The sequence below is a fragment of the Vibrio sp. 10N.247.311.13 genome, assembly GCF_041467595.1.
GTDB classification, from domain to species: Bacteria; Pseudomonadota; Gammaproteobacteria; order Enterobacterales; family Vibrionaceae; genus Vibrio; species Vibrio crassostreae_C.
Map to the genome: position 1 here is coordinate 4,252 of NZ_JBFSUX010000033.1, position 42,900 is coordinate 47,151.

Here is a 42,900-nt window from a genome sequence, read left to right on the forward strand (position 1 = left end):
TCGAATCTCGAATCTCGAATCTCGAATCTCGAATCTCGAATCTCGAATCTCGAATCTCGAATCGCTTACATGCGCTCTAGAGTGTCGATACCTAGAAGCGATAGACCTTGCTTGATCGTCTTCGCTGTTAGTGCAGCAAGCTTCAGACGGCTCTGCTTAACAGCTTCGTCTTCAGCAACTAGGATAGGGCACGCTTCGTAGAAGCTAGAGAATTGACCAGCTAGTTCGAACAGGTAGCTACACATGATGTGTGGTTGACCTTCACGAGCAACAGACTGAACTGCTTCTTCAAACTGTAGAAGTTTCGCGATAAGTGCTTTCTCTTTCTCTTCAGTGATTTTGATTTCACCTTCAAGAGAGTCCATAGAAATGCCAGCTTTAGCAAATACAGAAGCAACACGAGTGTATGCGTACTGCATGTATGGTGCTGTGTTGCCTTCGAATGCAAGCATGTTGTCCCAATCGAACACGTAGTCAGTAGTGCGGTGCTTAGAAAGGTCTGCGTACTTAACCGCTGCCATAGCAACAGTGTTCGCGATCGCTTTCTTCTCGTCTTCTGCTAGTTCTGGGTTCTTAGATTCGATTAGCTGCGCTGCACGAACTTCGGCTTCATCAAGAAGATCAGCAAGACGAACAGTACCGCCTGCACGAGTCTTGAATGGTTTACCGTCTTTACCTAGCATCATGCCGAATGCGTGGTGCTCAAGAGAAACAGATTCTGGGATGTAACCTGCTTTACGAACGATAGTCCAAGCTTGCATTAGGTGCTGGTGTTGACGTGAGTCGATGAAGTAAAGAACGCGGTCTGCGCCTAGTTCTTCAAAACGGTATTTTGCACAAGCAATGTCGGTTGTTGTGTAAAGGAAGCCGCCGTCGCGTTTCTGGATGATAACGCCCATTGGGTCACCATCTTTGTTTTTGTATTCGTCTAGGAATACAACTTGTGCGCCGTCATCTTCTTTAGCAAGACCTTGCTCTTTTAGGTCAGCAACAATAGTTGGAAGCATGTGGTTGTACATGCTTTCGCCCATTACGTCATCACGTGTTAGAGACACGTTTAGACGATCGTAGTTGCGTTGGTTTTGAATCATTGTTACGTCAACAAGCTTCTTCCACATCTCTGCGCAGAACTCGTCGCCGCTTTGCAGTTTAACAACGTAGCCACGTGCTTTAACTGCGAACTCTTCGTCTTCATCGTAGAGCTTTTTAGATTCACGGTAGAAGCCTTCAAGGTCAGCAAGTTCCATTGAAACTTCACCAGACTCAGCCTGAACGCGCTCAAGGTTTGCGATAAGCATACCAAATTGAGTACCCCAGTCACCGATGTGGTTAGCACGGATAACGTTGTGGCCTAGAAATTCTAGAGTACGAACTACTGCATCACCGATGATAGTTGAACGTAGGTGACCAACGTGCATTTCTTTAGCAACGTTTGGCGCAGAGTAATCCGCAACAATAGTTTGCGTTTCAGCAACGGCAACACCAAGGCGAGAGTCAGCCAATGCTGCGTCTGCTTGTTTGGCTAGGAAAGCTTCATCTAGGAAGATGTTTAGGAAACCTGGGCCTGCGATTTCTACTTTAGAAGCGATACCGTCTAGGTTTAGAACGTCCAATACTTTTTGAGCAAATTCTCGTGGGTTAGTGCCTAGTCGTTTAGCAACGCCCATAACGCCGTTTGCTTGGTAGTCACCAAACTGTGGTTTTGCAGATTGACGAACAGCAGCAGGAGAGCCTGCAGGTGCGCCAGCGGCTTCTAGAGCCTGAGATACTTTGTCATTAATAAGTGCTTGGATATTCACACGCGTTTCCTTCAATTCAAGGATGATAAGAGTGGCCGTTAATTCTTGGTCATTAAATTGGTTAATTATGCTTCTAGTTAACGATTTAATGCCAAAATCAGCAGCAGACTCTGTTTAAGTTCACAGAAATGGCGGTAATCATACCAATTTTGTGCGGTTTCTTATAGGTCGAATTGATAGAAAATTAACATTTCCTGAGTGGTTTTTGACAATCGACTTTTAGCAAGACGCGTTTGCATGTTTAAGGAGCGAAAAGAACATAGTTATTGAGTGTTTTTTGTAAAAGCAACGCTTGTTGCAAAAGGCAAAACTGATAACATGCAGCCATTATTTGGAGAACACAGACAATGATGATGAGCCTGAAGCAAGCTGAACTAGAACCACAACAAATGATCGCCCGCCTTGATACTTTTATGGCAAAAATCGAGAGCCTAGGAAATACATTAGGTTTGGATTTAAGCTTTGCTCAAGCGGATCATATTGCGCTGCGAATCAATGACACTGAGCTAGCGAAATCTGCCCATCAAGCGTGGTCTGAGTACGGCTCTATGATTTCTGAGGCGATGATTAATGGTCGTCCAATTGTGGTGTTGGCTTTCGATGAACCCTTGCAAAGCCTTGGCTGGAAAATTGAATGTTTGGAGCTGCCATATCCAGCAGAAGGTAAGATTTACCCAAGCCAAGATTGGGAACATGTAGAGTTTGTGATTCCTTCTCATGCCCAAACAGCTGATGAGTATCTAGCGGATCTTAAAGAAACTTACCCGCAGTTCGCTGCTAACTTTGAAACGCTGGGTGAGCAAGGCGTTAAGATCAAACTCTCTAGCCCGAAAGGCGAGGGTGAACGCTTGAATAACCCAACAGTGGCTTTTAAACATCAAGGGATTTGCATCAAGCTGCATCCACACTCTTTGAAGAAGATTGTGGAATCAGAACAGGCTTAATTTGAATAGAGAGTTGCTAGGAAAGAGATTCCTGATCTCGCCTTGGCTCGTCGGAATGACGGGGTGTTCGATGAAATTTTCCAGAGTCTATCTTTGGATAGTGACAGACTGAGCGTTCGAGAGCGTATGTTAGAGCCTATAGCTCGAAGGTTCATCACCGAGTTCGTCATTCCCGATAGCGACGAAGGAGCGTAGTCGGGAATCTCTCAAAGCGAGTCTGATCATCAGATACAAAAAACGCGCGATGGGCTTTCCCTATTGCGCGTTTTTTATTGGGTTCTAACTGGAAGTCTTACCGGAAATCGAATATCCGATTTACAGAATTACAGTCTTGTTGCCGTAAACAAACACATGATCATTGATCACCTTGTTTAACGCCTTACTTAATACATTCTTCTCTACGTCACGACCGGCTTGTGCCATGTCTTTCGCGCTGAAGTTGTGATCCACAGGGATAACATCTTGCTTGATGATTGGACCTTCATCCAAATCATTCGTCACAAAGTGTGCCGTTGCGCCAATGATCTTCACGCCGCGCTCATACGCTTGTTGGTATGGCTTCGCGCCAATAAATGCTGGCAAGAAGCTGTGGTGGATATTGATGATCTTGTGGTGGTATTTTTCAACAAAACCTGGTGTCAGCACTCGCATGTACTTAGCCAAAACAAGGTAATCCGCCTCGTACTGGTCAATCACTTCTAGCATCTTCTTCTCATGTTCTTCACGGTTTAGCCCTTCGTGAGAAACATGGTGGTAAGGGATGTCAAAACGCTCGGTTAGGCTTTGTAGAATGTCGTAGTTACCGACAACGGCCGCAATTTCAACGTCTAAGCTGCCATCGAAGTTCTTCATTAGAATGTCGCCAAGGCAGTGTGCTTCCTTGGTCACGAGTATCACAACACGCTTGCGAGACGAATCAACAAGCTTACGTTTCGTATTTGGTGGCAGGGCTTGGTCTAAATCGGCAAGCAAGGTTTCATCATTGAAATAGCCTTCCAGCTCGGTGCGCATAAAGAAGTGGCCACTTGTGTTATCTACGAACTCATTGTTGTGAATAATATTGAGTTGGTGCTTATAACAAATATTGGTGATCTTAGAGATGAGGCCCGGGGCATCAGTACAATGTGTTAGTAAAGTTTTTCTTTCCATTTGCATCTTACTTCCATGAAATGTTGCACTTATTATATGAAATAGGGATTCTTCAAATTTAATGCAGGCCGTCGAACGGTGAACTGAGCCGCAATATCACCGTTATAATTAATCTATTATCAAGTTGGTTTCAACAAATTCTGCTGCTGATTTATTTCTTTGATAAATTGTTTGATATAGAAATATCAGTTTTTAGATAGAAAAACAGGCAGAAGCTTCATTTTTAAAAGTTTTGACCGTAGTACGCATTTGAACTTCAACCGAGGCATTTACGCCTTGGCCAAAAATAGAGGTGATACTTATGGATAAAGAGTTACTAGCCAAAAAACTGTACTGCAAGCGAGTGAATTCATTGGCGAGAGGTGCCGAATTAGATGGTCATGTTCTAGATGAAATGTGGGAAAGTAAGACCTCACCAACCGATGCAGCGAAAGCCATACAGCCTGGTGATAACCATTTTGAAGGTGCTCCTTGGCTATCACGTTATCTCAGTCGAAAATAAAAACGATTCTCTAATTCCTACTTCTTCAATTCTTACCTTCAAGGTAACTTAAGCCACGTCAAGCCAAGCCAAACACCTCCGGTGCGAAGTCATTCTTGATTCGCGCCGGCTCACTAAACCTGCCATAATTCTCCTTCTCTTTTTCTAAACTTCGTACTCTATGATATCTAAAACGTTTTCTGCTGATGGCGCTCTGGGCAAAGCTATCCCTGGGTTTCAACCAAGACAAGCTCAGTTAGACATGGCTGAAGCGGTTTCACAAGCTATTGAAAATCAAAGCCAGTTGGTTGTTGAGGCTGGAACAGGTACTGGTAAGACGTTTGCTTACCTAGTGCCTGCGCTGCTTAGTGGCAAGAAAACCATCATTAGTACGGGGTCTAAAAACCTTCAAGAGCAGCTGTTTCACCGAGATTTACCCTTGATGGTCGATGCGCTTGGCTTTTATGGTCAAGTTGCGTTGCTCAAAGGACGTTCAAACTATTTGTGTTTGGACAGACTCAGCCGCCAAATGATCGAGAGTCATGGTGCTCATACCGATCCAACGCTGCTGGCTCAGTTAGTCAAAGTTCGTAGTTGGTCGTCATCCACTCAAACGGGTGATTTAGGCGATTGTGATGATATCGCTGAAGACAGCCCGGTTATTCCAACCATTACCTCGACCAATGATAATTGCTTGGGTAAAGAGTGCCCAAGCTATACCGATTGCTTTGTGCTTAAAGCGCGTAAAAAAGCGATGGATTCCGATGTGGTGGTCGTAAATCACCACCTTTTCCTAGCTGATTTGGCGATCAAAGAAACCGGATTTGGCGAATTGATACCTGAAGCTGACGTGTTTATTTTCGATGAAGCACATCAACTTCCTGACATCGCCAGCCAGTACTTCGGACAATCGGTTTCCAGTCGACAGATCCAAGAGTTAGCCAAAGACATTGAAATTGCTTACCGAACTGAAGCCAAAGACATGCGTCAGCTACAGAAAGTAGGGGATAGGCTCGTTCAATCGTCAGCCGATCTGCGTATTGTGCTTGGTGATACCGGCTTTCGTGGTAACTGGCGCGAAGCTTTGAAATCCGAGTCGATTGCACGCGAGTTAGTTCGTTTGCAAGATGCTCTGCAACTTGCTGTTGATGTATTGAAGTTAGCACTTGGGCGAAGCCAGCTGTTAGATACCGCTTTCGAACGCGCAAATATGATTAAGTCGCGTATCGAACGTGTGTGCGATGTGTCGATCACTGGCTATTCGTATTGGTATGACACTACACCGCGCCACTTTGCTCTGCACATCACGCCTCTTTCGGTTGCCGATAAATTCCACGAACAAATCGAGCTTAAACCGGGTGCTTGGGTGTTTACTTCAGCAACGCTAGCGGTGTCGGATGATTTCGACCATTTCACCTCTCGACTCGGGTTAAAACCGTCAGCACAGTTTTCACTGCCAAGCCCGTTTGACTATCCAAATCAGGCGCGTTTGTGTGTGCCTCGCTATCTTCCCGAACCAAATAGCCCAGGCTTAGCGGATAAGCTAGTAAGAATGTTGGCTCCTGTGATTGAGCAAAACCAAGGTCGCTGTTTCTTTTTGTGCACCTCACACAGCATGATGAAAGAGTTGGGGGAGCGATTCCGTGAAACGCTCTCGGTTCCAGTTCTGCTACAAGGTGAGACAAGTAAGCAAAAAACCTTAGCCGAATTCATGGAATTAGGTAACGCATTGCTGGTGGCCACTGGCGCCTTCTGGGAAGGTATAGATGTTAGGGGCGACGCATTAAGCTGTGTTATCATCGATAAATTGCCCTTTACCGCCCCAGACGACCCGTTACTTAAGGCTCGAATCGAGGACTGTAAGCTAAAAGGGGGTGATCCTTTTGCACAAGTACAGTTACCAGACGCAGTGATTACCTTGAAACAAGGTGTTGGCCGATTAATACGTGATAAACGTGATAATGGCGCTTTAATTATTTGCGATAACCGCTTGGTGACCCGCGATTACGGTGGTGTGTTTTTGGCGAGTTTACCGCCTATCCCACGTACCCGTGACTTAGGGATCATTAAAGAATTCTTAGCTAAAGACCATTCAACCGCTGCTGAGTAATTGGCATTGTTGAGCTTAGCCATTATTTTTAGATTAGATAACGAATATTTGAGACACGAATGAGCGCGAAAATTCTTGCAGTAGATACCGCAACTGAAAACTGTTCAGTTGCACTAGTAATGGGTGACCAGGTGTTCGCACGTAGCGAAGAGGCTCCTCGAGACCATACGAAAAAAATTCTACCTATGGTTGATGAAGTACTGAAAGAAGCGAATGTCGCTTTAACCGATATCGACGCAATCGCGTTTGGCCAAGGTCCAGGCAGTTTCACGGGTGTGCGTATTGGTATCGGTATTGCTCAAGGCTTGGCTTTTGGTGCGGATTTACCGATGATCGGTGTGTCTACACTGGCAGCGATGGCGCAAGGCAGCTACCGTAAATTTGGTGAAACTCACGTAGCTACAGCGATTGATGCTCGCATGAGTGAAGTATATTGGGCTCGTTACAGCCGTGAAGACGATGGTCGTTGGACTGCGGTTGATGCGGAATGTGTCACGCCTCCAAGCGAATTAGCTGCGCAGCTTGAAGTGGATTCTGAGACATGGGCAAAAGTCGGCACCGGTTGGGAAGCGTATGCAGAGCACATGGACACACTAGCGATTAACACCAAAGCGTGTGAAGTCCTGTTTCCAGAAGCTCAAGACATGGCGCTCCTTGCTCAATTTGCTTATGCAGAAGGTAAAGCGGTTGCAGCAGAAGAGTCTGAGCCTGTTTATCTTCGCGATAAAGTGACGTGGAAAAAACTGCCAGGTCGCGAGTAAATACGTATTATTTTGGCTTTGCATTCACTTTGCAGAGCCAAAATAAAAACAGATACACAATCATTAACATCAGGTAATAAACTCTTTAAGCATGGTTTCACTTAACGGCTTACCTCCTTCTTCGATAGGCAATACATCCAAAACCAATCGAACCAACAAAAAGAACGAGGTAAAAAAAGGCGATGCAAAAACCTCAGTTGGTCAGCCAACTAAGGTCGCGAATGCTGTCTCGCATTCGATTCGCCAAGTCAAAGAATCTGAGATCCACAAAGCTCAGGTTCAATATGATCTTCCAGAAGGGCGCGGACGACGTGCGATGGAGGAGTATATGGACGTGATGAATCAAGCTAAAAAAGAGGAACTTGCGAAGCTTATTGGGGTCGATATTTATATCTAGCTTTGTGCTTTCATTTATCCTTTTCTAAGGACCAGCATTATGTTTTCTCTCATTTCTAAATCTCGCTTATTTTTCCTTGTCGCCTTCTCTTCGATGGTGATGGGTTGCTCATCTCTACCAGAAGAACTTAATGCAAACTCTGAACAGGTGGTAACTGACTACCAAGAGTGGGTAAACACAGTGCCAGACGCTGGTGATGTTCGTTTAGGTGGTGTGATTGCTAAAGTCACTAACTTACAAGATAAGACTCGTGTTGAAGTGGTTAACTTGCCTATCTCAAGCAACGGTAAGCCAGATATTGATGCCGAGCCAAAAGGGCGTTTTGTTGGTTACATTGATGGTTACGTAGAACCTTTGAGCTTTGCTGAAGGCCGTTTAGTCACCTTGGTTGGAACATCAAGTGGTACTGAAGATGGCACCGTTGGTGATTACCCTTATACCTTCCCAGTAATGAATGTCTACAACCAACGTTTATGGCAGATCACCGAGCGAGTGGTCATCAACGACTTTGCGCCAACCTATTACTCTTGCCGCAGTTTGCATTGTCGCAGCTTTCAAACCATGCCTAAGTCAGGCCGTGTGATTCAAGATGTGGAATAGTCGAACCTGAAATCGACACACTAAACGATAGGGACACCATACAATCAATGATTGAAAAGTCATATTCCCTTGCGAGCGGGACGCTTGCAACACAACAGATTGGCAACTCAAAAACGACCGCAACGACGGTCGTTTTTATTCATGGTTGGCTAGATAATTCTGCAAGTTTCACTCAGGTTATGCCGCAAATAGCCAAGCTTTCTCCAGATACTCACCTCGTTGCTATCGATCTCTTCGGACACGGTTTCTCGTCGCATAAACCGGGGAGTTATTACCCATTTCACGACTATATTGATGATTTGCATCAGTTGGTGACCAAATTATCGCCAAACAGACTGGTACTGGTAGGACATTCACTTGGTGCATTGATCGCAAGTTGCTATAGTGCCGCCTTTCCTGAAAAGGTGTCAGGATTAATTCAAATTGAAGGTCATGGACCTCTTTCAGAAGCTCCCTACGAAACAGTCTCTCGTTTGAGAGATGGGGTACTCAGTCGTCTTCGACAGCGAAGAAAGCCTTCACGTCCTCTGGCAAGTCTTGAGGATGCTATTAAGCTGAGAGCTCACGCCAATCAAATCAAAGCAGAACTCATTGCTCCTATTGTTGAACGAGGAATCGTTGAGCTAAGTAATGTTGATCGGACTGTTGTTGCTAAAGCTGCTTTTGATCAAGCGACTGTAGATCAAGTTGCTCTTAGTCAAGCGACTGTAGATCAAGGTATTGCCGAGTTCGATAACTCTTGGCAATGGAGATGCGACCCTAACCTAAAATGTGACTCGTTATATCGAATGTCACAAGCGCATGCTGAAGCGATCATGGCGGCTATTGAATGCCCTCAATTAATAGTTTTAGGAAATGATGGATTCCGACATTTGCAGCATAATCGCTACAAATCAGCCCATAGTTCTCTGAATATAGAGACTGTTCCTGGCGGACATCATTGCCATTTAGAGAGCCCAGAGCTAGTTTCAGAGCTAATTCTTGGTGTAGTTAACAAAATTTAAACAAGTGTTTGAGCCTTTTAGTGCTCATGCACTAAAGCTGTGCTGTAATACCGCAATGATAAAAAGCGGCGAAGCAGTCGTCAGCTGATAAACGAGGAGTAACATAGTGGACAAACCTTGGCTTTCACGTTATCCAAGTGACGTACCAGAGACGATCAACCCAGATCAGTACCCATCTCTTATTGAAATGTTCGAACAGTCGGTACAGAAGTACGCAGACCAACCAGCATTCGAGAACATGGGGTCTATCATGACATTCCGTAAGCTTGAAGAGCGCAGTCGTGCTTTTGCTGCTTACCTGCAGAATGATCTAAAACTGAAGAAAGGCGATCGTGTCGCGCTGATGATGCCAAACCTGCTGCAATACCCAATTGCACTCTTTGGTGTACTGCGTGCAGGTATGATTGCAGTGAACGTCAACCCACTGTACACGCCTCGTGAACTTGAACATCAATTGAATGACTCTGGCGCAAAGGCGATTGTTATCGTTTCTAACTTTGCGAGCACGCTAGAGAAAGTCGTTGATAAAACTCCGGTTAAACACGTTGTGCTAACCAGCTTGGGGCAAATGCTGCCACGAGCGAAAGGTACGATTGTCGACTTCGTAGTGAAATACGTAAAAGGCATGGTGCCTAAGTACGATCTGCCGGGTGCTATCTCATTTCGAAAAGCACTGCACAAAGGCCGTCGCCTACAGTACGTGAAGCCATTTATGGCGGGCGATGACATCGCATTCCTACAGTACACCGGTGGTACAACGGGCGTAGCGAAGGGCGCAATCCTAACGCACCGCAATATGATTGCGAACGTACTGCAAGCGAAAGGGGCATATAGCCCTGTTCTGCAAGAAGGCCGTGAATTGGTGGTAACGGCATTGCCGCTTTACCATGTATTTGCTCTTACCGTGAACTGCTTATTGTTTGTTGAGATGGGTGGCCGTAACCTTCTGATTACTAACCCTCGTGACATTCCTGGCTTTATTAAAGAGCTGCAAAAGGTTCCGTTTACCGCGATTACTGGCGTAAACACCTTGTTCAATGCGCTCGTGAATAACGAAGATTTCCACGAGTTGGATTTCAGTAATATGCGTTTATCTGTTGGCGGTGGTATGGCGGTTCAACGCGCTGTTGCTGAGCAATGGAAGAAAGCGACAGGTGTCCACCTACTTGAAGGCTATGGTTTAACCGAGTGTGCTCCTTTGGTCACGGGTAACCCATATGATCTGAAAGACTACACAGGTGCAATCGGCCTACCAGTACCTTCAACAGAAGTTCGTATTGTTGATGATGAAGGTAAAGTGGTTGGCAATGACCAAGTGGGTGAATTGCAGGTTCGTGGTCCTCAAGTGATGCAAGGCTACTGGCAACGTCCAGAAGCGACCAAAGAAGTGATCGACCAAGATGGTTGGTTATCGACGGGTGATATCGTTAAATTTGATGACGAAGGCTTGTTGTACATCGTAGACCGTAAGAAAGACATGATTCTAGTGTCGGGCTTCAACGTTTACCCGAACGAGATCGAAGACGTAGTGGCTCTGCATGGCAAAGTGTTAGAAGTTGCGGCTATCGGCCAACCTCATGAGGTGTCTGGTGAGCTGGTTAAGATTTACGTTGTGAAACGTGACCCTAGCCTAACCAAAGAAGACATTATCGCGCACTGCCGTGAACACCTAACTGGCTACAAGATCCCTAAATTGATTGAGTTCCGTGAAGAACTACCAAAAACCAATGTAGGTAAGATCTTGCGCCGAGTGCTTCGTGAAGAAAACGACGCAGAGCTTGCCAAACGCGCAAGCGAGTAATGCACGGGTTTGCGAGAAATTAGCCCCCGAAACCATTCAGGCGCTTAATCTAAGCGAGCGCTGAAAAATGGTGTTAGAATGCCGACAGTTAATGTCGGCATTTTTGTATCCGGCGATCAAAGTAAAATCAGTGAGAGTTTTTGTGGATTATCAAATCATTACCCAATTGAAAGACCTTGAGCGAGTTTGCCAACAAGCACGTGAAGCCGATGTCGTTATGCTTGATACGGAGTTCGTTCGTACTAGAACCTATTACCCTCAATTAGGCTTGATTCAGTTATTTGATGGTGAAATGCTGTCACTGATTGACCCTATTGCTCTTGATGACATGACACCGTTCGTTACCTTGTTGAAAGACGCATCAGTATTGAAAGTGCTGCACGCGTGCGGTGAAGATTTGGAAGTGTTCCAGAACGCATTTGGCTGTACACCAACACCAATGGTTGATACACAGATCATGGCGGCTTTCTTAGGTCATGGTTTATCAACGGGCTTTGCTGCTCTGGTTTCAGAGTTTGTCGGTGTCGATCTCGATAAGAGTGAATCTCGCACAGACTGGCTAGCGCGTCCGCTTTCTCAAAAACAATTGGACTACGCAGCAGCAGACGTGCATTACCTAATGCCAATGTACAACAAGCTTCTAGAAAAAGTGATGGAAGCTGGCTGGTGGGAAGCGGCTCAGCAAGAGTCTGATTTACAAGTTGCCAAGCGCATTCGTAAAGTAAACCCAGATACAGCCTACCTTGATATTAAAGGGGCGTGGCAGCTTAAACCTAAGCAATTAGCGATCTTACGACCTCTAGCAACTTGGCGTCTAAAAGAAGCAATCAAGCGCGATTTAGCGCTGAACTTTGTCTTCAAAGAACAAGACCTATGGGCTGTGGCGCGTTTTGCGATGAAAGATCCCAAGCACATGGAGCAAGAGGGTTTTGATTACCGCTCTGTGCGTCGCCATGGTGCGAAGATCAGCTCAATCGTAAAGTTAGCGGAACATACACCAGAAGAAGAGTACCCAGCACCAGTAGAACGTCTAATGGACTTCCCTGGCTACAAGCAACTGTTCAAAGTGCTGAAAGATGAAGTGAAAACAGCATCACAACACAGTGGTTTGGCGACGGAATTCTTGGCATCGAAGAAGCAACTTAACCAAATGTTAAGCTGGGTGTGGAAGCACGATCGTAACCCAGAAAAGCTGCCTGATGTTATGCAAGGCTGGCGTTTAGATGTGGTTGGCGAAAAGCTGAGTAAAGCGATCAAATAACCGCTTGCTGCTTTAAAGCCTAACTTAGTTACAGTTATAAACTGCACATACAAAAAAGAGAGCCTAGGCTCTCTTTTTTATTCAATCAATACAAGCAAGTGTATTACCTGCCAATCTTGTTCAGAAAGATTATCGATCTTCTTCTGGAAGCTTAACATTCAACTCTAACACTGAGATGTCGTCATCTTTGTGTTCAAAAGTCAGATCAACCATTGATGGATCGACCTCAACGTACTTGGCAATACACTTCAAGATGTCTTCTTTTAGTTGCGGCAGGTAAGACGGCGCTGGGTCGTCATGGCTGCGTCGTTCGGCAACAATGATCTGCAAACGTTCTTTGGCTAGGTTTGCGGTTGTCTTTTTCTGTGGTCTAAAAAACTCTAATAATGACATTGTGCATTAGCCCCCGAACAGTCGTTTGAAGATGCCTTTCTTCTGTTCCGTTAAGAAGCGGAAGTCAACTTGGCTACCCAGTAGTCGCTCTACAGTATCATTGTAAGCCATACCTGCGTCGGTTGCTTCGTCAAAGATAACTGGAACACCCTTGTTCGATGCGTTCAGTACCGCTTGGCTCTCTGGAATTACACCCAGTAGAGAGATGTGCAGGATTTCTTCAACGTCTTCAACACTGAGCATCTCACCTTGAGTTACACGTGCTGGGTTGTAGCGAGTCAATAGAAGGTGTGTTTTCACTGGCTCTAAGCCGTCTTCAGAACGACGAGATTTAGAGTCAAGAATACCTAGAATACGGTCTGAATCGCGTACTGAAGAGACTTCTGGGTTGGTGGTTACAATCGCTTCATCAGCGAAGTACAACGCCATAAGAGCGCCTTGTTCGATACCCGCAGGAGAATCACAGATGATGAAATCAAAGCCCATTTCATCCAGTTCATCAAATACACGACGAACACCATCTTTTGTTAGTGCGTCTTTATCACGAGTTTGAGAAGCAGGAAGAATGAACAGGTTCTCTGTGCGCTTGTCTTTGATCATCGCTTGGTTCAGCGTCGCTTCACCATTGATAACATTAACGAAGTCGTACACAACACGACGCTCACAACCCATGATTAAATCTAGGTTACGCAGACCGATATCAAAGTCGATAACTGCGGTTTTCTTTCCTTTTAAAGCCAGACCCGAGGCAATAGCTGCACTGGAGGTCGTTTTGCCTACCCCGCCTTTACCTGACGTTACAACGATAATGCGTGCCATTCTGTTTTCCTTTTATTTCTCTTATATTGCGAGGACATCAACGTGTAATACATCGTTTGCCATACTGAACATGGTTTTCTTCTGCCAGTACTCGCTTTCAATTTGATCGCTGAGCCAGTAATTTCCAGCAATGGAAACCAGCTCGGCTTGTAAGTCATTACAAATTATTTTTGCTTCAGTTTGACCACTTGCACCTGCAATCGCACGGCCGCGTAAAGTGCCATGAATATGGATGCTGCCATCGGCAATCACTTCCGCGCCTGCACTCACATGGCTGAGTATCAATAGATCGCCATCTTTCGCATAAACCTGCTGACCAGAACGAATAGGGGTTCTAATCACTTTGATTGGTGCCATTTTCGCTGGAGCTTGAGATGGCGACTTGCTTGCCGTCATCACTGCAAAACCGGCTTCTTTAGCGAGGTTTTGCATTCGCTTATCAGAACAGCCTGCCACACCAACCGGGATCATGCCCGCTTGAGATATACCATTTTTAAGTTGCACAAAATCGATATCGCCCGCGACTTTACTGATGTTGATAACAACAGGTGCGGCAGCGAAAAACGTAGGTGCTTGGTCTACTTTCTCTTGAAGAAAAGAGACTGCATTTTCGACTTGATCATCGGATAAGTGCAAAACAGATAGCGTAAAGCTGCTACCTTTTAGATCTGGGTTACTAGACATCGAAAAACTACAGGACCTCAATAGCGGATTAGTACAATTTCTTTATCAATAAAATAAAGGGCATTGCCTGAAACTAGGTTTATCATGTTATATTCCCAAACCAAGCACAGCAAGTAATCTTGTTGTCAAATGGACGTTTTGTTCCCAATATTTCCCTAACATAAACTATTGATCTCGCAAGTGAGAGTTTTGTAGTCATAATCAATTAAAAGGTTTGTCATGCTGTGTTCTATATATAAAAGCTCAAAGAAAGAAGGAACATACCTTTATATCCCTAAGAAGGATGATTTTTCACAAGTTCCTGACGCATTGATGCAAATGTTTGGTAAACCTAGTTTTGTAATGGTAATTAAAATGGATGGCCGTAAACTGGCTCAAGTAAACATCGAAAAAGTGAAAGAATCACTGAATACCGATGGTTTCTTTTTACAGGTTCCGCCACCACCAGTTAACGAACTTGAGCTTCATAAAGAGCGTAAAGCTCAACAGAAATCTCAAGACGAAGAGTGATAGCCACCTCAATTCAAGGAGGAGTGATCGTTGAGTAAATTTTCGAAAACCATATTGGCTGTGTCGGCATTACTATTGGGTAATAGCCTGACCATAAGTTCAGTACAAGCTGAAGAACTGAGCTTCGAGCAATATGTAGAAAAACTAAAACAACAAGGCCGTGAAGAAGGCATCTCTGAAGCGATCATTGATGAAGCCTTTGATGGTGTAACGTTTAAGCCAAGAGCGGTAAAAGCCGACAAAAACCAACCTGAGAAAAAACTGACTCTGGATGAATACATTCCACGAGCGGTTCCAGATTGGAAAGTGAAGCAAGCAAGGTCACTCTATAAGGAACACTACACCGCGTTAAAGCGTATTGGTGATGAATATGGTGTTCAACCAAGGTTCATTGTCGCGCTATGGGGCGTTGAGAGTAATTTTGGTAAGTTCACCGGTAATTACAGCGTTATCGACGCCCTAACGACCATGGCTTATGAAGGACGCCGAGAAGCTTTCTTCCGTAGCGAAGCGATGGCGGCATTGAAGATTCTTGATCAAGGCCATATTGCACCAAAAGAGATGAAAGGCTCTTGGGCTGGTGCGATGGGTCAACCGCAGTTTATGCCAAGCTCATTCTTAGCGTATGCCGCTGATGGCAGTGGTGATGGCAAGAAAGATATTTGGGGCACTGAAGAAGACGTATTTGCTTCAGCGGCCAATTATCTCAGCCAATCAGGATGGGATGACAAATATACTTGGGGTCGTCAGGTTCATGTTCCGTCAACCGTGTCGATCGATTTACAAGGTCGAGACGCAGACAAAGCGAAATACTTAAAAGAGTGGTCTGAACTCGGTATTAAACGCTATGACGATCGCCCACTGCCAACGCTTGATGAAGACATTAAAGCTTGGTTGATAATGCCAGATGACGAAGCCGGTCGTTCGTACCTCATTTACAACAACTACAATGTGTTAATGAAGTGGAACCGTTCTTACTACTTTGCTTTGGCTGTAAGCCATCTAGCCGACAGAATTAAGTTTGATTAATCGACCTAATTTGATTTGTAGACTTAGTTTGATTAACAGACCTAAGTCGCTTTGAATAGCATTTGGCCTACCATAGGCAGAACGAACTAAAGGACTCTTCGGAGTCCTTTTTGATTTTATATTTCAGAGATTTAATAAGGTGATCTTGTGCTAACAGATAGAGCTGCACAGATGGTGATATTCCATGCGCTGATCAAGCACGAAGGCTTTACCAGTGCTGCAAAAAGCTTGAACGTTTCGGTGTCTCATATCAGTAAGCAAGTCGCTTTGCTTGAAGACTCAATCGGCATCAAGTTGGTACAACGAACCACACGAAGCCTCACGCTGACTGAAGCGGGAGACGTGTTCTATCAACATTGTGAGCAGCTGTTTAACACGGTGAAAGCAGCTCAGATGGATATGGATAGCCAGCGCGATGATATCTCTGGAATACTACGCGTCGGTTTGTCGCAGTCATTTGGCACACTCCATATCATTCCGGCGATTGATCAACTCAGACAGCTTTATCCTCAGTTGAGAATCGAGGTCCACTTGTTCGACTATAAGGTGGACATGATTGAAGAGCGCTTGGACCTATGGATCACCAACAACGAAGATCTGCCAGAAGGTTATATTGCTCAGCGATTGGCTGACAGCCAGTTTGTGGTGGCTGCATCACCGGACTATTTGATTAAGGCCGGGACGCCACATGTGCCTTCTGATCTGATTGACCATAACTGTCTTATCTATCGCAGCCGTGAACGAGATTACACCTCGTGGGCATTTGATAATGGCCAAGAGAACCTTAGCGTTAAAGTAGCGGGTGATTACTCGGTGGATCTAGCTGAGGCCGTGCGAGACGCAGCCGTATCAGGGTGGGGTGTGGCTTACTTAGCAACTTACTTAGTAAAAGAAGAGTTTAGAACGGGCAAATTAATCCAAGTTTTGCCGGAATGGAGAGCCAGTCAGCTGATGCCATTCTATGCCGTTTACCCGAGCCGAAAGAATATGCCGAAGAAGCTTTCGGCAGTGATTGAGTTCATTAAAGATCATATCGGGTCGCCGACGTATTGGGACAAAAACCTCAAAACTTGCGTTGAACTGCATCGCTAACTGTTTCCTAATCTATAAATATAATTTCCATATGGAAAAAGTACGCTTTTTAATCAAAGTTAATTATTAAAATTCAATAACTTAATTATACTCATAGTTAAATCGTGATTACCCCAACATCACATTAACAACCTCAGCTTGCCGCAAACGATTTCCTCTATAGAATGCGTCGCCTTTCCTATCTACAACTTTTAGGTTGACGCACATGGCTTCGCTACTTGGAATTATCACTATTTTAGTTGCCGCTTGGTTACTATCTACGGACAGAAAAAATATTCCACTAAGAACAGTCTCTTTGGCTTTCTTATTACAAATCTCATTCGCGCTGTTGGTTCTGTATGTACCAATGGGTAAAGAAGCGTTGAATGCAGCCACAGGTGCGGTATCTAGCTTGATCAACTACGGTCAAGAGGGGATTAACTTCCTATTTGGTGGCCTAACTAATAACGGATTTGTTTTCGCGATTAATGTTCTTGGCATCATTATCTTTTTCTCTGCACTGATTTCAGGCTTGTACCACATCGGCTTTATGCCAAAGGTGATCAACCTTATTGGTGGTGCGCTACAGAAGTTCTTGGGCACAGGTCGTGCGGAATCATTGTCTGCGACTGCCAATATCTTTGTCGGCATGATTGAAGCGCCATTGGTGGTTAAGCCTTACTTAAAACACATGACAGATTCACAACTGTTTGCTGTGATGGTGTGTGGTTTGGCGTCTGTAGCTGGTGGTACGCTAGTGGGTTATGCATCGCTTGGCGTTGACCTAAACTTCCTGATCGCTGCGGCATTCATGTCTGCACCAGCCGGCCTATTGATGGCTAAAATCTTAGTACCTGGCAGCCCAGATGACGCTCAAGAAAATATTGAGTCTGACGTTGAAATTCCACGAGCAACAAACGTAGTTGAGGCGATGGCAGATGGGGCTATGTCTGGACTTCGTATTGCCGTTGCGGTGGGTGCAACACTTCTTGCCTTTATCAGTGTGATTGCAATGCTGAATGGCTTGCTAGGTATCGTTGGCGGCTGGTTTGGCGTAAACCTAAGCTTCGAACTTATCCTAGGTTATGTGTTTGCACCCGTTGCATGGCTGATCGGTGTACCGTGGTCTGAGGCTGTGGTTGCGGGCTCATTGATCGGTAACAAGATTGTCGTGAACGAGTTCGTGGCTTTCATCCAACTAATGGATGCTAAAGAGGCACTAAGTGAGCACTCGCAAGCGATCGTAACTTTCGCTCTATGTGGCTTTGCTAACATCTCTACCATGGCGATTCTTATCGGTGGTTTGGGCAGCTTAGTTCCAGAGCGTCGTTCTTTCATCTCACAATATGGCTTCAAAGCAATTTGTGCAGGTGTGTTTGCTAACCTAATGAGTGCTGCTATTGCTGGTGTTGTACTTTCTCTATAGTTAACTGATCATGACTTTACTCCCCCTATAGTAAAGTGACTGATTAATCACAATAATATTCGGTTAGCGTGAAAAAGAGAGCCTATAGTGTAAGAACGTAGGCTTTCTTATTTCATTGAATAGTTTGTACCACAGGGTGTGGTGCAAACCTTTTAGGGGCACAAATGGATTTGTCGATTACTTCTTCTTTGGCGTTAATTGGACTCTTGTCTTTAGCTTGTCAGCAGCTCGGCTGGCGTTTACGTCTTCCCGCCATTCTCCCTCTCCTTATCGTTGGCCTATTGTTAGGTCCCGGCCTGAATATTCTAAATCCCGATGCCATTTTCGGTGATGTGCTGTTTCCTATGATCTCCTTAGGGGTTGCCATCATCTTGTTTGAAGGAGCATTGACCCTAAATTTCAAAGAAATCAGAGGCCATGGCCGGATGGTGACTCACCTCGTGAGTTTCGGCATGTTGATTACATGGGCGTGTATCGTGGTGGGGGCATACTACTTTGTGGACTTCAGTTGGCCGTTAGCCGCACTGTTTGGTGCATTAGTTGTGGTAACTGGCCCTACGGTAATCGTGCCCATGCTTCGCAGTATTCAGCCTAAATCTTCGTTAGGCAGTATCTTGCGATGGGAAGGGATAGTAATTGATCCGATTGGCGCTCTGTTTGCGGTTCTCGTCTACGAGTACATTGTTTCTTCTGCCGACCCTACCGGACACGTTCTGTCAGCTCTGGGCCTGACGTTAGTCATAGGTTTAGGCTTAGGGATCATCGGTGGCCATTTGATTGCCAAGATGCTGCAAGGGCATTGGGTACCGCACTATTTACGTAATGTGGCTGTGCTGACGCTAATGTTGGCGGCGTTCTCGTTTTCTAATGATCTGAGTGAAGAATCGGGTTTATTAACCGTGACCATCATGGGGATCTGGCTTGCCAACGTGAAGGGCTTGGATATCGAAGACATCATCGAATTCAAAGAAACCCTGACCGTGTTACTTATTTCTGCGTTGTTTATTCTGTTAGCGAGCAGGCTCGACTCCGGAACCTTCCTCTCGATAGGTTGGGGTGGGGTTGGCTTGTTAGCGGTAGTGATGCTGGTGGCGCGTCCTTTGAGTGTGTGGATCAGCGGGATCGGCACGGATCTTACCTCTGCGGATAAATGGTTTTTGAGCTGGATGGCACCGCGCGGGATCGTTGCAGCCGCGGTTTCTTCTCTGTTTGCAATCAAACTTCAAGAGAAGCAATTAATTGAAGGCGCAGATTTACTGGTGCCAATGGTGTTCTTGGTCATCATCGGTACGGTTGTGATTCAGAGCCTTACCGCGAGTTGGTGGGCGAGAAGGCTAGGTGTGACTCAAGAGAAGGCACAAGGCGTTATCTTCTTTGGTGCGACTCAGTTTTCACGCCAGTTTGCCAAAGTGTTGGCGACACACAACATCAACAGTGTGCTTGCCGATACCAACTGGGAAAGCATTCGCTTAGCGCGCATGGAAAACTTGAATGTTTATTTTGGTAACCCAGCTTCGAGCCACGCTGAAAATAATCTGGAATTGGATGGAATAGGGCGTGCGATGATCGTGTCGCCTTATCGTCAAACCAACCCGTTAGTTAGCATGCACTATCAAGACGAGTTTGGTGAGAATAAGGTGTTTGAGCTTGAATCCTCAGAGAATAAACATGAAAGGCACCAAGTGAGCCGCGATGGCAATAGAAGTCTGTTTTCGGAAGGGATCACCTATTCTAAGCTTAACTCGTTGATGGCTCAGGGTAGCCAAATTAAAAGTACAGGTTTGACCGAGGCATTTGATTTAAAAGAGTTTAACGCTTTGTATCCTAAAGCCATTCCTCTTGGGGTGATTAATGGCGGTGATTTCCGTTTAATTACACAAGGATCTGAGTTGGAAAAACTCATATCAACGGAGTGTGAGCTTATTAGTTTATTACCGCCTTCTGAACAGACGGAAAAAGTCGAGACTCCAGATAAGTAGCAACGAGCACTTCATCAAAAGCGAGTCACCCCGTTGTAAAAACGAATAGCTAAGTACCAAAGCATCAAAAAAGCCGCAACGTTCATCACGTTGCGGCTTTCTAATTTTATTTATATGCGCTGCGGACTACTTCGAGTGAAATTGCTCGCAAGCGATCATGGTGTTCTCGATTAGGCTCGCAACCGTCATTGGGCCAACACCACCCGGCACAGGTGTGATGAAGCTTGCGCTTTCTTTCGCTACGTCGTATTCAACGTCGCCCACTAGTTTGCCAGATTCTAAACGGTTGATACCAACATCGACCACAACAGCGCCTTTCTTAATCCAAGCGCCAGGAATGAAGTTAGGCTTACCAACGGCAACTACAACAACGTCTGCTTGACGCACGTGACCTTCAAGGTCTTTGGTGAAGCGGTGACATGTTGTCGTTGTACAACCTGCTAGAAGAAGTTCTAGCGTCATTGGGCGACCTACAATGTTTGATGCGCCAACCACAACCGCGTGTTTACCACGTAAGTCGATGTTGTAACGGTCAAGCAGCGTGATGATGCCTTTTGGCGTACAAGAGCGAAGCTTAGGCATGCGCTGAGCCAAACGGCCGACATTGTATGGGTGGAAGCCGTCAACGTCTTTCTCTGGCGTGATACGCTCAAGAACGTGAGTGCTATCAATGCCAGCTGGTAGAGGCAGTTGAACAAGAATACCGTCGATCTCTGGATCGTCGTTCAGTTGGTCTACCAATGTTAACAATTCGTCTTCTGTCGCAGTGGCTGGCAAGTCGTAAGATTTAGATACGAAGCCAACTTCTTCACACGCTTTACGCTTACTTCCAACGTAAACCTGAGAAGCAGGGTCTTCACCCACTAAAACAACCGCTAGGCCCGGAGCGCGTAATCCAGCTTCAGTACGAGCTTTTACACGTGCAGCAACTTCGGAGCGAACCGTTTGAGAAATTAGCTTTCCATCAATATTTTGAGCAGTCATGAATTTCCTTAGTATTGATATTCAAGTTAGTGGCTGATGTTTTTGGCGCATTATTCCAGAAAATCTTTTTGATTACCATCAAGCAAACGTTTGCTTTGGTCTATTTTCCAACACTTATATGTTTGTTGGCCTTTTTTTACCCACTTAGATCAGAATGTTACATAAAGCCGTTGCTTTACTGATTCGAATTCGTATAATTCGTTCCTGTAGCGCGCCCTTAGCTCAGCTGGATAGAGCACCTCCCTTCTAAGGAGGTGGTCGAAGGTTCGAATCCTTCAGGGCGTGCCATTATTTAAAGAAACCCGATAACTCTCCGAGTTGTCGGGTTTTTTGCATTTTACACATCATAAAACACTTCTTTTCAAGCGCGACTCATTTTCTTCTGTTATTCGTTTCATTCGGCTTATGTAATAGAAAGTTAAAATTGTTCGTTTTTTGGGGTTTACATCATTTGGTAATAAAGCCACTATGAATTCACGAAGAATAGACAAGTAAAGCTATTAGCCAGTCGGTTTAGGAATCAAACCTTCTGATTGATGGCTGATTTAGAGGAAGCAATGGCAGGAAACAGTATCGGACAACACTTTCGAGTGACCACATTCGGAGAGAGTCACGGTATCGCACTAGGATGTATCGTAGACGGGTGCCCACCAGGATTAGAAATTACCGAAGAAGATCTGCAGAAAGATCTGGACCGTCGTCGTCCGGGCACTTCTCGCTATACAACGGCTCGTCGTGAAGCGGATGAAGTGAAAATCTTATCAGGTGTATTTGAAGGCCAAACTACGGGTACTTCTATTGGTCTATTGATTGAAAATACAGACCAACGCTCTAAAGACTATTCCGAAATTAAAGACAAGTTCCGCCCTGGCCACGCTGACTATACGTACCATCAAAAGTACGGTGTGCGTGATTACCGAGGTGGTGGTCGTTCTTCAGCTCGTGAAACTGCAATGCGTGTTGCTGCAGGTGCAATTGCGAAGAAATACCTAAAACAAGAATTTGGTGTTGAAATCCAAGCTTACCTTTCTCAAATGGGTGATATCTCAATTGATAAAGTGGATTGGAACGAGATTGAAAACAACGCTTTCTTCTGTCCAGATGCCGACAAAGTACCAGAATTTGATCAACTGATTCGTGACTTGCTAAAAGAAGGCAACTCGATCGGTGCGAAGATTCAAGTGGTTGCGACTAAAGTGCCAGTAGGCCTTGGTGAGCCAATCTTTGATCGTCTAGATGCTGACATCGCGCACGCTCTAATGAGCATTAACGCTGTGAAAGGTGTTGAGATTGGTGATGGCTTCGATGTTGTTAATCAACGCGGTAGTGAACACCGTGACCCATTAACTCCAGAAGGTTTCAGCAGCAATCATGCTGGCGGTATCTTAGGTGGTATCTCTACTGGTCAAGATATTGTGGCAAGCATTGCGCTTAAACCAACATCAAGCATCACTGTACCTGGTGACACAATCACGAAAGATGGTGAAGCAACGCAGCTAATCACGAAAGGTCGTCACGATCCATGTGTTGGCATCCGTGCGGTACCTATTGCAGAAGCAATGCTGGCTATCGTGCTGCTTGACCACTTGCTACGTCATCGTGGTCAAAACTTTGGTGTGACAACTGAAACACCACAAATCTAATTCTGCTTCTTTTTATTTAGAATAGAATTGGTAGAAACAAAAAAGGGTTGCTTCGTAATGAAGTAACCCTTTTTCACATTAGCAGGATTATTCGTCCGGTTAGCGACTATCGTCATTAAAGACAGCTAGCAGCTTAAGGCTCTTAATCCATTAATGCACTGAACTTTCAGGATCAAGCTGGAACGAAGGCAAACTCCATTTGAATCTTACAGCCGCCATGCGCAGCAAGTAACCAACTACAAGCGTCACAATTGTCGCCGTGACGTCGTTGATGCCAAGCTCAAGCAAACCTAGGTACAAACCTGAAGCGACAAGTGCGACAGAGGCATACAGCTCTTCATGTAACACCAATGGTGTTTGACGACAGATAAGGTCACGTAACAAACCACCAAAGACACCTGTCACTAATGCCGATACCATGCAAATCATCGGGTGCAGACCCATGGTCATCGCTACTTTGGTACCAATGATACTGAATACGATTAGGCCTAAGGCATCCAAGCGAATAAACAAACCTTTTAGCTTGATAACCCATTTCGCCAACCCGGTTGTAATAACACCTGCTATACAGGTGATGGCCAGATACTGCGGGTTTTCAACCCAACCTAAAGGGTAATGGCCAAGTAAGATATCTCGTACTGTACCGCCGCCAATTGCCGTTGCACTCGCAACCAACATTACACCAAACCAATCCATTTTTTGTTTGCCAGCACTGAGAGCGCCGGTCATGGCTTCTGCCGTGATGCCAATGATATACAAAACACTTAGTAGCATTGCTGTAGCTCTATAGTATAGGTCTATAAATTGGAGTCTTATAGGCCATAGGGATATAAAATGAAGCGCGAGTGTAGTAGTAAAAATGCTTGTTGACGAATGAATATTTGTACCGTGAATGGGCGTTTCAGATTAGCTAAACTAATCATTCACCTTAAAGTGGTGTAATCTGGAAATGGCAATCGATTGTCACTGCAAAGTATAATGGCGAACCCGATGTCATTACGCTTGATAGGGCTTTACCGAGCGCTTAAAAAAAAGCAAAATGCCCCAGTTATTTTTACTTAAATTTGATTTTATGACACACCAATACTCAGACATTATCGATATCTTCAATCAGACCTTTTTTGAAAGCTTTAATACCAAACTAGAGCTAGGGGCTGATGAGCCGATCTATTTGCCTGCTGATGATACTATCCCACACCATCGAATCGTGTTCGCACGTGGCTTTTACGCCTCTGCACTCCATGAGATCGCACACTGGTGCGTTGCTGGGCCTGAGCGTCGTTTACTGGAAGATTTTGGCTATTGGTATGAACCTGACGGTCGAACTGAGGCGGTTCAAGCTGAGTTTGAAAAAGTAGAAATTCGCCCACAAGCGTATGAATGGATCATTGCGATGAGCGCAGGCTTTCCTTTTAATGTCAGCTGTGACAATCTACACGGCGATTTTGAGCCAGATCGTTTGGCCTTTATGAATAAAGTACATAGCGAAGTTATGGGTATCTTTGAAGTAGGCTTTCCGCCTCGCGTGAAAATGCTCTCTGAAGCATTACGCAGCTTCTACTATGTGGAACCTTTATGTGCTAGCCAATTTATTGTGAAATAAGAGAATATTATGATTATCGAATTTGAAGAAAAACTACTTGAAGTAATTGATGCTCGCATTGAAAACGCATCAGACGATGAACTGTTTGCTGGTGGTTACTTACGTGGTCATATTTCTCTTTCAGTGGCTTCATGTGAAGAAGAAGGCATTGAAGATGTGGCTGAAGTAAAAGCTCGTATTGAACAGAGCCTAGACGACGCTCGCTCTGAACTAACACCAGCAGACCGCACTATCGTTAATGACCTTTGGGTTGAGCTACAAAACCAAGCTTAATCTCGATGTATTAGTACTATCCGCTCAGTCCCCTTTCCCATTTTGCTGAGCGAACTGGTTTATTTGAGACTCGTTCGAAATTTTTGAATGAGTCCGTTCATTTCTTGTGATGGTTACATTTTCTTACTACGTTATTCTAATCCCACTTAACGGAATTACAGAAAGGTCACATCATGAAAGTTATCGCATTTGGCGCAAGCACAAGTTCTACCTCAATCAACAAAACACTAGCAACTTACGCAGCAAACTTGATTGAAGGTGCTGAAGTTAAAGTCCTAGACATCAACGATTACAATGTTCCTATGTTCAGTGAAGACACTGAAAAAGAGATTGGCCAAGCTGAAGGTGCTCAAGCATTCCTACGCGAACTAGCTGAAGCTGATGCGTTTGTTATCTCGTTCGCAGAACACAATGGTCACTACCCAGCTGCGTATAAAAACCTATTTGATTGGGCGACACGCATTGAGCGTTCAGTATTTGGCGAGAAGCCGGCGGTTTACCTAGCGACTTCACCAGGCCCTGGCGGCGCACAAACGGTACTTGGTGCAGCGACAGGTTCTGCACCTTACTTCGGTGGCAACGTGCAAGCGTCAGTTTCAGTACCAAGCTTCTACGATAACTTTGATTTTGAATCTGGTTCTATCAGCAACGAAGAGATCGTTCTACAGATTAAAGACGCGGTTGCTAAGCTGTAAATACAGCTTCGTTTAGAACATCAGTTTAGAGCAACACGAATAACAAAAAGCCCGAGCGACTTAACTTAGTCACGTAGGGCTTTTTAGCTTTTAACTTATTAGTTTCAGATATTCAGAAATTTCAGATGTTCAAAATAGCTGAACTAGAAACTACGGCTTTGATTTAGAATGCTTGTCAGCAACCCATCCAGCCGTTAATGCCTTACCTTTACGCAGTCTGCGTACCCACATTCGACTTGGGTGAATCGCCTCAAGCACATCAACAGGCAAGGGCAGCGGATCGCCACAGATCTGTGATGCTAATACTTCAGCCAATAATGGTGCAGAGCTCAAACCACGTGAACCCAGTCCGATAAAGCAATAAAGGTTAGGGAAGCTTGTTACCGTTTCTACATCCTCAACCGAGTCACGCTGCGGGTTGAAGTTGTGGAGATCTTGGTACTGCTCCTTAATGGCTTCAAAGTCACCAACGTTTCCCACAAACGGAAGGTGGTCACGGCTTACGCTTCGGATACCTTGGCGCGCTAAGTTGTCACTGGTATCGACATCTTTTGTCCATGCTTGGTCTGGTAGTGACCCATGTAGGCGCTCGCCATTGTGCTGCTGAACCTCAATATCAAATTCTTGGTCGATATTGGTTTTGTCGTAGTTCGCACCAATACAGTGATGACCATTGTTGGGGTTCTGTGGCGTCAAATAGCCATCAAAGCACAACACGGTTTTTAGCTGGCTGAGATTTTCCGTGGTCGGAATATGGCTCACTTGGCCTTTAACCGGAGTCAGTGGTACTGGCTGAGTTTGTTCAAACTGAGTGAACTTGTGTCCGTTTGCGACAACTACTTGGTCGTGCTTAGTTTGAATCTCACCTTGAGGTGCCTCAATCGTCAGTAACCATTGTTGTTCAGCTTCGAGCCACTCAAGTTGCGTTACTTGATGTTGATAGTGTGCGCTCACTTGGTTGCTCTCTTCTAGCTTGCCAATCAAGCCTTGAGTCAGTTGAAGAGGGCTTAGCCAACCACCCAGCGGAAAGTAAACACTCTCTTTATCGACGGGTAAGCCAATCTTTTCGTTGGCTTGCTCTGGCGATAAACGCTGAATCAGGTCGGTGTGGAAGTTGCCTTCCAACATGCGGTTGAGCTTTTTAGTGGAGCCTTGATCCCACATCAAGATGTTCACGCCACACCAACTGTGATCAAATTGAATAGACTGAGCCGCTTGATTAATAAATTGACGAGCAAACAGTAATCCCGGGCCAAACACGCGAGACACGTTCGAGGTCGCTTCGCTTAATAGCGGGTAAATCGCACCTTGGTTGTTACCTGAGGCATTGCCCGCAGCTTGTGGATGTTCACAATAAAGGGTGATGTTTTTACCACGACGGCTTAGCGTTTTGGCTAATGCAGCACTGGCGACACCACCACCAATGATCGCAATGTCTTGGGATTCAGTGTGTTGAGCGAGGCCATACCAAGGTTTGATGTTGGTGTGAGCGTGCTTTTCGCCAAGTCGGCCGGCGATCATTTCTCGCTTAGTACCAAAGCCTTTGACCTTTTTCATTTCAAAGCCAGCTTCAATTAAGCCACGGCGAACAAAGCCAGCAGCGGTGAAGGTGGCGCAGCTACAATCTTGCTTAGCGAGCTTAGCCATGCCGTTGAATAGGTTTTGATTCCACATCTCTGGGTTCTTGCTCGGAGCAAAACCGTCTAAGAACCAAGCATCAACCAAACCTTCACGCGGGGTTGGTACGTTGGGCATGCAATCTTTAATATCGCCAAACCACAAATCAAGCGTGATTGCACCGTCGCCCAGCACAATGCGGTGACATTCAGGTAGAGCAATAGGGTAGTGTTCTTGGAGTTGCGTCGCATACTCGGCTAATTCTGGCCACGATTGGTGTGCTTTGATGAGATCCTCTTTATTTAAAGGATATTTTTCAAAACTGATGAAATGTAACTCTTTGGTCATCGCTTGTGGGTTATCTTTAAGAAAAGCATCGAACCATTGCCAAACTGCAAGAAAGTTCAAACCTGTGCCAAAGCCGGTTTCAGCAATCACAAAGCGGCGTTGTTCATGTTCAAGCCAACGCTCTGGAAGGTGGTTTTGCTTTAAAAAGACGTAGCGAGTTTCTTCTAAACCGTTAACATTGGAGAAGTAAACGTCGTCAAATTGGTCTGAAACTGGCGTGCCAGACTCATTCCATTCCAGTTCTGCATTAGTAATTGAAGTCATAAAATCTATCATTTTGTGATTTGAAGCGATATGTTGGTAGGGATTGTACGAATTTCTAGGAAAGCTGACCACTTTTGTTAGGCTTCTTAGTTATCATCTAGCTGAATTTAGAATTATAGGAATGTCACATGAAACGAGTCGTAATCACCGGTATGGGTATTGTTTCAAGTATCGGTAACAACGTCGAAGAAGTTTTAGCATCACTGAAAGAGGGTAAATCTGGTATTACCGCTTCAGAGCAGTTCAAGGAAAATGGCTTGCGCTCTCAAGTATGGGGTAACCTAAAAATGAACCCTGCTGACCATATCGATCGCAAAAAAATGCGCTTTATGGGTGATGCAGCGGCATTCGCTTATCTTTCAATGGAGCAAGCAATTGCTGATTCTGGCTTAACTGAAGATCAAGTATCTAATGACCGCACGGGTATCGTTGCGGGTTCAGGTGGTGCTTCATCTCTAAACCAAGTAAACGCGGTAGACATCATCCGTGAGAAAGGCGTGAAGCGCGTTGGTCCATACATGGTTCCACGTACAATGGCTTCTACGGTTTCTGCTTGTCTAGCAACTCCTTTCAAAATCCGTGGTGTGAACTACTCTATGAGCTCTGCATGTGCGACATCTGCACACTGTATTGGTCACGCAATGGAGCTTATCCAACTTGGTAAGCAAGACGTTGTATTCGCTGGTGGCGGTGAAGAACTGGATTGGTCTCTGACTATGATGTTCGACGCAATGGGCGCACTTTCTACTAAGTACAACGATACGCCAGAGCTGGCTTCTCGTACCTACGATGCAGACCGTGATGGTTTCGTTATCTCTGGTGGCGGCGGCATGTTAGTTATCGAAGAGCTTGAGCACGCTGTTGCTCGTGGCGCAAAAATCTACGGTGAAATCGTAGGCTACGGCGCAACTTCAGATGGCTACGACATGGTTGCTCCTTCTGGTGAAGGTGCGGTTCGTTGTATGAAGATGGCGATGCAAAACGTTGATGGCGTTGATTACGTGAACACTCACGGTACTTCAACTCCAGTTGGCGACGTTAAAGAGCTAGGCGCTATCCAAGAAGTATTTGGTGGCAACAGCCCAGCAATTTCTGCAACTAAAGCGATGACAGGTCACGCTCTAGGTGCTGCTGGCGTACACGAAGCTATTTACTCAACGCTAATGCTAGATAACGGCTTTATCGCTCCAAGCATTAACGTTTCGAACCTAGACGAAGCTGCTGCTGGCCTAGACATCGTAACTGAAGCTCGTGATCAAGAGCTAACTACAGTTATGTCTAACAGTTTTGGTTTCGGCGGTACGAACGCAACGCTAGTAATCAAAAAGTACCAAGCTTAACTTAAGCTTGAGTTACAGAGACAAGGTTAATCGTTAAAGGGTTGCGCTAGTGCCGATTCAACACGCACAGGTCACCCAGTAATAATGACCATCAGAACAAAGTTTTTAGACGCAGGTTGGTAAACGTGTTTTTTGAACATAGTTTTTAAATCTGGGTTTAGAGATTGAAAGGTTTCCAGAGCTTGACCAGTACTGACTTTGGTTAGTACTGGTTGAACAGACGCAAGACTCTGTCTCCTGGAGAGCGAGATAGGATCCTTTTGTTCTGGATGTTTGCCCGATTGTTTATTCAATCGGGCATTTTTCGTTTTAGCCGTTTGATCTTGGGTGTTCACTCTGGTTTCGGTTCTTGTCTGCCAAGGTTAGGTGATTCAGCCCTTTATTTATAATGTATTCCAATTGCTACTCGACACCGTGTGTGGAATTTTGCACAATCATTTCAATTCACATTTAGGTCGATAGACCCCAACAAAAGTACTCGCCAAATGAAAATCTTAATCGACGAAAATATGCCTTACGCTGAAGCGCTTTTTAGCCAGCTAGGGGAAGTGACAATGAAGTCTGGTCGCACATTAACAGCTGACGACCTAGTTGACGTAGACGCATTGATGATTCGCTCTGTTACCAAGGTAAACGAGTCATTGATCAGCAAAGCCAATAAGCTGAAGTTTGTTGGTACTGCGACGGCTGGCATGGATCACGTTGACCAAGAGTTGATGAAAGAGCGTGGCATTTTCTTTACTGCGGCACCTGGTTGTAACAAGGTGGGTGTTGCTGAGTACGCGTTCAGTGCGATGATGGTGCTTGCGCAGCAACAAGGCTTTTCTGTTTTTGATAAAACGGTTGGTATTATCGGCTGTGGTCAAGTGGGCAGTTACTTAGCGAAGTGCCTTGAAGGTATTGGTATCAAAGTTCTGCTGAACGACCCTCTAAAACAGCAAGAGGGTGATACGCGCGAATTTACTGAGTTAGAGACTTTGCTTGAACAATCAGACGTTATTACATTACACACGCCAATCACTAAGACGGGTGAGTATCCAACGCATCACTTGATCAGTGAGCAAGTGCTGAACAACTTACGTGCTGATCAAATCCTGATTAATGCAGCTCGCGGTCCTGTGGTTGATAACCAAGCGCTAAAAGCTCGCCTGCAAAAAGCCGATGGTTTCACTGCAGTGCTTGATGTGTTTGAGTTTGAACCTGAAGTCGACTTTGAGCTTCTTCCGTTACTCGCTTTTGCAACGCCTCACGTAGCGGGCTACGGTTTAGAAGGTAAAGCGCGTGGTACCACGATGATCTTCAACAGTTATTGTGAATTTTTAGGTACTGAACAGCGTGCGTATGCAAGCGACTTATTGCCGACAGCGCCTGTACCTCAAATGAAATTAGATAGAGCTTGGGATGAAGCAACACTGCACAATTTGACTCAGTTGATCTATGATGTGCGCAAAGACGACGCCTTATTCCGTCGCAATATCGTTACGCCGGGTTCTTTTGACAAGATGCGTAAAGAATATTGGGACCGCAGAGAGTACAGTGCAGTCGAGTTAACGGGCGACGAATCTTGTAATTTAACGCCGTTATCTAAACTCGGTTTTATGGTAAAGCCAACTTTATAAAAGAGAGAAACAATGAGCCAAGAATTTAATATTGCTATTTTAGGTGCGACTGGTGCGGTTGGTGAAACCATTCTTGAAGTACTTAAAGAGCGTAAATTCCCTGTCGGTGAAATGCACTTACTAGCAAGTGAACGTAGTGAAGGCAAAACTTCCCGTTTTAACGGCAAAACAATACAAGTACAAAACGTAGAAGACTTCGATTGGTCTCAAGTACATATTGCGTTTTTCTCTGCAGGTAGCGAGCTTTCAGAGCGTTGGGCTCCAATTGCGGCTGATGAAGGTGTGGTTGTCATCGATAACACATCACGCTTCCGTTACGAATACGATGTTCCTCTGGTTGTGCCTGAAGTGAACCCTGAAGCGATTGCTGAGTTCCGTAACCGTAACATCATCGCGAACCCTAACTGCTCGACTATCCAAATGGTAGTAGCGCTAAAACCAATTCACGATGAAGTGGGTCTTGAGCGTATTAACGTTTCAACTTACCAATCTGTGTCTGGTGCAGGTAAGCCAGGTATCGATGAGCTAGCGGGTCAAACGGCTAAGCTTCTTAACGGTATGCCAGCTGAAAACTCAGCGTTCTCACAACAAATCGCTTTCAACTGTATTCCTCAAATCGATGAATTTACAGAGAACGGCTACACGCGTGAAGAGATGAAGATGGTTTGGGAAACTCAAAAAATCTTTGCTGACTCTTCAATCACAGTGAACCCGACTTGTGTCCGCGTACCAGTATTTTACGGTCACGCAGAATCTCTACACATTGAAACTCGCGCACCAATCGGTGCAGAGCAAGTGGTTCAGCTTCTAGAGAACACAGAAGGTGTTGAAGTATTCCAAGCGCTAGACTTCCCAACTCAAGTTCGTGATGCAGGTGGTAAAGACCACGTAATGGTTGGTCGTATTCGTAACGACATCAGCCATCACAGTGGCGTAAACATGTGGGTTGTCGCTGATAACGTTCGTAAAGGCGCAGCAACAAACGCAGTTCAAATCGCTGAAGTTCTGATTCGCGATTACTTCTAAGCTTTATTGCTTTGATAAAAAAGCCTCACTCTTTAGTGGGGCTTTTTTAATCGATTAAAAATATTGTTAGTCAAATTGTGTGAAATTGCTGCGAATATTGTTGCTGCAACACATTTTTTGTTTTCATCTCTATAGTTTTACGTCATTTATCCGATATATTTAATAGATCATCACTTTTCCGAATTTAAGCACCTAGCTGAGCCTTTTATGTTTCAAATTTTCAAGCCGTGGTTAATGCCTTTTGCCTTTATCATTGCGACTCAGATTTCCGTTGTTCGTGCAGATTCCATTCGAGTTGTAGGGCCTAATGGCCAGATACAATCAGCGCCTACGTTTTCAGAACCACTTCAAAGAGCGCAATCAAATAGCGCTGAGCCTTCACGTTTCTATGGTCCAACTCGCGGCTCAGAAACATTGTGGTCTATTGCCTCAAAGTTACGCCCTGATAACTCCGTTTCAGTCCAACAAACTCTGTTGGCTATTTATCGCTTAAACCCACAAGCGTTTGAAAACCAGAATATCCATAGCCTGCTGCCTGCGAGCAATCTACGCGTGCCTTCTTTAGAGCAAGCACGTGCAAGCTCGACGCAGCAAGCTATCAACATCATGAACTCACATCTTGCTAAGCTTGATGCTCCTGCAAGTAAGCCTGTCGCTTCAAAACCCAAAGCGCCGAGTTCTGATGCAAAAAATGTTACTCCTGCTAAGCAAGTAAGCACTACTGAAACTGCTAAAAAGCCATTGTCTCCAACTCAATCATCTCTAGCTCAATCTGCACCAACCCAAGAGATGAACAAGTTAGAGAAGCAGCTAGAGCTTTCAGAAACTGAACTGCTGTCACTTGAAGAGAAAAATCACCAACTTCGTTTGATGTTATCGAATGTTCAATCGGAAGTGGATGAGCTAAAAACAGAGCTCAGTGATGAAGACCGCATTCGTAGCGAAGTGGAAAAGCTGCTTGATGAAGAGCGCAGAAAGAACGCCGAAATTGAAAAGATGGCACCAAGTGTCATGGACGAACTGTTATCGAATGGTTGGTTAGTGGCGGCTCTTGCGATTATTCCAGGTCTGCTCATTGGTTTGATCGTTGTGATGCTGTTAGGCCGTCGTTCTAAAAATGATGAGCAACAGCAGACGACTCAAGAACAACCGCTCCAGCCAGAACCAAGTACCGTTGCACCTATTACATTGGGCGACGAGATGGACGACCTTAACGAGCTGTCTTTAGATGATGACTTGTTTGGTACGGAAGATGACGCCAACAAGCTGTTTGACGATCAAGCGCTAGCCGAAGAGGATGATGTCTTTGCTGGTTTAGATGAATCTGATCTCGATTTCAATCTAGATGGTGAAGACGATGACCCATTTGCTAGCATTGGCGAAAACGGTGATTTAGACACCAACTTCGACGATCTAGATTTAGACAGCAGCAACGGCATTAGTGTTAATGGCGAAGAGAAAGCGCTTGGCCTTGAAGAGATGGAACGTGCGCTAGACAAAACAGCGGAAAGCGCCGTCGATACTGATGATGTCGACTTTGATCTTTCTGATGATAACGCAATGTCTGCTGATGACATTGAAGCTTTACTATCTCAAGAGTCTGAAACTGAAGATCTCGGTTCCAACGAGCTAGACCAATCTTTATTAGATGATCTGTTTGCTCTTGATGACGAAGATGACGACAGCTTCGATATTGATGCTCTGATTTCGGAAGAGCAAAGTGATTCGCCTTCTAGCACTGAAACACCAGCAAGCGATGATTTTGACATCGATGCGCTTATCTCTGAGCAACAAAGTGAGACTAAGCCTGTTGATTTGAGCAATGACGATTTTGATATTGATGCTCTAATCTCTGAACAACAGTCCCCTGAGCCAGCTTCACCGACAGCGAATGATGATATTGATGACATCTTTGCCCAAGTTGCTGCTCAGAACGATCAAGCGAATGACCCTTTCAACCTCGATAGCGACGATGAGATTGCCACTAACCTAAACAGTGGTTTGGCGTCTGATGATGATATCGAAAACATTCTGTCTCAGTTCGATAAGCCCATCGTAAATGAAGAACCTCAAGACAGCGTTGATCTGCTTGATGAGCAACTGGCAGGCGATGACGTAGACCTAAGTAACTCGACAGACCTTCTTGATGAGATGCTAGGGGACGATTCGGATGATGAGTCTGAAAGCGAACCTCTTGGCTTTGATTCTCTGTCTGAGCTTGAAGAGCTTTCTGGTTTATCGACCGATGATGACCTCAACATCGCAGAAGACAGCACGGAAACCTTGGATGAATTAATAGGTGACTCTGACGACGATGATTTCGAACTCGACGCCGAAAGTACCGACTTATTGGATGATTTCCTTGATAGTGAATTGTCAGATGATGAGCTTTTAGCGGATGCATCAAAATCAGAATCTCTAGACCCATTTGATGACTTACTGACAAGTGGCATTGAAGACGAGCTTGAATCTGAAGATAAGACGTTTGATAAAGAGTTAGACGCAGCCTTTGGTTTGGACAACGCCAATGAGGAGCCTGAAAAGGACTCAGACGTTGAGCTTACTCCGTTAACCTCTGAAGGTGAGCCTAAGCAAGATCCGGACATTAGTGAAACACCACAACCTGAAGTCGTTACTGATGAATCGTTAGATTCTGAAATGACTCAAGAAAGTTCTGACATTAAGCCAGAAAATGATGAAGCCTTTAATCGTGATGGTTTTATCGATGATTTGTTCGGTGTCGCACCGGCAACGGATGCTTTGCTTGATGACTCGCTAGAAACAACAGACGAAGCGTTGATTGATGAGTTAATGACTTCTGATGACAATGATTTGTTGCCAGCAATAGAAGAGCCTGTTGAACCATCAATTGACAATACGGTTGAACCAGAGCAAGCGTCTCTTTTAGACAGCGACGAAGTATCAGCGCAAGAAACCGCATCATCGGTTGAAGATGATGAACTGGATATCGACTCGCTGTTATCTGAGAATTCTGATTTTGACAAACCAGATTTTGAAGAGCGAGTTAAAGAAGAAACCGCACAACAAGAACCAGAGCCGAAAGAAGCCGACGTACAAGAGCAAGCTTCGCCATCGTCTTTGAACGATATCTCTGAAGATGAAGAAGAAACGGTTGAAGACTGGTTAGCTGAAGCCATCGACGATGTAGAGTCGCCAGCGAACATTGACTCTGATTTTGACTTTGAACCGAAAATCCAAGGTAGCGATCAGCTTGAAGATGTCGTTGAATCCTTGCCAGAGCCAGAGCCAGAGCCAGAGCCAGAGCCAGAGCCAGAGCCAGAGCCAGAGCCAGTTCGTGCTGCAAACATGCCAGAGATCATTCCAAATGAATTTGGTGTGCCAGAAGACGATGATTGGCTGATTGAAGATGAGGCGTCTGAACCAGAAGCATTAGCGGAAACTGACGTAACACCAGAGCTAGTGACACCTGTCGCTGAACCGAAAGTTGAAGCTACACCACAAGCGGAAGTAGCAGAACAAGCTGAAGTTCTAGGACAAGAAGGCGAAGAAGAATTCTCGTTTGATGACTTCGAATTGCCAGAGTTTAATGAAGAAGATGCACTAGCGGAAGCTGATGCTGAATCAACACCAGAACCAGTAACGCCAGCTATTGATGCTCAACCAAGTGTTGAGCCTCAAACTGAAGCCCAAGTTATAGCTCAGGCGCAAGACGACGAAGAGTTTTCGTTTGATGATTTCGACTTACCAGAGTTTAGTGAAGAAGACGCACTAGCGGAAGCTGATGCTGAATCAACAACAGAGCCAGCAACGCCTGCTATAGACTCTCAATCAAGTGTTGAATCGCAACCTACCGCTGAGCCTCAGTTAGATGCTGCACCACAAGTTGAAACTGCGAAACCAGAAAGCGAAGAAGAATTCTCGCTTGATGACTTCGAACTACCAGAGTTTGGTGAAGACGATGCGTTAGCGGAAGTGGTGGGTGAACCAGATGAAGCACAGTTAGAGCAAGACTTAGCGCCTGACACAGAGAAGTTCGAGTTCGATGACCTTGATCTTCCGGAGTACGATGAAGAAAGCGCAAAAGCAGACTCTGTTTTAGATGATATTGAGCAAAGCAATGCCGAGCCGGTGGCGGAAGCCCAAGGCGTAGAGTTCGATGAGTTTGATTTACCGGAATATGGTGAAGATGAAGCCATCTCTGATGCGTTTGCTGAGAAGCCAACACCACTGACTTCTTTCAGCCCACAAGGCGAAGAGCAAGATGCGTTGCATGATCTGTTCTCAAATCCGCAGAGCTATAGTCAGGCTGATGATTTCTCGAGTGCTGAAGACTCTGAACCGGCTGGTTTTGCACAGCCAGAACAATCACTGAGCGCGGCTTCAGAGCCAAACTCAACGCCTGCAGCGGTTCAAGACGAGCCACTAGAAGGCTTTGATGACTTTGATGAGACAGCATTAGCTGAGTTGCTTTCTGAAGATGTTCAAGACTCTGTCGACAACATGTTCGATAAGCCATTGGACGCAACTTCGATTGATAGCGCAGGGTTAGATATTGACGCCATGCTTGAAGTCGGCGGCGAAGACTGGAAAGGCTTTAACCTAGCGCCAGAACAACAATCGAGCATGCATAATGATGTGCCTGATGACCAACAAGAGATTTGGGCATCGGCTGAACAGCAAGCTGAACCGAAAATCAAAGAAGAGAATTGGGCTGAACAAGACAATCTAACCGAATCAGGCAACAGTCGTGATAAGCAGTACATGACGATTGATGAGCTAATGGCTCAAGTCGAGCAAGAAGGTGAAGAAGTCATTAATCCAGACGATGAAGAGCTTAAACTGGATGTGGGTCTTAACGAATTCCCTGATGTTATCGGTGATATTGGCAATTATGATGTCGACAGCAATGCAGAAGCTGCGGGTAAGCTTGATTTGGCCAAAATCTACATCGAGATGAGTGACTCGCAAGGGGCAATTAAGCTTCTAGAAGAGGCAATCGTTGACGGCAGCGATGATATTCGTCGAGAGGCAAAAAATCTTATCGATACGTTAAACGGTCGATAAATTTACAAATCAGAAAGGGTAGCGTTGGCTACCCTTTATTTTAAGGCGATACAGAGCGCTATCGTTTCATTTGGTTTTTCAACAGCATCATCTCGGTCGATGCTGATTGTTTATTGAAGTTTTAGCCCCATCCTATTTGGGCTAGCACTGATTTCCGTATATACTTCTCGCCCATTTTCAAAGAGAACAAGAACATGAAAATTGCTTTAGGTATTGAATATAACGGTACCCACTACTTTGGTTGGCAGCGCCAACGAGACGTGAAAAGTGTCCAAGAAGAATTGGAAAAGGCTCTTTCAGTTGTCGCGAATCACCCTGTAGAAGTTATGTGCGCAGGTCGTACAGATGCCGGTGTTCACGGTACGGGACAAGTCGTTCACTTTGAAACTAATGTCGATCGTAAAATGGTGGCATGGACAATGGGCGCGAATGCCAACATGCCAAAAGATATTGCGGTTCGTTGGGCGACAGAAGTGAATGAGGATTTCCATGCTCGTTTCTCGGCTACTGCCCGCCGTTATCGCTACATTATCTTTAACCATGCACTACGCCCAGGCATTTTGAATTCAGGTGTGAGCCATTATCATGGTCATCTTGATGAGAAAAAAATGCATGAAGCGGGTCAGTACTTACTTGGTGAGAATGACTTCACTTCGTTCAGGGCAACACACTGTCAATCTCGTAGCCCATGGAGAAACATGATTCACTTGAACGTGACTCGTCATGGACACTACATTGTGATCGATATTAAAGCGAATGCGTTTGTTCACCACATGGTGAGGAATATTACGGGTAGCCTTATTGCCGTAGGTAAAGGTGAGCAGAAACCAGAGTGGATCCAGTGGCTTTTAGAAGCTAAAGATCGAAAAGTAGCCGGCGCAACTGCAAAAGCGGAAGGTTTGTATCTGGTGGATGTTGATTATCCTGAACATTTTGAGCTACCACGAGAGCCAATTGGTCCTCTATTTTTACCGGATAATTTGAACTAAATGTGAGACTTAGGTTCAAAAATTATTACGGTTTAGTGCGTAAGATAGTCCCAGAAAATAGGTACAACCAGTTTTTTATCTACAGTCGCTGTTTTATGTGCTTTAATTCCCACGCATAATTCCCAAATTTATTTCTTTCGCAATCAAGCGGAAGAATCGAAACAAAAAGGTCTTCCATGAGTTGGCTTGAAAAGATTTTAGAAAAAAGCAACATCGTAACATCTCGTAAAGCGTCTATCCCTGAGGGTGTTTGGACGAAATGTACTTCTTGTGAGCAGGTTCTGTACCATGCTGAACTAGAGCGTAACCTAGAAGTATGTCCAAAATGTGACCATCACATGCGCATGAAAGCACGTCGTCGTCTGGATACATTCCTAGACAAAGGTGAGCGTGTTGAACTAGGTGCTGATCTTGAGCCACAAGACAAGCTGAAGTTTAAAGACTCTAAGCGTTACAAAGAACGTATCTCTGCTGCTCAAAAGAACAGTGGTGAAACAGACGCATTAGTTGCAATGAAAGGCGAACTATTGGGTTTACCTATCGTAGCGTGTGCTTTTGAATTCTCATTCATGGGCGGCTCAATGGGTTCTGTTGTTGGTGCTCGTTTCGTGAAAGCGGTAGATGCTGCTATCGAGAACAACTGTGGTTTAGTGTGTTTCTCTGCAAGTGGTGGTGCTCGTATGCAAGAGGCATTGATGTCTCTAATGCAAATGGCGAAAACCAGTGCTGCGCTTGAGCGTTTATCTGCGAAAGGCCTACCGTTTGTTTCAGTTATGACTGATCCAACAATGGGTGGTGTTTCTGCAAGTTTGGCAATGCTTGGCGATATCAATATTGGTGAACCAAAAGCACTGATCGGTTTTGCTGGACGTCGTGTAATCGAACAAACGGTACGTGAAGACCTTCCTGAAGGTTTCCAACGCAGTGAGTTCCTACTAGACCACGGTGCTATCGACATGATTGTTGACCGTCGTGAGATGCGTCAGCGCGTTGCAAGCCTTGTTGCTAAAATGACCAACCAGCCTTCACCATTAGTAGTTTCTGTGAACGATTCACCGAATGAAGCTACTTATGAAGTACCAGAAGCGCCAGAAAAAGGGTAAAGTACCTTCTAACAAACCAACTTAATTATGGTTATGAGTTAGATGAGTCAACAACCTATTCCTCAAGCCACATCCTCTTTGGAGATGTGGCTTGATTATTTATCAAACATCCACACAAGCGCTATTGATCTTGGATTAGACCGAGTTCAGGCCGTCGCCTCTAAGGCAAACCTCACCAAGCCTGCTCAACATGTTATTACTGTTGCCGGAACCAATGGCAAAGGCTCAACATGTGCACTGATGGAAGCGATTCTATTGGACGCTGGTTACTCAGTTGGTGTCTACAGCTCTCCTCACTTAATTCGCTATAACGAACGTGTTCGTATCAACGGCCAAGATCTATCTGATGAAAAGATGGTTCAGTCTTTCGATTTCATTGAGAAAGAGCGTGGCGAAATCAGCCTGAGTTTTTTCGAATATGGCACTTTAGCGGCGTTACGTGCATTTCAAACTGAAGCGGTTGATGTTGTGCTTTTAGAAGTGGGTTTAGGCGGGCGTTTAGACGCGACCAATATCGTTGAGCATGATGTTTCTGTGATTACTAGTTTGGCTGTCGACCATGTTGACTGGCTAGGTGATGACATCAATGTGATTGGTTTTGAGAAAGCGGGCATTTATCGTAGCGGTAAACCCGCTATCTGTGGTCAACCCAAGCCACCGGCTACGGTTGCAGCGCACGCTGATGACATTAAGGCTGAGTTCTACCAAGTCGGTATTCAATACACTTATGATGTTGACGGTGATACGTGGAACTGGCGCAGTGGTGCATTCCAACTAGAATCGCTACCTATTCCAAGCCTGCCGTTACCTAACGCTGCAACAGCGTTGATGGCATTGGGCACATCAGAGCTTAGTATTAGCGACGTGAACGTGGTTAACGGCATGAAGAATGCGCAGCTTCCTGGGCGTATGCAGCAAATTAGCGAACAACCGGTGATTGTGCTTGATGTAGCACACAACCCGCATTCTGCTGAGTACTTTGCGCAGCAAGTCGCGAAGAAGTATGCAGGCAAAAATTTACACGTTGTAGTCGCCATGCTTCATGACAAAGATATCCCCGCGACATTGGAAGTATTAGCTCCAATAACAACACATTGGTACCCAGCTTCGCTGAACGGCCCACGAGCCGCAACAGCCGCTGAATTGTGTCAAAGCTTACCTGAAGGTGTAGAGCGGTATTCAAACCCTGTTGTAGCGTTTGAAGCGGCTTTAGCTTCTGTTAAAGGTGACGATGTTGTGTTGGTTGTCGGTTCTTTCCATACAGTGGGTGAAGTGTTGGAGCATTGGCAGAAAAAAGGAAACTAAATGGCAAGTAAATTCCAAAGCCGGTTAGTCGGCACCATCATTTTAGTGGCCATTGGCGTGATTGTATTGCCCGATGTACTAGATGGTAAGAAGCTCCACTACAAAGAAGAGTTTGCAAGCATTCCAATTAAGCCTGAGCTTGATAGTAATGTTGAAGTGTTTGAAGTACTCGATCCCGTTGAAGATCAGATAGCGCTACCGGATTCTCCGGTTGAGCAAGTGGTTGAAAGTGGTCGTACTGATAATTCAAACACGCAAACCGCGTCTTCTTCTAATGATAAAGAAGCAGACAAAGTGGCAGTTGTGGTTAAGCCGGTACCTGAAAAAAATGAATACCAAGACAGTGCTTGGATTATTCAATTGATGGCTTTGAAGAATGCTGACAACGCAAAAAACGTTGTTAAGGATCTGCAAAAGCGCGGTTATCAGGCTCACACCAAGCAAGAAAAAACTTTTACGCGAGTAATTATTGGCCCGGATGTCTCTAAATCCAAACTTGAGCGACAAATTAAGGAATTAGAAAAAATTACGGGTTCAAAAGGCCAGTTGCTCAAATTTAAACCGTTAAATCCATAAGAAAACGTTTGCGTCAGCATTTTTTCTGTTAAAATGCGCGCCAACTTAAGATGAAGAATTCATGAATTGGTTAGATTTTGTCATTTTAGGCGTGATCGGCTTCTCTGCCGTGATCAGTTTAGTTCGTGGTTTCGCTAAAGAAGCCTTGTCACTCGTTATTTGGTTTGGAGCATTTTTTATTGCTAGCCAGTACTACGCTAAATTAGCGATGTACTTCACCAATATCGAAGATGAGATGTTTCGAAACGGAACTGCGATAGCAGCATTGTTTGTTGCAACGTTAGTTGTGGGTGCCTTAGTTAACTATGTCATCGGTCAACTAGTTCAGAAAACAGGCCTGTCAGGTACAGACAGAATCCTCGGTGTCGTCTTTGGTGGCTTACGTGGTGTTTTGATTGTTTCTGCAGTGTTGTTTTTCATGGATGCGTTTACTGCATTCCCAAGTTCTGAGTGGTGGAAGAATTCGCAATTGGTTCCAGAATTTAGTCGAATCATTGCGCCGTTCTTCGAGCATTTACAAGCAACATCTAGTTTCTTATCTGGCGCGCTCTAGCGCCAGTTAATGTCGAAAAATCGAGGATTAGGACATGTGTGGTATTGTTGGAATCGTGGGTTCAACACCTGTAAACCAGTCTATTTATGACGCTTTAACGGTATTGCAGCATCGTGGCCAAGATGCCGCTGGTATTTGTACCATAGAAAGCAATCGTTTCCGTCTGCGTAAGGCGAACGGTTTAGTAAAAGATGTTTTTGAAGCAAAACACATGCAGCGCCTACAAGGTGAAGTTGGTATTGGCCATGTTCGTTATCCTACTGCGGGTAGTTCAAGTGCGTCTGAAGCTCAGCCTTTCTACGTAAACTCTCCTTTTGGCATTACGTTGGCGCACAACGGTAACCTGACGAACGCAAACGAAGTTCGTGAGAAGTTGTTCGAAAAAGACCGTCGTCATGTAAACACAACCTCTGACTCTGAAGTTCTACTGAACGTATTAGCTCATGAGATCGATACTGTTAAAGGTAACGTAACTTCAGATGACGTTTTCCGCGCTGTGGCAAATGTGCATCGTACAATTCGTGGTGCTTACGCCGTAACGGCGATGATCATCGGCCACGGTATGATCGCATTCCGTGACCCACATGGTATTCGTCCATTGTGTCTTGGTAAGCGTGAAGTTCAAGGTAAAACAGAGTACATGGTTGCGTCTGAATCGGTAGCACTCGATGCTGTTGGTTTCGACTTCATGCGCGACGTAGCACCAGGTGAAGCTATCTACGCAACGTTTGACGGTGAGCTTTTCACTAAGCAATGTGCAGACAACCCACAACTAAACCCATGTATCTTTGAGTTTGTATACTTTGCACGCCCAGATTCATTCATCGACAAAATCTCGGTTTACAGCGCACGCGTTGAGATGGGTGAGATGCTTGGTATGCGTATTAAAGAAGAGTACGCAGACTTAGACATTGATGTAGTTATTCCAATCCCTGAAACATCAAACGATATTGCGCTACGAATCGCTCAAGCGATCAATAAGCCATACCGTCAAGGTTTCGTGAAAAACCGCTATGTTGGCCGCACATTCATCATGCCAGGTCAGCAACAACGTAAGAAGTCGGTTCGCCGTAAGCTCAACGCAATTCGCTCTGAGTTTAAAGGTAAGAACGTTCTTCTGGTTGACGATTCTATCGTTCGCGGCACAACATCAGAGCAGATCATTGAGATGGCTCGTGATTCTGGCGCAAATAAGGTCTTCATGGTTTCAGCTGCTCCAGAGGTTCGCTTCCCTAACGTTTACGGCATTGATATGCCGAGCGCGACAGAGTTGATTGCTCATGGTCGTGATAACGAAACGATTTGTAAGCAGATTGGCGCAGACGCCTTGATTTTCCAAACGCTACCAGATCTGATTTCTGCAGTGGGCATGGGCAATCAAGACATCTCTCGTTTTGATACTTCTGTATTTAACGGCGAGTATGTAACGGGCGATATCGACCAAGTGTACCTAGATTTCCTAGACTCTTTGCGTAATGACGACTCAAAGGTTCAACGTGAGATTCAACAAGATCTTGCGAACTTAGAGTTACACAACGAAGGCGCTTAATTAGCGTTTCGTTAGTGATAAAGAGTTTTTCCTAGCAATGATTCCGTATTGCTAGCGATACAGAAAATAAAAAACCAGAGCTTCGGCTCTGGTTTTTTTGTTGTGCGCCGAGCATGGCGTTGATCTAGGAGGTGAAAGTCCTCTACGGG

36 protein-coding genes and 1 tRNA gene are annotated in these 42,900 nt (G+C 45.1%); 29 read left to right on the forward strand and 8 right to left on the reverse strand.

The genetic code is table 11. From position 1 onward, the window contains the following. Positions 1-65: 65 nt before the first annotated feature. Positions 66-1,799, reverse strand: coding sequence for an arginine--tRNA ligase (argS, locus tag AB6E52_RS14200; protein WP_017067376.1), 1,734 nt, complete (start codon positions 1,797-1,799; stop codon positions 66-68). A gap of 347 nt (positions 1,800-2,146) precedes the next feature. Between argS and AB6E52_RS14205 the strand changes: the two genes are divergently transcribed. Beyond that, on the forward strand, positions 2,147-2,743 hold the full coding sequence (locus AB6E52_RS14205; RefSeq protein WP_017070298.1) for a VOC family protein: 597 nt from the start codon (positions 2,147-2,149) through the stop codon (positions 2,741-2,743). A 315-nt stretch (positions 2,744-3,058) separates the two neighbouring features. Here the strand turns inward: AB6E52_RS14205 and purU are convergent, their stop codons facing one another. Further along, positions 3,059-3,892 (reverse strand): formyltetrahydrofolate deformylase, encoded by an 834-nt coding sequence (gene purU, locus AB6E52_RS14210; RefSeq protein WP_029235131.1) that lies wholly within the window; start codon positions 3,890-3,892, stop codon positions 3,059-3,061. 301 nt (positions 3,893-4,193) lie between these two features. On the opposite strand from purU, the gene AB6E52_RS14215 reads away from it, so the two are divergent. From AB6E52_RS14215 to rnd, 8 genes are all read left to right on the forward strand, one after another. Next, a complete protein-coding gene (locus AB6E52_RS14215; protein ID WP_102320167.1) occupies positions 4,194-4,394 on the forward strand; it encodes a hypothetical protein in 201 nt (66 codons plus the stop codon). A gap of 160 nt (positions 4,395-4,554) precedes the next feature. Next, positions 4,555-6,483: an ATP-dependent DNA helicase gene (locus tag AB6E52_RS14220; protein WP_102320168.1), complete on the forward strand. Its 1,929-nt coding sequence runs from the start codon at positions 4,555-4,557 to the stop codon at positions 6,481-6,483. Positions 6,484-6,542: 59 nt separating this feature from the next. Then, positions 6,543-7,244: a tRNA (adenosine(37)-N6)-threonylcarbamoyltransferase complex dimerization subunit type 1 TsaB gene (tsaB, locus tag AB6E52_RS14225; protein ID WP_102320169.1), complete on the forward strand. Its 702-nt coding sequence runs from the start codon at positions 6,543-6,545 to the stop codon at positions 7,242-7,244. A 91-nt stretch (positions 7,245-7,335) separates the two neighbouring features. Continuing rightward, positions 7,336-7,641 (forward strand): hypothetical protein, encoded by a 306-nt coding sequence (locus AB6E52_RS14230; RefSeq protein WP_004734193.1) that lies wholly within the window; start codon positions 7,336-7,338, stop codon positions 7,639-7,641. Positions 7,642-7,680: 39 nt separating this feature from the next. Beyond that, positions 7,681-8,241, forward strand: a complete 561-nt coding sequence (locus tag AB6E52_RS14235) for a Slp family lipoprotein (RefSeq protein ID WP_017079484.1) — start codon at positions 7,681-7,683, stop codon at positions 8,239-8,241. A gap of 47 nt (positions 8,242-8,288) precedes the next feature. Beyond that, positions 8,289-9,245: an alpha/beta fold hydrolase gene (locus AB6E52_RS14240; protein ID WP_102320170.1), complete on the forward strand. Its 957-nt coding sequence runs from the start codon at positions 8,289-8,291 to the stop codon at positions 9,243-9,245. A gap of 106 nt (positions 9,246-9,351) precedes the next feature. Then, a complete protein-coding gene (gene fadD, locus AB6E52_RS14245) occupies positions 9,352-11,046 on the forward strand; it encodes a long-chain-fatty-acid--CoA ligase FadD (RefSeq protein WP_004734190.1) in 1,695 nt (564 codons plus the stop codon). A 142-nt stretch (positions 11,047-11,188) separates the two neighbouring features. Next, the gene (gene rnd, locus AB6E52_RS14250; RefSeq protein ID WP_017067370.1) at positions 11,189-12,307 is read left to right on the forward strand and encodes a ribonuclease D; all 1,119 of its coding nucleotides are present in this window, start codon (positions 11,189-11,191) and stop codon (positions 12,305-12,307) included. Between the two features lie 129 nt (positions 12,308-12,436). On the opposite strand, the gene minE is transcribed toward rnd, so the two are convergent. Genes minE through minC form a run of 3 tightly spaced genes read right to left on the reverse strand, consistent with a single transcriptional unit; the run spans position 12,437 to position 14,203 of the window. Then, entirely contained in the window at positions 12,437-12,700 is a 264-nt protein-coding gene (gene minE, locus AB6E52_RS14255) for a cell division topological specificity factor MinE (protein WP_010436847.1), read from the reverse strand. Positions 12,701-12,706: 6 nt separating this feature from the next. After that, positions 12,707-13,519: a septum site-determining protein MinD gene (gene minD, locus AB6E52_RS14260; RefSeq protein WP_009848498.1), complete on the reverse strand. Its 813-nt coding sequence runs from the start codon at positions 13,517-13,519 to the stop codon at positions 12,707-12,709. A 21-nt stretch (positions 13,520-13,540) separates the two neighbouring features. Continuing rightward, a complete protein-coding gene (minC, locus tag AB6E52_RS14265; RefSeq protein ID WP_017063419.1) occupies positions 13,541-14,203 on the reverse strand; it encodes a septum site-determining protein MinC in 663 nt (220 codons plus the stop codon). Positions 14,204-14,422: 219 nt separating this feature from the next. Between minC and AB6E52_RS14270 the strand changes: the two genes are divergently transcribed. The 5 genes from AB6E52_RS14270 to AB6E52_RS14290 all read left to right on the forward strand — a co-directional run bounded on the left by AB6E52_RS14270 (position 14,423) and on the right by AB6E52_RS14290 (position 20,218). After that, entirely contained in the window at positions 14,423-14,713 is a 291-nt protein-coding gene (locus AB6E52_RS14270; RefSeq protein WP_017062372.1) for a YcgL domain-containing protein, read from the forward strand. 30 nt (positions 14,714-14,743) lie between these two features. Continuing rightward, entirely contained in the window at positions 14,744-15,742 is a 999-nt protein-coding gene (locus AB6E52_RS14275) for a lytic transglycosylase domain-containing protein (protein ID WP_102320172.1), read from the forward strand. A 171-nt stretch (positions 15,743-15,913) separates the two neighbouring features. Beyond that, positions 15,914-16,834: a LysR family transcriptional regulator gene (locus AB6E52_RS14280; protein WP_017063421.1), complete on the forward strand. Its 921-nt coding sequence runs from the start codon at positions 15,914-15,916 to the stop codon at positions 16,832-16,834. A gap of 205 nt (positions 16,835-17,039) precedes the next feature. Continuing rightward, positions 17,040-18,239, forward strand: a complete 1,200-nt coding sequence (locus AB6E52_RS14285; protein ID WP_019826134.1) for a NupC/NupG family nucleoside CNT transporter — start codon at positions 17,040-17,042, stop codon at positions 18,237-18,239. 164 nt (positions 18,240-18,403) lie between these two features. Continuing rightward, complete coding sequence (locus AB6E52_RS14290) at positions 18,404-20,218, forward strand: sodium:proton antiporter (protein ID WP_102320173.1); 1,815 nt, start codon at positions 18,404-18,406, stop codon at positions 20,216-20,218. 126 nt (positions 20,219-20,344) lie between these two features. Here AB6E52_RS14290 and folD read toward each other — a convergent pair whose 3' ends face one another. After that, positions 20,345-21,202: a bifunctional methylenetetrahydrofolate dehydrogenase/methenyltetrahydrofolate cyclohydrolase FolD gene (gene folD, locus AB6E52_RS14295; RefSeq protein WP_017062367.1), complete on the reverse strand. Its 858-nt coding sequence runs from the start codon at positions 21,200-21,202 to the stop codon at positions 20,345-20,347. Positions 21,203-21,413: 211 nt separating this feature from the next. Here folD and AB6E52_RS14300 point away from each other — a divergent pair. Continuing rightward, positions 21,414-21,490: transfer RNA gene (locus tag AB6E52_RS14300), tRNA-Arg, on the forward strand. A 269-nt stretch (positions 21,491-21,759) separates the two neighbouring features. Then, entirely contained in the window at positions 21,760-22,845 is a 1,086-nt protein-coding gene (gene aroC, locus AB6E52_RS14305) for a chorismate synthase (protein WP_029235357.1), read from the forward strand. A gap of 150 nt (positions 22,846-22,995) precedes the next feature. Here the strand turns inward: aroC and AB6E52_RS14310 are convergent, their stop codons facing one another. Further along, positions 22,996-23,619 (reverse strand): trimeric intracellular cation channel family protein, encoded by a 624-nt coding sequence (locus AB6E52_RS14310; protein WP_017062358.1) that lies wholly within the window; start codon positions 23,617-23,619, stop codon positions 22,996-22,998. Positions 23,620-23,917: 298 nt separating this feature from the next. Here AB6E52_RS14310 and AB6E52_RS14315 point away from each other — a divergent pair, with 298 nt between their 5' ends. The 3 genes from AB6E52_RS14315 (at position 23,918) to AB6E52_RS14325 (ending at position 25,416) form a co-directional block, all read left to right on the forward strand. Further along, positions 23,918-24,448 carry an elongation factor P hydroxylase gene (locus AB6E52_RS14315; RefSeq protein WP_102320174.1) on the forward strand — a complete coding sequence of 177 codons (531 nt, stop codon included), beginning with the start codon at positions 23,918-23,920 and terminating at the stop codon, positions 24,446-24,448. Between the two features lie 9 nt (positions 24,449-24,457). Beyond that, positions 24,458-24,721: a YfcL family protein gene (locus AB6E52_RS14320; protein WP_017063425.1), complete on the forward strand. Its 264-nt coding sequence runs from the start codon at positions 24,458-24,460 to the stop codon at positions 24,719-24,721. 173 nt (positions 24,722-24,894) lie between these two features. Further along, positions 24,895-25,416 (forward strand): NADPH-dependent FMN reductase, encoded by a 522-nt coding sequence (locus AB6E52_RS14325; RefSeq protein ID WP_102320175.1) that lies wholly within the window; start codon positions 24,895-24,897, stop codon positions 25,414-25,416. Between the two features lie 150 nt (positions 25,417-25,566). Here AB6E52_RS14325 and mnmC read toward each other — a convergent pair whose 3' ends face one another. After that, complete coding sequence (gene mnmC / locus AB6E52_RS14330) at positions 25,567-27,717, reverse strand: bifunctional tRNA (5-methylaminomethyl-2-thiouridine)(34)-methyltransferase MnmD/FAD-dependent 5-carboxymethylaminomethyl-2-thiouridine(34) oxidoreductase MnmC (RefSeq protein ID WP_102320176.1); 2,151 nt, start codon at positions 27,715-27,717, stop codon at positions 25,567-25,569. 56 nt (positions 27,718-27,773) lie between these two features. On the opposite strand from mnmC, the gene fabB reads away from it, so the two are divergent. The 10 genes from fabB (at position 27,774) to purF (ending at position 42,751) form a co-directional block, all read left to right on the forward strand. After that, positions 27,774-28,985: a beta-ketoacyl-ACP synthase I gene (fabB, locus tag AB6E52_RS14335; protein ID WP_017062353.1), complete on the forward strand. Its 1,212-nt coding sequence runs from the start codon at positions 27,774-27,776 to the stop codon at positions 28,983-28,985. A gap of 485 nt (positions 28,986-29,470) precedes the next feature. Then, positions 29,471-30,604, forward strand: coding sequence for a 4-phosphoerythronate dehydrogenase (locus tag AB6E52_RS14340; RefSeq protein WP_017062351.1), 1,134 nt, complete (start codon positions 29,471-29,473; stop codon positions 30,602-30,604). Between the two features lie 12 nt (positions 30,605-30,616). Continuing rightward, on the forward strand, positions 30,617-31,630 hold the full coding sequence (locus tag AB6E52_RS14345; protein ID WP_017062350.1) for an aspartate-semialdehyde dehydrogenase: 1,014 nt from the start codon (positions 30,617-30,619) through the stop codon (positions 31,628-31,630). Between the two features lie 207 nt (positions 31,631-31,837). After that, positions 31,838-36,676, forward strand: coding sequence for a FimV/HubP family polar landmark protein (locus tag AB6E52_RS14350; protein WP_372134464.1), 4,839 nt, complete (start codon positions 31,838-31,840; stop codon positions 36,674-36,676). Between the two features lie 194 nt (positions 36,677-36,870). Beyond that, positions 36,871-37,665, forward strand: coding sequence for a tRNA pseudouridine(38-40) synthase TruA (truA, locus tag AB6E52_RS14355; protein WP_004734161.1), 795 nt, complete (start codon positions 36,871-36,873; stop codon positions 37,663-37,665). Positions 37,666-37,841: 176 nt separating this feature from the next. Next, positions 37,842-38,768: an acetyl-CoA carboxylase, carboxyltransferase subunit beta gene (gene accD / locus AB6E52_RS14360; RefSeq protein WP_017062348.1), complete on the forward strand. Its 927-nt coding sequence runs from the start codon at positions 37,842-37,844 to the stop codon at positions 38,766-38,768. 42 nt (positions 38,769-38,810) lie between these two features. Then, the gene (folC, locus tag AB6E52_RS14365; protein ID WP_017062347.1) at positions 38,811-40,073 is read left to right on the forward strand and encodes a bifunctional tetrahydrofolate synthase/dihydrofolate synthase; all 1,263 of its coding nucleotides are present in this window, start codon (positions 38,811-38,813) and stop codon (positions 40,071-40,073) included. Next, complete coding sequence (locus AB6E52_RS14370) at positions 40,074-40,649, forward strand: SPOR domain-containing protein (protein WP_017063432.1); 576 nt, start codon at positions 40,074-40,076, stop codon at positions 40,647-40,649. It begins immediately after the preceding gene. A gap of 61 nt (positions 40,650-40,710) precedes the next feature. Next, entirely contained in the window at positions 40,711-41,202 is a 492-nt protein-coding gene (locus tag AB6E52_RS14375) for a CvpA family protein (protein WP_009848678.1), read from the forward strand. 34 nt (positions 41,203-41,236) lie between these two features. Continuing rightward, positions 41,237-42,751 (forward strand): amidophosphoribosyltransferase, encoded by a 1,515-nt coding sequence (gene purF / locus AB6E52_RS14380; RefSeq protein ID WP_017062345.1) that lies wholly within the window; start codon positions 41,237-41,239, stop codon positions 42,749-42,751. Positions 42,752-42,900: the final 149 nt, after the last annotated feature.

Bases quoted from the DNA above. Each gene is read 5' to 3' on its own strand.
- AB6E52_RS14345 (WP_017062350.1), top strand. From the start codon at position 30,617: ATGAGCCAAGAATTTAATATTGCTATTTTAGGTGCGACTGGTGCGGTT.
- AB6E52_RS14205 (WP_017070298.1), top strand. From the start codon at position 2,147: ATGATGATGAGCCTGAAGCAAGCTGAACTAGAACCACAACAAATGATC.
- purU (WP_029235131.1), bottom strand. From the start codon at position 3,892: ATGGAAAGAAAAACTTTACTAACACATTGTACTGATGCCCCGGGCCTC.
- AB6E52_RS14290 (WP_102320173.1), top strand. From the start codon at position 18,404: ATGGATTTGTCGATTACTTCTTCTTTGGCGTTAATTGGACTCTTGTCT.
- minE (WP_010436847.1), bottom strand. From the start codon at position 12,700: ATGTCATTATTAGAGTTTTTTAGACCACAGAAAAAGACAACCGCAAAC.
- AB6E52_RS14280 (WP_017063421.1), top strand. From the start codon at position 15,914: ATGGTGATATTCCATGCGCTGATCAAGCACGAAGGCTTTACCAGTGCT.
- truA (WP_004734161.1), top strand. From the start codon at position 36,871: ATGAAAATTGCTTTAGGTATTGAATATAACGGTACCCACTACTTTGGT.
- accD (WP_017062348.1), top strand. From the start codon at position 37,842: ATGAGTTGGCTTGAAAAGATTTTAGAAAAAAGCAACATCGTAACATCT.
- AB6E52_RS14240 (WP_102320170.1), top strand. From the start codon at position 8,289: ATGATTGAAAAGTCATATTCCCTTGCGAGCGGGACGCTTGCAACACAA.
- AB6E52_RS14285 (WP_019826134.1), top strand. From the start codon at position 17,040: ATGGCTTCGCTACTTGGAATTATCACTATTTTAGTTGCCGCTTGGTTA.
- AB6E52_RS14375 (WP_009848678.1), top strand. From the start codon at position 40,711: ATGAATTGGTTAGATTTTGTCATTTTAGGCGTGATCGGCTTCTCTGCC.
- minC (WP_017063419.1), bottom strand. From the start codon at position 14,203: ATGTCTAGTAACCCAGATCTAAAAGGTAGCAGCTTTACGCTATCTGTT.
- fabB (WP_017062353.1), top strand. From the start codon at position 27,774: ATGAAACGAGTCGTAATCACCGGTATGGGTATTGTTTCAAGTATCGGT.
- AB6E52_RS14350 (WP_372134464.1), top strand. From the start codon at position 31,838: ATGTTTCAAATTTTCAAGCCGTGGTTAATGCCTTTTGCCTTTATCATT.
- AB6E52_RS14215 (WP_102320167.1), top strand. From the start codon at position 4,194: ATGGATAAAGAGTTACTAGCCAAAAAACTGTACTGCAAGCGAGTGAAT.
- AB6E52_RS14325 (WP_102320175.1), top strand. From the start codon at position 24,895: ATGAAAGTTATCGCATTTGGCGCAAGCACAAGTTCTACCTCAATCAAC.
- AB6E52_RS14310 (WP_017062358.1), bottom strand. From the start codon at position 23,619: ATGCTACTAAGTGTTTTGTATATCATTGGCATCACGGCAGAAGCCATG.
- folC (WP_017062347.1), top strand. From the start codon at position 38,811: ATGAGTCAACAACCTATTCCTCAAGCCACATCCTCTTTGGAGATGTGG.
- AB6E52_RS14370 (WP_017063432.1), top strand. From the start codon at position 40,074: ATGGCAAGTAAATTCCAAAGCCGGTTAGTCGGCACCATCATTTTAGTG.
- AB6E52_RS14315 (WP_102320174.1), top strand. From the start codon at position 23,918: ATGACACACCAATACTCAGACATTATCGATATCTTCAATCAGACCTTT.
- AB6E52_RS14230 (WP_004734193.1), top strand. From the start codon at position 7,336: ATGGTTTCACTTAACGGCTTACCTCCTTCTTCGATAGGCAATACATCC.
- aroC (WP_029235357.1), top strand. From the start codon at position 21,760: ATGGCAGGAAACAGTATCGGACAACACTTTCGAGTGACCACATTCGGA.
- folD (WP_017062367.1), bottom strand. From the start codon at position 21,202: ATGACTGCTCAAAATATTGATGGAAAGCTAATTTCTCAAACGGTTCGC.
- AB6E52_RS14220 (WP_102320168.1), top strand. From the start codon at position 4,555: ATGATATCTAAAACGTTTTCTGCTGATGGCGCTCTGGGCAAAGCTATC.
- AB6E52_RS14340 (WP_017062351.1), top strand. From the start codon at position 29,471: ATGAAAATCTTAATCGACGAAAATATGCCTTACGCTGAAGCGCTTTTT.
- AB6E52_RS14270 (WP_017062372.1), top strand. From the start codon at position 14,423: ATGCTGTGTTCTATATATAAAAGCTCAAAGAAAGAAGGAACATACCTT.
- tsaB (WP_102320169.1), top strand. From the start codon at position 6,543: ATGAGCGCGAAAATTCTTGCAGTAGATACCGCAACTGAAAACTGTTCA.
- AB6E52_RS14235 (WP_017079484.1), top strand. From the start codon at position 7,681: ATGTTTTCTCTCATTTCTAAATCTCGCTTATTTTTCCTTGTCGCCTTC.
- minD (WP_009848498.1), bottom strand. From the start codon at position 13,519: ATGGCACGCATTATCGTTGTAACGTCAGGTAAAGGCGGGGTAGGCAAA.
- AB6E52_RS14320 (WP_017063425.1), top strand. From the start codon at position 24,458: ATGATTATCGAATTTGAAGAAAAACTACTTGAAGTAATTGATGCTCGC.
- purF (WP_017062345.1), top strand. From the start codon at position 41,237: ATGTGTGGTATTGTTGGAATCGTGGGTTCAACACCTGTAAACCAGTCT.